General features: G+C 39.8%; 70 protein-coding genes, 2 rRNA genes and 2 other annotated features (1 of these 74 cut by a window edge). All 72 genes read right to left on the bottom strand.

All coding sequences use genetic code 11. The annotated features are described in order from the left end of the window. A protein-coding gene (locus ACFYKT_RS20310) for an Mrp/NBP35 family ATP-binding protein (RefSeq protein WP_389223347.1) crosses the window boundary here: on the bottom strand, window positions 1-457 show its 5' end (the start). 599 nt of this gene lie to the left of the window's left edge; only the first 457 of its 1,056 coding nucleotides appear in the window; the start codon lies at window positions 455-457; its stop codon lies beyond the left edge, outside the window. Between the two features lie 170 nt (window positions 458-627). After that, window positions 628-1,344, bottom strand: a complete 717-nt coding sequence (gene cwlD, locus ACFYKT_RS20305; RefSeq protein ID WP_389223344.1) for an N-acetylmuramoyl-L-alanine amidase CwlD — start codon at window positions 1,342-1,344, stop codon at window positions 628-630. Between the two features lie 90 nt (window positions 1,345-1,434). Next, complete coding sequence (locus ACFYKT_RS20300) at window positions 1,435-1,878, bottom strand: YbaK family protein (protein ID WP_389223341.1); 444 nt, start codon at window positions 1,876-1,878, stop codon at window positions 1,435-1,437. A 132-nt stretch (window positions 1,879-2,010) separates the two neighbouring features. Then, window positions 2,011-2,403: a 30S ribosomal protein S9 gene (gene rpsI / locus ACFYKT_RS20295; RefSeq protein ID WP_389223338.1), complete on the bottom strand. Its 393-nt coding sequence runs from the start codon at window positions 2,401-2,403 to the stop codon at window positions 2,011-2,013. 21 nt (window positions 2,404-2,424) lie between these two features. Beyond that, entirely contained in the window at window positions 2,425-2,862 is a 438-nt protein-coding gene (rplM, locus tag ACFYKT_RS20290; protein WP_389223335.1) for a 50S ribosomal protein L13, read from the bottom strand. A 221-nt stretch (window positions 2,863-3,083) separates the two neighbouring features. Beyond that, window positions 3,084-3,821, bottom strand: a complete 738-nt coding sequence (truA, locus tag ACFYKT_RS20285; protein ID WP_389223332.1) for a tRNA pseudouridine(38-40) synthase TruA — start codon at window positions 3,819-3,821, stop codon at window positions 3,084-3,086. A gap of 13 nt (window positions 3,822-3,834) precedes the next feature. After that, entirely contained in the window at window positions 3,835-4,632 is a 798-nt protein-coding gene (locus ACFYKT_RS20280) for an energy-coupling factor transporter transmembrane component T family protein (protein ID WP_389223329.1), read from the bottom strand. Beyond that, the gene (locus ACFYKT_RS20275) at window positions 4,629-5,498 is read right to left on the bottom strand and encodes an energy-coupling factor ABC transporter ATP-binding protein (protein WP_389223326.1); all 870 of its coding nucleotides are present in this window, start codon (window positions 5,496-5,498) and stop codon (window positions 4,629-4,631) included. Before ACFYKT_RS20275 ends, ACFYKT_RS20280 begins: the two co-directional genes overlap by 4 nt. Next, window positions 5,474-6,316 (bottom strand): energy-coupling factor ABC transporter ATP-binding protein, encoded by an 843-nt coding sequence (locus ACFYKT_RS20270; protein WP_389223323.1) that lies wholly within the window; start codon window positions 6,314-6,316, stop codon window positions 5,474-5,476. Before ACFYKT_RS20270 ends, ACFYKT_RS20275 begins: the two co-directional genes overlap by 25 nt. Before the next feature lie 551 nt (window positions 6,317-6,867). Continuing rightward, a complete protein-coding gene (gene rplQ, locus ACFYKT_RS20265) occupies window positions 6,868-7,230 on the bottom strand; it encodes a 50S ribosomal protein L17 (protein ID WP_053478241.1) in 363 nt (120 codons plus the stop codon). A gap of 82 nt (window positions 7,231-7,312) precedes the next feature. After that, window positions 7,313-8,257 carry a DNA-directed RNA polymerase subunit alpha gene (locus ACFYKT_RS20260; RefSeq protein WP_389223320.1) on the bottom strand — a complete coding sequence of 315 codons (945 nt, stop codon included), beginning with the start codon at window positions 8,255-8,257 and terminating at the stop codon, window positions 7,313-7,315. Window positions 8,258-8,431: 174 nt separating this feature from the next. Then, window positions 8,432-8,821 (bottom strand): 30S ribosomal protein S11, encoded by a 390-nt coding sequence (rpsK, locus tag ACFYKT_RS20255; RefSeq protein WP_389223317.1) that lies wholly within the window; start codon window positions 8,819-8,821, stop codon window positions 8,432-8,434. 21 nt (window positions 8,822-8,842) lie between these two features. Next, window positions 8,843-9,208, bottom strand: a complete 366-nt coding sequence (gene rpsM, locus ACFYKT_RS20250) for a 30S ribosomal protein S13 (protein WP_389223315.1) — start codon at window positions 9,206-9,208, stop codon at window positions 8,843-8,845. 22 nt (window positions 9,209-9,230) lie between these two features. Then, the gene (rpmJ, locus tag ACFYKT_RS20245; RefSeq protein ID WP_000868344.1) at window positions 9,231-9,344 is read right to left on the bottom strand and encodes a 50S ribosomal protein L36; all 114 of its coding nucleotides are present in this window, start codon (window positions 9,342-9,344) and stop codon (window positions 9,231-9,233) included. A gap of 35 nt (window positions 9,345-9,379) precedes the next feature. Continuing rightward, window positions 9,380-9,598, bottom strand: coding sequence for a translation initiation factor IF-1 (gene infA, locus ACFYKT_RS20240; RefSeq protein ID WP_009336604.1), 219 nt, complete (start codon window positions 9,596-9,598; stop codon window positions 9,380-9,382). Window positions 9,599-9,771: 173 nt separating this feature from the next. Further along, the gene (map, locus tag ACFYKT_RS20235; protein ID WP_389223309.1) at window positions 9,772-10,518 is read right to left on the bottom strand and encodes a type I methionyl aminopeptidase; all 747 of its coding nucleotides are present in this window, start codon (window positions 10,516-10,518) and stop codon (window positions 9,772-9,774) included. Next, window positions 10,518-11,168 carry an adenylate kinase gene (locus tag ACFYKT_RS20230; RefSeq protein WP_389223306.1) on the bottom strand — a complete coding sequence of 217 codons (651 nt, stop codon included), beginning with the start codon at window positions 11,166-11,168 and terminating at the stop codon, window positions 10,518-10,520. Before ACFYKT_RS20230 ends, map begins: the two co-directional genes overlap by 1 nt. 60 nt (window positions 11,169-11,228) lie before the next feature. Next, window positions 11,229-12,524, bottom strand: a complete 1,296-nt coding sequence (gene secY, locus ACFYKT_RS20225; RefSeq protein ID WP_389223303.1) for a preprotein translocase subunit SecY — start codon at window positions 12,522-12,524, stop codon at window positions 11,229-11,231. Next, window positions 12,524-12,964: a 50S ribosomal protein L15 gene (gene rplO / locus ACFYKT_RS20220; RefSeq protein ID WP_389223300.1), complete on the bottom strand. Its 441-nt coding sequence runs from the start codon at window positions 12,962-12,964 to the stop codon at window positions 12,524-12,526. Before rplO ends, secY begins: the two co-directional genes overlap by 1 nt. 34 nt (window positions 12,965-12,998) lie before the next feature. After that, a complete protein-coding gene (rpmD, locus tag ACFYKT_RS20215; protein WP_389223297.1) occupies window positions 12,999-13,181 on the bottom strand; it encodes a 50S ribosomal protein L30 in 183 nt (60 codons plus the stop codon). A gap of 13 nt (window positions 13,182-13,194) precedes the next feature. After that, a complete protein-coding gene (gene rpsE, locus ACFYKT_RS20210) occupies window positions 13,195-13,695 on the bottom strand; it encodes a 30S ribosomal protein S5 (protein ID WP_389223294.1) in 501 nt (166 codons plus the stop codon). 24 nt (window positions 13,696-13,719) lie between these two features. Further along, window positions 13,720-14,082 (bottom strand): 50S ribosomal protein L18, encoded by a 363-nt coding sequence (rplR, locus tag ACFYKT_RS20205; RefSeq protein ID WP_389223292.1) that lies wholly within the window; start codon window positions 14,080-14,082, stop codon window positions 13,720-13,722. Between the two features lie 32 nt (window positions 14,083-14,114). Next, window positions 14,115-14,651, bottom strand: a complete 537-nt coding sequence (gene rplF / locus ACFYKT_RS20200) for a 50S ribosomal protein L6 (RefSeq protein WP_389223289.1) — start codon at window positions 14,649-14,651, stop codon at window positions 14,115-14,117. Window positions 14,652-14,681: 30 nt separating this feature from the next. Beyond that, window positions 14,682-15,080 carry a 30S ribosomal protein S8 gene (gene rpsH / locus ACFYKT_RS20195; protein WP_389223286.1) on the bottom strand — a complete coding sequence of 133 codons (399 nt, stop codon included), beginning with the start codon at window positions 15,078-15,080 and terminating at the stop codon, window positions 14,682-14,684. A 30-nt stretch (window positions 15,081-15,110) separates the two neighbouring features. Next, window positions 15,111-15,296: a 30S ribosomal protein S14 gene (gene rpsN / locus ACFYKT_RS20190; protein ID WP_009336593.1), complete on the bottom strand. Its 186-nt coding sequence runs from the start codon at window positions 15,294-15,296 to the stop codon at window positions 15,111-15,113. A 25-nt stretch (window positions 15,297-15,321) separates the two neighbouring features. Further along, a complete protein-coding gene (gene rplE / locus ACFYKT_RS20185; protein WP_389223282.1) occupies window positions 15,322-15,861 on the bottom strand; it encodes a 50S ribosomal protein L5 in 540 nt (179 codons plus the stop codon). A 26-nt stretch (window positions 15,862-15,887) separates the two neighbouring features. Beyond that, window positions 15,888-16,199, bottom strand: a complete 312-nt coding sequence (rplX, locus tag ACFYKT_RS20180; protein WP_389223278.1) for a 50S ribosomal protein L24 — start codon at window positions 16,197-16,199, stop codon at window positions 15,888-15,890. 35 nt (window positions 16,200-16,234) lie between these two features. Next, the gene (rplN, locus tag ACFYKT_RS20175) at window positions 16,235-16,603 is read right to left on the bottom strand and encodes a 50S ribosomal protein L14 (RefSeq protein WP_053478256.1); all 369 of its coding nucleotides are present in this window, start codon (window positions 16,601-16,603) and stop codon (window positions 16,235-16,237) included. A gap of 40 nt (window positions 16,604-16,643) precedes the next feature. Then, the gene (gene rpsQ, locus ACFYKT_RS20170; protein WP_389223274.1) at window positions 16,644-16,907 is read right to left on the bottom strand and encodes a 30S ribosomal protein S17; all 264 of its coding nucleotides are present in this window, start codon (window positions 16,905-16,907) and stop codon (window positions 16,644-16,646) included. Window positions 16,908-16,928: 21 nt separating this feature from the next. Further along, window positions 16,929-17,129 carry a 50S ribosomal protein L29 gene (rpmC, locus tag ACFYKT_RS20165; RefSeq protein ID WP_389223271.1) on the bottom strand — a complete coding sequence of 67 codons (201 nt, stop codon included), beginning with the start codon at window positions 17,127-17,129 and terminating at the stop codon, window positions 16,929-16,931. Next, entirely contained in the window at window positions 17,119-17,553 is a 435-nt protein-coding gene (gene rplP, locus ACFYKT_RS20160; protein WP_053478259.1) for a 50S ribosomal protein L16, read from the bottom strand. The genes rpmC and rplP overlap by 11 nt, the downstream gene beginning before the upstream one ends. 1 nt (window position 17,554) lies before the next feature. After that, a complete protein-coding gene (gene rpsC / locus ACFYKT_RS20155; RefSeq protein ID WP_389223268.1) occupies window positions 17,555-18,211 on the bottom strand; it encodes a 30S ribosomal protein S3 in 657 nt (218 codons plus the stop codon). A gap of 3 nt (window positions 18,212-18,214) precedes the next feature. Then, window positions 18,215-18,556: a 50S ribosomal protein L22 gene (rplV, locus tag ACFYKT_RS20150; protein ID WP_389223265.1), complete on the bottom strand. Its 342-nt coding sequence runs from the start codon at window positions 18,554-18,556 to the stop codon at window positions 18,215-18,217. Window positions 18,557-18,574: 18 nt separating this feature from the next. Then, window positions 18,575-18,853, bottom strand: coding sequence for a 30S ribosomal protein S19 (rpsS, locus tag ACFYKT_RS20145; RefSeq protein ID WP_389223262.1), 279 nt, complete (start codon window positions 18,851-18,853; stop codon window positions 18,575-18,577). 60 nt (window positions 18,854-18,913) lie between these two features. Continuing rightward, complete coding sequence (gene rplB / locus ACFYKT_RS20140) at window positions 18,914-19,744, bottom strand: 50S ribosomal protein L2 (protein ID WP_389223259.1); 831 nt, start codon at window positions 19,742-19,744, stop codon at window positions 18,914-18,916. A 29-nt stretch (window positions 19,745-19,773) separates the two neighbouring features. Next, window positions 19,774-20,058: a 50S ribosomal protein L23 gene (rplW, locus tag ACFYKT_RS20135; protein WP_389223257.1), complete on the bottom strand. Its 285-nt coding sequence runs from the start codon at window positions 20,056-20,058 to the stop codon at window positions 19,774-19,776. Next, on the bottom strand, window positions 20,058-20,681 hold the full coding sequence (gene rplD / locus ACFYKT_RS20130) for a 50S ribosomal protein L4 (RefSeq protein WP_389223255.1): 624 nt from the start codon (window positions 20,679-20,681) through the stop codon (window positions 20,058-20,060). The genes rplW and rplD overlap by 1 nt, the downstream gene beginning before the upstream one ends. Window positions 20,682-20,708: 27 nt before the next feature. Then, window positions 20,709-21,335, bottom strand: coding sequence for a 50S ribosomal protein L3 (gene rplC / locus ACFYKT_RS20125; RefSeq protein WP_389223252.1), 627 nt, complete (start codon window positions 21,333-21,335; stop codon window positions 20,709-20,711). Between the two features lie 39 nt (window positions 21,336-21,374). Continuing rightward, window positions 21,375-21,683, bottom strand: a complete 309-nt coding sequence (gene rpsJ / locus ACFYKT_RS20120; RefSeq protein WP_009791329.1) for a 30S ribosomal protein S10 — start codon at window positions 21,681-21,683, stop codon at window positions 21,375-21,377. A gap of 435 nt (window positions 21,684-22,118) precedes the next feature. Further along, window positions 22,119-23,306, bottom strand: a complete 1,188-nt coding sequence (tuf, locus tag ACFYKT_RS20115) for an elongation factor Tu (protein ID WP_389223249.1) — start codon at window positions 23,304-23,306, stop codon at window positions 22,119-22,121. A gap of 120 nt (window positions 23,307-23,426) precedes the next feature. Beyond that, entirely contained in the window at window positions 23,427-25,505 is a 2,079-nt protein-coding gene (gene fusA / locus ACFYKT_RS20110; RefSeq protein ID WP_389223246.1) for an elongation factor G, read from the bottom strand. Between the two features lie 51 nt (window positions 25,506-25,556). Next, window positions 25,557-26,027: a 30S ribosomal protein S7 gene (gene rpsG / locus ACFYKT_RS20105; RefSeq protein ID WP_389223243.1), complete on the bottom strand. Its 471-nt coding sequence runs from the start codon at window positions 26,025-26,027 to the stop codon at window positions 25,557-25,559. Window positions 26,028-26,070: 43 nt separating this feature from the next. Beyond that, entirely contained in the window at window positions 26,071-26,493 is a 423-nt protein-coding gene (gene rpsL, locus ACFYKT_RS20100) for a 30S ribosomal protein S12 (protein WP_389223240.1), read from the bottom strand. Window positions 26,494-26,595: 102 nt separating this feature from the next. Further along, window positions 26,596-26,844, bottom strand: a complete 249-nt coding sequence (locus ACFYKT_RS20095; RefSeq protein ID WP_389223237.1) for a 50S ribosomal protein L7ae-like protein — start codon at window positions 26,842-26,844, stop codon at window positions 26,596-26,598. A gap of 158 nt (window positions 26,845-27,002) precedes the next feature. Continuing rightward, a complete protein-coding gene (gene rpoC / locus ACFYKT_RS20090; protein WP_389223234.1) occupies window positions 27,003-30,602 on the bottom strand; it encodes a DNA-directed RNA polymerase subunit beta' in 3,600 nt (1,199 codons plus the stop codon). Window positions 30,603-30,748: 146 nt separating this feature from the next. Then, entirely contained in the window at window positions 30,749-34,309 is a 3,561-nt protein-coding gene (rpoB, locus tag ACFYKT_RS20085) for a DNA-directed RNA polymerase subunit beta (protein ID WP_389223231.1), read from the bottom strand. 358 nt (window positions 34,310-34,667) lie between these two features. After that, a complete protein-coding gene (locus ACFYKT_RS20080; RefSeq protein WP_389223228.1) occupies window positions 34,668-35,270 on the bottom strand; it encodes a class I SAM-dependent methyltransferase in 603 nt (200 codons plus the stop codon). A 108-nt stretch (window positions 35,271-35,378) separates the two neighbouring features. Beyond that, complete coding sequence (gene rplL, locus ACFYKT_RS20075; protein WP_389223224.1) at window positions 35,379-35,741, bottom strand: 50S ribosomal protein L7/L12; 363 nt, start codon at window positions 35,739-35,741, stop codon at window positions 35,379-35,381. 56 nt (window positions 35,742-35,797) lie between these two features. Continuing rightward, window positions 35,798-36,298: a 50S ribosomal protein L10 gene (gene rplJ / locus ACFYKT_RS20070; RefSeq protein ID WP_389223221.1), complete on the bottom strand. Its 501-nt coding sequence runs from the start codon at window positions 36,296-36,298 to the stop codon at window positions 35,798-35,800. A 34-nt stretch (window positions 36,299-36,332) separates the two neighbouring features. Beyond that, window positions 36,333-36,476: a sequence feature (ribosomal protein L10 leader region), on the bottom strand. 170 nt (window positions 36,477-36,646) lie between these two features. Beyond that, window positions 36,647-37,345, bottom strand: a complete 699-nt coding sequence (rplA, locus tag ACFYKT_RS20065; RefSeq protein WP_389223218.1) for a 50S ribosomal protein L1 — start codon at window positions 37,343-37,345, stop codon at window positions 36,647-36,649. 155 nt (window positions 37,346-37,500) lie between these two features. Next, window positions 37,501-37,926, bottom strand: coding sequence for a 50S ribosomal protein L11 (gene rplK, locus ACFYKT_RS20060; RefSeq protein WP_389223215.1), 426 nt, complete (start codon window positions 37,924-37,926; stop codon window positions 37,501-37,503). Between the two features lie 240 nt (window positions 37,927-38,166). After that, entirely contained in the window at window positions 38,167-38,700 is a 534-nt protein-coding gene (nusG, locus tag ACFYKT_RS20055; RefSeq protein WP_389223212.1) for a transcription termination/antitermination protein NusG, read from the bottom strand. Between the two features lie 149 nt (window positions 38,701-38,849). Beyond that, the gene (secE, locus tag ACFYKT_RS20050) at window positions 38,850-39,032 is read right to left on the bottom strand and encodes a preprotein translocase subunit SecE (RefSeq protein ID WP_066399740.1); all 183 of its coding nucleotides are present in this window, start codon (window positions 39,030-39,032) and stop codon (window positions 38,850-38,852) included. Between the two features lie 54 nt (window positions 39,033-39,086). Then, window positions 39,087-39,230 carry a 50S ribosomal protein L33 gene (gene rpmG / locus ACFYKT_RS20045; protein WP_389223209.1) on the bottom strand — a complete coding sequence of 48 codons (144 nt, stop codon included), beginning with the start codon at window positions 39,228-39,230 and terminating at the stop codon, window positions 39,087-39,089. 112 nt (window positions 39,231-39,342) lie between these two features. Further along, window positions 39,343-39,999 carry an RNA polymerase sporulation sigma factor SigH gene (gene sigH, locus ACFYKT_RS20040; RefSeq protein WP_389223206.1) on the bottom strand — a complete coding sequence of 219 codons (657 nt, stop codon included), beginning with the start codon at window positions 39,997-39,999 and terminating at the stop codon, window positions 39,343-39,345. Window positions 40,000-40,069: 70 nt separating this feature from the next. Next, window positions 40,070-40,579, bottom strand: a complete 510-nt coding sequence (locus ACFYKT_RS20035) for an NYN domain-containing protein (protein WP_389223203.1) — start codon at window positions 40,577-40,579, stop codon at window positions 40,070-40,072. 2 nt (window positions 40,580-40,581) lie between these two features. After that, a complete protein-coding gene (rlmB, locus tag ACFYKT_RS20030) occupies window positions 40,582-41,325 on the bottom strand; it encodes a 23S rRNA (guanosine(2251)-2'-O)-methyltransferase RlmB (RefSeq protein ID WP_389223200.1) in 744 nt (247 codons plus the stop codon). Further along, entirely contained in the window at window positions 41,322-41,747 is a 426-nt protein-coding gene (locus ACFYKT_RS20025; RefSeq protein WP_389223197.1) for a Mini-ribonuclease 3, read from the bottom strand. Before ACFYKT_RS20025 ends, rlmB begins: the two co-directional genes overlap by 4 nt. Window positions 41,748-41,751: 4 nt before the next feature. Further along, window positions 41,752-43,155: a cysteine--tRNA ligase gene (cysS, locus tag ACFYKT_RS20020; RefSeq protein WP_389223194.1), complete on the bottom strand. Its 1,404-nt coding sequence runs from the start codon at window positions 43,153-43,155 to the stop codon at window positions 41,752-41,754. Further along, window positions 43,136-43,804: a serine O-acetyltransferase gene (cysE, locus tag ACFYKT_RS20015; RefSeq protein ID WP_389223191.1), complete on the bottom strand. Its 669-nt coding sequence runs from the start codon at window positions 43,802-43,804 to the stop codon at window positions 43,136-43,138. Before cysE ends, cysS begins: the two co-directional genes overlap by 20 nt. 271 nt (window positions 43,805-44,075) lie before the next feature. Next, window positions 44,076-44,345 (bottom strand) — a binding site (T-box leader). A gap of 42 nt (window positions 44,346-44,387) precedes the next feature. Continuing rightward, a complete protein-coding gene (gltX, locus tag ACFYKT_RS20010; RefSeq protein WP_389223188.1) occupies window positions 44,388-45,845 on the bottom strand; it encodes a glutamate--tRNA ligase in 1,458 nt (485 codons plus the stop codon). Between the two features lie 175 nt (window positions 45,846-46,020). Further along, the gene (gene ispF, locus ACFYKT_RS20005; RefSeq protein ID WP_389223185.1) at window positions 46,021-46,497 is read right to left on the bottom strand and encodes a 2-C-methyl-D-erythritol 2,4-cyclodiphosphate synthase; all 477 of its coding nucleotides are present in this window, start codon (window positions 46,495-46,497) and stop codon (window positions 46,021-46,023) included. Between the two features lie 25 nt (window positions 46,498-46,522). Beyond that, window positions 46,523-47,212, bottom strand: a complete 690-nt coding sequence (gene ispD / locus ACFYKT_RS20000) for a 2-C-methyl-D-erythritol 4-phosphate cytidylyltransferase (protein ID WP_389223182.1) — start codon at window positions 47,210-47,212, stop codon at window positions 46,523-46,525. A 19-nt stretch (window positions 47,213-47,231) separates the two neighbouring features. Then, window positions 47,232-48,314, bottom strand: a complete 1,083-nt coding sequence (locus ACFYKT_RS19995; protein ID WP_389223179.1) for a PIN/TRAM domain-containing protein — start codon at window positions 48,312-48,314, stop codon at window positions 47,232-47,234. A gap of 208 nt (window positions 48,315-48,522) precedes the next feature. Then, window positions 48,523-49,596 (bottom strand): DNA integrity scanning diadenylate cyclase DisA, encoded by a 1,074-nt coding sequence (disA, locus tag ACFYKT_RS19990; RefSeq protein WP_389223176.1) that lies wholly within the window; start codon window positions 49,594-49,596, stop codon window positions 48,523-48,525. Between the two features lie 3 nt (window positions 49,597-49,599). Next, the gene (gene radA, locus ACFYKT_RS19985) at window positions 49,600-50,979 is read right to left on the bottom strand and encodes a DNA repair protein RadA (RefSeq protein ID WP_389223173.1); all 1,380 of its coding nucleotides are present in this window, start codon (window positions 50,977-50,979) and stop codon (window positions 49,600-49,602) included. Between the two features lie 155 nt (window positions 50,980-51,134). After that, window positions 51,135-53,585 carry an ATP-dependent protease ATP-binding subunit ClpC gene (clpC, locus tag ACFYKT_RS19980; protein WP_389223170.1) on the bottom strand — a complete coding sequence of 817 codons (2,451 nt, stop codon included), beginning with the start codon at window positions 53,583-53,585 and terminating at the stop codon, window positions 51,135-51,137. 15 nt (window positions 53,586-53,600) lie between these two features. Beyond that, entirely contained in the window at window positions 53,601-54,668 is a 1,068-nt protein-coding gene (locus ACFYKT_RS19975) for a protein arginine kinase (protein ID WP_389223167.1), read from the bottom strand. A 2-nt stretch (window positions 54,669-54,670) separates the two neighbouring features. Further along, entirely contained in the window at window positions 54,671-55,219 is a 549-nt protein-coding gene (locus tag ACFYKT_RS19970; RefSeq protein ID WP_389223164.1) for a UvrB/UvrC motif-containing protein, read from the bottom strand. A 25-nt stretch (window positions 55,220-55,244) separates the two neighbouring features. Beyond that, complete coding sequence (locus tag ACFYKT_RS19965; protein WP_389223161.1) at window positions 55,245-55,706, bottom strand: CtsR family transcriptional regulator; 462 nt, start codon at window positions 55,704-55,706, stop codon at window positions 55,245-55,247. Between the two features lie 219 nt (window positions 55,707-55,925). Next, window positions 55,926-56,042 (bottom strand): 5S ribosomal RNA (gene rrf / locus ACFYKT_RS19960). Between the two features lie 198 nt (window positions 56,043-56,240). Continuing rightward, window positions 56,241-56,413 (bottom strand): 23S ribosomal RNA (locus ACFYKT_RS19955); the annotation flags it as partial.

Raw genomic sequence — 56,413 nt, 5'->3', positions numbered from 1 at the left:
CAGGCACACTAAATCCGTAAATATCTGCATCTATCAAGCCGACTTTCTTACCTAGTCGCGCCAAAGAAACAGCAAGGTTAACTGAAACAGTGGACTTACCTACTCCACCCTTTCCACTCGCAATAGCAATAAATGTTGTCTTGCTTCCTGGAGAAAGCAATCCTTTATCTTCTTCTTTAACTGCTTGACGGTATTGAGATAATACCGAATCCGGCAACTCACTAAATCGTATTCCTACTGTTGCTGCACCTGCTTCTTTTATCAAATTTACAATTTGCGTTTGTAACTGAAGCTGTTCAGATGTACCTGTTTTTGCAATAAGAATCTTAACACTTACATGATTCTTTTCTTCCTTAATCTTCACTTCATCAATGGCACCAAGTTCACCTAGTGTTTTATGTATAAATGGTTCTTTAACTCCACTTAAAACTTCTCTTATATTTTGTTCCGTTAACATACTAGCACCTGCCTTTATGAATTCGTTTCCATTAAAGTATAACATATTGTTATTGCACTACAGTTAATTCTATCACACCTTATCTAATTAAGACTAATACTCCCAACTCTCTTTCACTTTCTTCTTAATTAGTCGTTTGTATACAAAAAAAGATGCCTTATTCAGCATCTTTATTCCTCTTCCTCCAGCTCTTTTTCATCTGAAAAATACCTGAGAATCCCCATATAGATTGAAGCTGCTACTTTATTCTGGTATTGCTCCTTTTTCAGATTTTCCCGTTCAGCTGGATTGGATAAAAATCCAATTTCAACTAAGGAACCAGGAATTTCTGCGTTTTTTAGGATATAAACACTATTTAGTTTCTTTGCTTTTCGTTCAGTGTTTTCCAAATTTCTTCTTAGTTCTTCTTGAATAAACTTTGCCGCTCTTGCATTTTCATCATTATGAGATGCATAAAAGGTCTGTGCGCCGCTCCATCGGGAAGAAGGAATTGCATTTAAGTGGATACTAGTAAAAAACTCAGCCCCTGATGTATTTATCAATTCAAGACGCTTTTTTAAATCCTCCACTTTTCTTCTGCTATATCCCCTTGTGCCATCCGGAGCCAAATCACGATCATCTTCCCTCGTCATTATCACAAGAGCTCCCTGTTCTTGAAGATATTCTCTAACCTTCAATGTCACATCAAGAGCAATCTCTTTCTCAAGTGCAAGCTCATCACCCGCACCGCCGTCAGGTCCTCCATGACCAGGATCAAGTAAAATAATCTTTCCTGTTAACGGTAAATGCCATGATTCCCAAGAATCCTCTTCTGAAAAATCATATTGTAGAATTAAGAACAGGACGATAAGTCCAATGGCGAATGCCGCAGCTTTTATTTTTTTCATATTCCCTGTCAACCTCCCACACGTCCTCCATTTAATATATGGGACAAGATCAAACGATAGAACTAGGAAATACAAAAGCAAAAAGCGAAATTAGTGAAGGCGAAGCTTATGTCTTCTTTGGCCTTTTTGGAATCCCTCTATCCACCAGCTGTTTACATATCCCTCACATAAGTAATAGAGTGATTCACTCATAATTCCCTCTTCGCCATGCCCCCAATACAAGAGGAAGTTGTACAACGTATCTGAAAAGTGCTGAATCTCATAATGACAGCGGCGCTTAACATCTTCATGAGTCTCACCGTATACACCAAACCTGCTAAAATTCGCACCTAATAAATAAGCTTCAATAGCCACATCATAACAAGCTTCTTCAATTCCTGCATTCATCATTAATCCTGAGGCAAATCTCGAAGAGCCGAAATGATGTTGAACTTTTTCCTTTAATGCCTTTATAGAAATTTCCTTCAAAATGGACTTTTCATATTTAATTTGCTTTTCTCTTTTCTTTTCTGCAAAGGTTGTAATTACATTCATTCCTTCTCACTCCTTGTAGATAGTCTTTATCGACAATAGGAGAGAAATACAAAAAGCAGCAAGCTTTCATTTGCCAATTTTTTATCAAAAAAAGCTCCAGCCAAATTGGCTGAAGCTTTTTGATAGAATATATTAACGTTTTGAGAACTGAGGTGCACGACGAGCGCCTTTAAGACCGTATTTTTTACGTTCTTTCATACGAGCGTCACGAGTTAATAATCCTGCAGATTTTAAAGTTGGACGGTACTCTGGGTCAACTTGAAGTAACGCACGAGCGATACCGTGGCGAATTGCGCCAGCTTGACCAGTGTATCCACCACCGTTAACATTTACATGAATATCATAGCTTCCTGTCGTTTCAGTAGCTACTAGTGGTTGGTTTACCACAGCACGTAAAGCTGCAAATGGGATATACTCTTCGATTTCACGACCATTGATAATAATTTTACCGTCGCCTGGAACTAAACGAACACGTGCAACGGAGCTCTTACGACGACCAGTACCAATATATTGAACCTGTGCCAAGTTAATAACCTCCTCTATAAATTATCCACGAAGTTCGTAAACTTCAGGTTGTTGTGCTTGGTGCTTATGCTCAGCGCCAGCATATACGTGTAATTTCTTGAACATTTGACGACCAAGAGAGTTCTTTGGAAGCATGCCTTTAATTGCAAGCTCTAACATTCTCTCAGGGTAGTTTGTACGCATTTCATTAGCAGTTCTAGTTTTTAAACCACCTGGGTGCATGCTGTGACGGTAGTAAATCTTGTCAGTAAGCTTTTTACCTGTTAAGTGGATTTTTGAAGCATTAAGAATAATTACATGATCACCAGTATCAACATGTGGTGTAAAAGTTGGTTTATGTTTACCACGTAGAATTGATGCAACTTCACTAGCAAGACGACCTAAAGTTTTGCCTTCTGCATCAACTACGTACCATTTACGTTCGATATTATTTGCATTCGCCATAAACGTTGTACGCATCAATTTTCCCTCCTAAAAATTCCATAATTCATTCAATTGGTTTCATTTATCTTCAACACAATAAGTTCCGGGGCTTATCGTGGTTTTAATAACAATACCTTTGCTATGATACACTTTCGAACTGCAATTGTCAATAAAATGTTACACCAGGTTTAGTTGTTTTACTATTTTATTTTCAAATACAACGCTACCTCGTGATTCTTCAGCATTTCATACCAATTTCAGTAATGAACTTCCCATAAATATAAACCATGTGCTGGAGCTGTCTTCCCTGCATATGTCCGATCTTTTCTTTCAAGAATTTCCGGAATGGCTTGTGAAGAAATATCCCCTGAACCAACACCGATCAAGGTACCTACTAAAATCCGAACCATATTATATAAGAATCCATTCCCTGTGAAACGAAAAATCAGCATATCCTCTTCTTCAAGCAGCTCGATCTCACTAACCTTCCGAACCTTATCCTCTACTTCTGACTTTGCAGAACAGAAGCTTGTAAAGTCATGTTCTCCTACAAGGAAAGGTAAAGCATCCTTAATCGCCGGAATATTTAATGGGTGCGAATACTGGTAGGCGTAATGACGTTTAAATGGGTCCCTTCGAGAAGATCGGTACATAAAGTAGCGATATTCCTTCCCTTTGGCATCAAAACGCGCATGAAAGCCCGCGTCAGCCGCTTCTACACCAACAATCGCAAGGTCATTTGGCAATAAGGAGTTTAATGCAATCTCCCATTTAGCTATTGGAATCCTAAGGGGCGAGTCAAAATGAATAACCTGCCCCCTTGCATGGACACCAGCATCGGTTCTTCCTGAGGCAAAGACTTTTACATCTAAGCCTTTATGAAGTTTTCTTAGGGCATTCTCCAGTTCACTTTGGACCGTACGCTTATTAGGCTGTACTTGATAACCTGCAAACTGGGTGCCATCATAAGAGACAATACATTTATATCTTTGCATCACATATGCTCCATTACGTTCGAAATAGTACTAATAAAGTGGTTAACAGTCCAAGGAATAGAAGCATGGACGTATCAGTAAATCCCCAGCTAAGCTGCCTATACTTCGTCCTGCCTTCTCCTCCTCTATAGCCCCTTGCCTCCATTGCTGTAGCAAGCTCCTCTGCCCTTTTAAAGGAATTCACAAAAAGAGGAATCAAAAGTGGGATGATTGCCTTTACCCTCTCTTTAATTGGGCCGCTCGAGAATTCCACCCCTCTTGCCGTTTGCGCCTTCATAATCTTATCCGTCTCTTGCATAAGCGTTGGAATAAACCTAAGTGAGATAGACATCATAAGGGCAAGCTCATGAACAGGGAATTTCACCTTATTTAAAGGATTCAGCAAGCTTTCCAGCCCATCGGTTATTTCAATAGGCGTCGTTGTTAACGTAAGAATCGATGTCATCAATATAAGAAGGAAAAAACGTAAAGAAATAAAGATCCCTTGTCTTAACCCTTCTTCATAGATAGTAAACCAGCCAGCCTGAAATAAGAGCTCTCCCTCTTTTGTTAAAAACAGGTGCAAAATCAAGGTAAAGAGGACAAGCCATAGAACAGGCTTCAATCCCGATATAATAAACTGAATAGGCACCTTAGACAGTGAAATCATCATCAGCGTGTAAAGAGCTAATAAGCCGTAAGTCAAACTATTATTAGCGATAAAAACAATGCAAACAAATAAAAAGATAATCAACAGTTTGGATCGCGGGTCCATTCGGTGAATCAAGGAATGGGCAGGGACATAACGGCCAAAAATCATTTTCTCCATCATCTCTGCTCACCATCCTTCATTAAAGCAGAAACTTCTTCTGTCAGCATTTCTATTGTTAAGCATGTTTTCGAAAATTTCGTTTGAAACATTTCTTCGATCCTATTCTGGAAACGGACAACTTCTGGAACATCAAGACCAAGATGCATTAATTCTTCAGGCGATGAAAAAATTTCTTCCGGCGTCCCTTTCTTGAACACTTCTCCATTTTGCATAATCACAATTTGGTCCGCGTACTTAGAAGCATCCTCCATACTATGCGTAACCAACACGGTAGAAAGGTTTCTTTCCAAATGAAGAGAATGGAACATCTCCATTATTTCCTTCCTCCCGCGAGGATCAAGCCCTGCTGTCGGCTCGTCCAAAACAATTACATCCGGACCCATGGCTAGTACCCCCGCAATGGCTACTCTGCGCATTTGACCTCCGGATAGATCGAAAGGTGACTTGCTCAATATCTCTTCCGGAAGGCCTACTTGCTTGATCGCTACCCTTGCTCTTCTCTGTGCTTCTTGCTCAGAAACGCCAAAGTTCATCGGCCCGAAGCAAATATCCTTCTCTACTGTTTCTTCAAACAATTGGTGTTCTGGAAACTGAAAAACGATTCCCACCTTTTGCCGTACTTCCTTAAGGTTCTTCAGTTTTCTATCTGCTGTCACTTCAGTATCCCCAATAACTACTTTGCCAGCGGTTGGCTTTAACAGGGCATTCAAATGCTGTAATACAGTAGATTTACCAGATCCAGTGTGACCAATAATCGCCAAAAAGGTTCCTGAGGGAATATCAATCGATACATCTTTAATGGCTAGGCGTTCAAAGGGAGTCTTCGCTTGATATCGATATTCTACTTCTTGTAATGAGATGTCCATAACTCTGCCACCAACTCTTCTTCTGATAAATAATGTCTGGATAAAGAGACTCCTTGTTCCTTCAAAAGCTTGCTCATCTTAACCGGAAACGGAATATCCAGGCCTAGCTGTACAAGTTCTTCATCCATTTGGAATATCTCCTCAGGATTTCCTTCGCGATAAAGCTCTCCCTTATTCATCACAAGTATGCGATCAGCTCTTACAGCCTCTTCTAAATCATGTGTAATTGAAATAACTGTCATATTGTGACTTTCCTTTAACTCTCTTACCGTCTCCAAGACTTCTTCCCTGCCCCTTGGATCAAGCATTGACGTCGCCTCGTCCAATATAATAATCGAAGGTCTAAGGGCAATGACCCCTGCAATGGCCACTCTTTGTTTCTGTCCACCGGATAGATGGTGCGGCTCTTGATCAAGAAATTGTGCCATCTTCACCTTTTCCAAAGAATAGCTGACTCTTTCCAGCATTTCTTCTCGAGCAATTCCGTTATTTTCTAAACCAAAAGCCACATCATCCTGAACAGTCGTTCCAACGAACTGATTATCAGGATTTTGAAAAACCATTCCAACCTGTTTTCTCGTTTCCCATACTGTTCCTTCAGTAAGGGGAACCCCATTTACCGTAATAGAACCTTCTTGAGGAAATTGCAGTCCATTTAATAGCTTAGCAAGCGTGGATTTCCCAGAACCATTATGTCCTACAATTGCCAGCCACTCACCTTCATATATGTCAAATGAAACATTCCTAAGTGCGAAACCTGTATCCATCGCATATTGAAATGAAACATTGTCTAACTGAACCAGCTGCTTCTTACTCATTATTGCTCCTCCTCTCAACTCGCTCTTCTCTCTATTCTAAACTGTTCTTGCAGCCAATTAAAATAAATTTCACAAATAAAAAAACCCGCCATTTTTGGCGAGCTTCAATAGCAATGACAGCAGATATTAATGGTCGATAACAAATGTATGGGTAGATTAATACCCTTTTACAAAGAAGAAAAGGCAACTTTTCCAGTAAAATTATCTGTTATTCGCGCTTATAAAATGCCAATACTGCCTCCCTATTCAAGCCCATACAACAGATTTCTATTTAAAAAGCCTGCACCTCACCGAAAAACAGGTTCACCCTGCTGCGCTAAAACAAAAATACAATCGGTAAAGGTGCAAGAGCTAGACGAGACATGTGAAGGAACCGTTGGTGTATTCACAACGATTTGTTGCTTTTGATTTTACTTGTCGTAAATAGACACGCTCATCGTAACGCTCGTTTTGGCTAGGTCTAATTTAACTACCTATAGAGGATCGCTCTATTACAGAAAAAGGGCAAAGAACAAACTGTCCTGCCCTTCTATCTTTTTTCGAAAAAATAATTATACTAACTCGATAATTACCATTGGTGCACCGTCACCGCGACGAGGTCCAAGTTTCATAATACGAGTGTATCCACCTTGGCGCTCTTCATAACGAGAAGCGATATCGCTGAATAATTTTTGAACCGCATCTTGCTTAGTTTCAGCGTTTGCTACCTCATTACGTACGAATGCAGCTGCTTGACGACGAGCATGCAAATCGCCACGCTTTCCAAGAGTGATCATTTTTTCAACAACTGAACGTAGTTCTTTTGCACGAGCTTCAGTTGTTTCAATACGCTCATTGATGATTAAATCTGTTGCTAAGTCACGTAGCATAGCTTTACGTTGAGAGCTAGTACGTCCTAACTTTCTGTATCCCATGAAAGTTTCCCTCCTTTGTTGAAGTCATTCATTAAGCTTTTAAGCTTACATAGTAAGATTGCCATTAGTTTTAATAAACTAATCAGTCGTCTTTACGCAGGCCTAATCCAAGCTCTTCTAGTTTGTGTTTAACTTCCTCAAGAGACTTTCTGCCTAAGTTACGAACTTTCATCATATCCTCTTCAGTCTTATTAGCTAATTCCTGAACAGTATTAATACCAGCACGCTTTAAACAGTTATATGAACGAACTGAAAGATCAAGTTCTTCAATTGTCATCTCAAGTACTTTTTCTTTTTGATCTTCTTCTTTTTCAACCATGATTTCAGCATTTTGAGCTTCGTCTGTCAATCCAACAAAGATATTCAAATGCTCAGTTAAGACTTTCGCACCAAGTGCAACAGCATCTTGTGGACCTGTACTACCGTCAGTCCAAACATCGAATGTTAACTTATCATAGTTAGTCATTTGGCCTACACGAGTATTCTCTACCTGATAGGAAACACGAGAAACTGGAGTAAAGATAGAATCGATAGGTATAACACCAATTGGCTGATCTTCCCTTTTGTTCTGAACAGCTGGCGTATATCCACGTCCTCTTTTGGCTGTTAAACGCATGCGTAAATGACCATTTGTTCCCAAAGTCGCAATGTGAAGATCTGTATTCAGAATTTCTACATCACTATCATGGGTAATGTCAGCAGCTTTAACAATGCCTTCACCTTGTACATCAATTTCAAGAGTCTTTTCTTCATCAGAGTAAATCTTCAGTGCAAGTTTTTTAATGTTTAAAATGATAGATGTTACATCTTCTACGACGCCTTCAATTGTTGAGAACTCATGAAGTACCCCATCAATTTGAATCGATGTGACTGCGGCACCTGGGAGTGAGGATAAAAGGATACGACGTAAGGAGTTACCCAATGTAGTACCATACCCACGCTCAAGCGGCTCTACGACGAACTTCCCGTACTTGGCATCATCGCTGATCTCAACCGTTTCGATTTTTGGTTTTTCTATTTCGATCATGAAAATATACCCTCCTTCAAAACGTCGAAACCCCGGCTAGCATTCTAACCGAAATTCCCCCATGTATACGTTCCCGTTTTGTGCACAACAACTGGAATAATGATTCTGTATAAGTATTAAAACATTCCCATCATATCCCATTATAGACAAGGATACAAATTCTATACAGAAAAATTAAACACGGCGGCGTTTTGGTGGGCGACATCCATTATGTGGAACTGGAGTTACGTCACGAATTGCAGTAACTTCAAGACCAGCAGCTTGTAGCGCACGAATAGCCGCTTCACGACCTGCACCTGGTCCTTTAACTGTTACTTCAAGAGATTTCATTCCGTGTTCCATAGATGTTTTCGCTGCAGTTTCTGCTGCCATTTGAGCTGCGAAAGGTGTAGATTTACGTGAACCTCTGAAACCTAAAGCTCCGGCACTAGACCAAGAAAGTGCATTCCCATGAGCATCAGTAATAGTTACAATTGTGTTATTAAAAGTAGAACGAATGTGTGCAACACCTTGTTCAATATTCTTTTTCACACGACGTTTACGTGTATTAGTTTTACGTGCCATTTAAAGTACCTCCTTTACGGATTATTTCTTCTTGTTCGCTACAGTCTTACGAGGACCTTTGCGTGTACGAGCATTGTTTTTTGTATTTTGTCCACGAACCGGTAAACCACGGCGATGACGTAGACCGCGATAGCTTCCGATCTCCATTAGACGCTTAATGTTAAGTGAAACCTCACGACGTAGGTCACCTTCAACCTTTAATTTATCAATGACTTCACGGATTTTATTTAACTCATCTTCCGTTAAATCACGAACACGAGTATCTTCAGAAACACCAGCATCTGCTAATACTTTCTGAGCAGTAATTTTACCAATCCCATAGATGTAAGTTAATGAGATTACTACACGTTTTTCACGTGGAATATCTACACCAGCAATACGTGCCATAACTTAGCGCACCTCCTTGTTTTTAGCCTTGTTTTTGTTTATGTTTAGGGTTTTCACAGATAACCATAACTTTTCCACGTCTGCGGATAACTTTGCACTTTTCGCAGATCGGTTTAACAGATGGTCTTACTTTCATTATCCTAACCTCCTTAATAGTACGGAGTGCAATGGTTATTTAAAACGATAAGTGATTCTTCCGCGAGTTAAATCATATGGAGAGAGCTCCACAGTTACTTTATCTCCAGGTAAAATGCGAATAAAGTGCATGCGGATCTTACCAGAAACATGAGCCAACACCGTATGACCATTTTCTAATTCTACTTTAAACATGGCATTTGGCAAAGTATCAACAACCGTACCTTCTATTTCAATTACATCGTCTTTCGCCATCGAACAGATCTCCCTTCTTCATAATTAATAAGAACTCATTAAACTTTACAAATGCAAAGTTTATTTTCCAAAGTTACACGCCGGATTCTTGCAAATTCTTCAGATTCTAACAACTTTATGATTATAGCACAAAACCGAAACAAAACTGAAACGTTATATTCAATCACCTATTACTAGGCCTTTGTCAAAATTTCATAGCCTGTTTCAGTAATGGCAATCGTATGTTCAAAGTGAGCACACAATTTCCCATCAATTGTAACTACTGTCCAGTTGTCAGCTAGCGTTTTTACATAGCGGCTTCCTGCATTCACCATCGGCTCAACAGCAAGTACCATCCCCGGTTTAAGACGCGGCCCTTTGTTTGGCGGACCATAATGAGGAATTTGAGGATCCTCATGCAAATCCTGACCTACTCCATGGCCAACATACTCGCGTACAATGGAAAAACCATTTTGTTCCGCATATGTCTGAATAGCATGTGAGATGTTCGATAGACGCTCACCTGGCTTTGCTTCCTTTAGTCCGATATACAATGATTCTTCAGTAACATCGAGAAGACGCTGCGCTTCCTCAGATATAGAACCAACAGGATAAGTCCAAGCGGAGTCACCATGATAACCGTTATATTTAGCACCAATGTCAACACTGATAATATCACCGTCTTTTAATACACGATCACCAGGTATGCCATGAACAAGTTCATTATTTACTGAAGTACAGATGCTGCCAGAAAAGCCATTATAACCTTTAAACGATGGAATTGCATTAAATTTACGAATAAATTGATCAGCAATCTTATCCAATTCACTTGTTGTAATGCCTGGTGCAATATGTTCTTTCAGTTCTTGATGAGTCAGTGCGACAATTCTGCCAGCCTCACGCATGATATCAACTTCACGCGGCGTTTTGCAAATAATCATTAATGCAAGCCCCCGAGTAAACGATCCAGATCAGTGAATACTTTACCGATATCCTGCCTACCATCAATATTACGTAAATAACCTTTTGTTTCATAGAAATCAAGCAAAGGCTTCGTTTGTTTGATATTAACATCTAGTCGAGTTTTCACCGTAGCTTCATTATCGTCTGCACGCTGATACAGTTCTCCGTCACAGCGATCACATTTATCCTCTTTTGCAGGAGGATTAAATACGAGATGATAAGTGGCACCGCAATCTTTACAGATGCGACGGCCTGTCAGACGTTCCATAAGAATATCTTGATCAACATCAATATTAATAACAAAATTAATTTTTTTATTCAATTCCTCAAGAATGTTTTCTAGGGCATCTGCTTGTGGAACCGTTCTTGGAAATCCGTCAAGCAAGAAGCCTTTCTCACAGTCATCCTTGCTTAATCGTTCACGGACAATACCGATTGTTACTTCATCAGGAACAAGTTCGCCTTTATCCATAAATGATTTTGCTTTCAGGCCCAGTTCCGTTTCACCTTTAATTGCTGCACGAAACATATCACCTGTTGAGATATGAGGGATGCCGTACTTTTCGACGATCTTCTCGGCTTGAGTACCTTTACCAGCACCGGGGAGCCCCATTAATACTAAATTCATATGAATTCCCCCTTAAATCTAATCGGTTTTAGGGAACGTACTAGTCCCCTAAAAACCAAACTATTTAATAAACCCTTTATAATGACGTTTAACGAGTTGAGATTCAAGCTGCTTCATCGTGTCAAGTGCAACACCGACAACGATTAACAAACTTGTTCCTCCAATTTGAGCCGAATCAGGTAATCCTGCGATATTAATGAATAACATCGGAAGAATAGAAATGGCTGTAAGGAAGAGTGCACCCACCAATGTTAAACGGTATAAAACACGTGTTAAATATTCCTGCGTGCTTTTTCCTGGTCTAATGCCTGGAATATACCCGCCCTGCTTCTTCAAGTTATCCGAAACTTGTTCAGGATTGACTTGAATGAAAGCATAGAAATAAGTAAAAGCAATAATTAATGCACTGTAAATGAGCATTCCAACCGGTGTTGTATAATCAAACACTTTTTGAATCCATAATGTTACATCATTTTGTTCAAAGAAACCAGATACAGTCCTTGGAGTAATGATGAATGAAATCGCAAAAATAACCGGAATAACACCAGCTGCATTAACTTTTAATGGCAAATGTGTATTTTGTCCGCCAACTGGATTCTTTCCAACCGCCACACGCTTAGCATATTGGATTGGAATCTTTCTTAAAGCCTGTTGGATAAAGATTGTACCAACAACGATAGCAACAACTGCAAGAAGGATTAACACAACTGTAACAATGCGAAGGAAAATTTGTTCACCTGCATTTTCAAATTGCTGTGCATAAATCTGGTTTACGATTGATGGTATACCAGCTACGATACCAGCGAAGATGATAATGGAGATTCCATTTCCAACACCTTTTTCAGTAATTTGCTCACCCAACCACAATAAAAATGCAGTTCCAGCAGTTAATACTGTCGCAATAAGAAGATAAGAAGCAATTCCAGGGTTTTCAATCAATTGTCCATTTGCAAGATTGTTAAAACCGTAAGACATACCAAGAGCTTGGATGAAACCAAGCACGATAGTAAAGTAGCGGGTAAACTGAGCTAATTTACGACGTCCAACCTCTCCTTGTTTAGACCATTCAGTAAACTTTGGCACAACGTCCATTTGCAATAACTGAATGATAATCGATGCTGTAATATACGGCATGATCCCCATGGCAAGTATAGAGAAGTTAAGAAGCGCACCACCGCCAAATGTATTAAGAAGTCCGAATGCATTTAGTTCATCCTGGGCTTGTAGAAGGCTAGCATTCACACCAGGTACTGGTATGAAAGTACCGATGCGAAATACGACCAACATTAAAAGGGTGTATATAATCTTTCTTCTTATATCACCCACGCGCATAAAATTGGAGATTGTCTGAAACATTAAATCACCTCAGTTTGACCGCCGGCAGCTTCAATAGCTTCCTTTGCAGCAGAGGAGAATTTATGAGCTTTTACAGTAAGCTTTTTCTCAACTTTGCCTTTAGCAAGAATTTTAATTCCTGCTTTTTCATTACTTACTACCCCAGTTTCGACAAGAAGAACTGGAGTAACTTCAGTTCCATCTTCAAAACGGTTTAGTGCATCAAGGTTCACAATTGCATATTCTTTACGATTAATGTTCGTAAAGCCACGCTTTGGTAAACGTCTGAATAAAGGTGTTTGACCACCCTCAAAACCAGGACGAACACCGCCGCCTGAACGAGCGTTTTGACCTTTATGACCTTTACCAGCAGTTTTACCGTTACCAGAACCGATTCCTCGGCCTTTGCGTTTACGTTCTTGACGTGAACCTTCTGCAGGTTTTAATTCATGAAGTTTCATGTTGGCACCTCCTTATTTTGTAGAAGAATACAATTTAATTTTCTTTTACCATAACAAGGTGAGCAACTTTGTTGATCATTCCGCGAATAGCAGGATTATCTTTATGCTCAACTGTTTGGTGCATTTTTCGTAAGCCAAGAGCTTTAACTGTTTCGCGTTGGTCCTGCGGGCGGCCAATCACGCTGCGAGTGAGGGTAATTTCTAGTGTTTTCGCCATTTGATTTCCCTCCTTATCCTAACAGTTCTTCTACTGATTTACCACGTAACTTAGCTACGTCCTCAGCACGTTTTAATTGTGTTAAACCGTTCAATGTAGCACGAACCATGTTGATTGGTGTGTTTGTACCTAAAGACTTAGATAAGATATCACCAACACCAGCTAATTCTAATACCGCACGAACTGGTCCACCAGCAATAACGCCAGTACCTTCATATGCAGGCTTCAAAAGAACTTCACCAGCACCAAAGTTACCAATTACTTGGTGAGGAATAGATGTTCCAACCATTGGCACTTCGATTAAGTTTTTCTTCGCATCCTCAATCGCTTTACGAATTGCTTCTGGTACTTCTTGAGCTTTACCAGTACCAAAGCCGACATGACCGTTTTTATCGCCTACTACTACTAGAGCAGAGAAACGGAAACGACGTCCGCCTTTAACAACTTTCGCTACACGATTAACCGTAACTACGCGTTCTTCAAGTTCAAGTTTGTTTGGATCAATACGACGCATCTTTTTGTGTCCCTCCTTTGTCTATTAAAATTCTAATCCATTCGCACGTGCTGCATCAGCCAATGCTTTTACGCGACCATGATAGAGGTATCCTCCACGGTCAAATACGATTGCTTGAATTCCTTTTTCTACTGCGCGCTTTGCAACTAATTCTCCGACCTTAATTGCTGCATCAACATTGCTAGTAGAATCAAGATTCACTTCTTTATCTAATGTAGAAGCACTTGCTAAAGTAACTCCCTTTACATCGTCGACTAATTGAGCATAAATATGCTTATTAGAGCGGAACACGTTTAAACGAGGACGAGCTTCAGTTCCAGAAAGTTTAGCACGTACACGGCCATGTCTTTTCTTACGAACTGCATTTTTGTCAGCCTTCGTAATCATTTAAGTCACTCCTTTCGTTTACCTATGCGGCATTACTTACCAGTTTTACCTTCTTTACGACGCACATATTCGCCTTCATAGCGGATACCTTTTCCTTTGTAAGGCTCTGGAGGACGAACATCACGAATGTTAGCAGCTAAAGCACCAACGCGTTCTTTGTTGATTCCTTTAACGATAACTTTCGTATTTGATGGTACTTCAACTTCGATACCTTCTTCAGGTTCGATTTCAACAGGATGAGAGTAACCAACGTTTAATACAAGCTTATTACCTTGTTTTTGAGCACGGTAACCGACACCGATAAGCTCAAGGCCTCTTTCAAATCCTTTAGAAACACCCTCAACCATGTTAGAAAGCAACGCGCGAGTTGTACCGTGGATGGTACGGTGTTCTTTTGAATCAGTTGGACGAGAAACGGTTAGTACGTTTTCTTCCACTTGAATAATCAAATCAGAATGAAATGAACGAGTTAGTTCACCTTTAGGCCCTTTTACAGTAACTGTGTTCTTATCGTTAGTGATTGTAACACCAGTTGGAATTTCAATTGGCTTTTTACCTATACGAGACATTTATTGCACCTCCATTCATTAAAAACTCTATTACCAAACGTATGCTAAAACTTCTCCACCGACTTGTTTAGCGCGAGCTTCTTTATCTGTAAGAACTCCTTGAGAAGTAGAAACTAGTGCGATTCCAAGGCCGTTAAGTACGCGTGGTACTTCGTCAGCTTTTGCGTATACACGAAGACCAGGTTTACTGATACGTTTTAGTCCAGTGATAACACGCTCGTTGTTTGAACCGTATTTCAAGAAAATGCGGATAATACCTTGCTTATTGTCTTCGATAAACTCAACATCACGTACGAAGCCTTCACGCTTAAGGATATCAGCAACTTCTTTCTTAATATTAGAAGCAGGAACTTCTAATTTTTCGTGACGCACCATATTCGCATTACGGATGCGAGTAAGCAAATCTGCAATTGGATCTGTCATGACCATTTGTTTTTACCTCCTTCCCACACTTGGGGTTTACCAGCTAGCTTTTTTCACGCCAGGAATTTGACCTTTATATGCTAATTCACGGAAACAAATACGACAAAGCTTAAATTTACGGTATACAGAATGTGGACGTCCACAACGTTCGCAACGTGTATATTCTTGTACCTTATGTTTAGGCGTGCGTTTTTGTTTCGCAATCATTGACTTTTTAGCCACGTTTTCGCCTCCCTCTATTTAGCGATTACTTTTGGAATGGCATTCCGAATTGAGTTAAAAGTTCACGCGCTTCTTCATCAGTTTTAGCTGTAGTTACGATAACGATATCCATACCACGAACTTTGTTTACTTTATCGTAATCAATCTCAGGGAAGATTAACTGTTCTTTTACACCTAGAGTATAGTTTCCACGACCATCAAATGACTTCTTAGAAATCCCACGGAAGTCACGTACACGTGGAAGAGATACAGAGATTAATTTATCGAAGAACTCATACATGCGTTCTCCACGAAGTGTAACTTTCGCACCGATTGGCATACCTTCACGAAGACGGAAGCCAGCAATAGAGTTTTTCGCACGAGTTACAACTGGTTTTTGACCAGTGATTTGTGCTAATTCTTCCACCGCATTATCAAGTACTTTTGAATTTTGAACAGCATCACCAACACCCATGTTGATAACGATTTTATCAATTACAGGCACTTGCATTACTGAAGTATAGTTAAACTTGCTCATTAGAGCAGGAGTAATTTCTTTTGTGAATTTTTCTTTTAGGCGGCTCATTCATTATACCTCCCTTCTTCTTTGAACTATTTATCTAGAACTTCACCGGATTTTTTTGCAACACGTACTTTTTTGCCATCAACCGTTTTATAGCCTACACGAGTTGGTTCTCCAGACTTAGGGTCGACAGGCATAACGTTTGATACATGAACAGGAGCCTCATGGTTGATAATTCCGCCTTGCGGATTTACCTGTGAAGGCTTGGAGTGTTTCTTCACAATGTTTACTCCTTCTACAAGAACTCGGTCTTGTTTAGGGAACGCTGCAAGAATAACGCCCGTTTTGCCTTTATCTTTACCAGAGATGATCATAACTTTGTCACCTTTTTTTACATGCATCAGTAAGCACCTCCTTAAAGGCAATTTAGTTAGTATTATAGAACTTCTGGAGCTAATGAAACAATTTTCATGAAGTTGTTGTCACGTAATTCACGAGCAACTGGTCCGAAGATACGAGTTCCACGAGGACCCTTGTCATCACGAATAATTACACATGCGTTTTCATCAAAACGAATGTAAGTACCGTCATTACGACGTACACCGCTCTTTGTTCGAACAACAACAGCTTTAACAACATCACCTTTTTTAACAACGCCACCTGGTGTTGCTTGTTTTACTGTACAAACGATAATATCACCAATGTTAGCGGTTTTGCGACCTGAGCCACCAAGAACTTTAATTGTAAGCACTTCACGTGCACCAGAGTTGTCAGCAACTTTCAAGCGTGATTCTTGTTGAATCATGTGTGTAACCTCCCTTCGGGAAAAACTCCCTACCGAACAATTAGATTATAACTGCTTTTTCTACTACGTCTACAAGACGGAAGCGTTTAGTTGCAGAAAGTGGACGAGTTTCCATGATGCGGACGATATCGCCAGTTTTTGCTAGGTTTTGCTCATCATGAGCCTTAAACTTTTTAGAGTACTTAACGCGTTTACCGTATAAAGCGTGCTTTTTGTAAGTTTCAACAAGGACAGTTACAGTCTTATCCATTTTGTCAGAAACAACACGCCCAGTGTAAACTTTGCGTTGGTTGCGTTCACTCATTGTGCGAACCTCCTCTCAATATCACTTTGTAAAACCAATTTCTCTTTCACGAATAACAGTTTTCATACGAGCAATCGCTTTACGTACTTCACGAATGCGAGCTGTATTTTCAAGTTGTCCAGTCGCCAATTGAAAGCGAAGATTAAATAACTCTTCTTTTAATGATTTGACTTTTTGTTCAATTTCGGCAGTGGTAAGGTCACGAATATCATTAGCTTTCATTTGATTCACCACCAATTTCTTCTCGTTTTACAAACTTACATTTAACAGGAAGTTTGTGTGCTGCAAGACGTAAAGCTTCACGAGCGATCTCTTCAGAAACACCTGCGATTTCAAACATTACTTTACCAGGCTTAACAACTGCTACCCATCCTTCAGGAGCACCCTTACCGGAACCCATTCGGACTTCTAGAGGCTTTGCAGTGTAAGGCTTATGCGGGAATATCTTAATCCAAACTTTACCGCCACGTTTCATGTAACGAGTCATCGCAATACGAGCTGATTCAATTTGACGATTCGTAATCCAAGAAGCTTCAGTAGCTTGCAGGCCGAATTCACCAAATGTTACTTCAGTACCGCCTTTTGCTTGACCGCGCATTTTCCCACGATGTTGACGACGATATTTTACGCGTTTTGGCAATAACATATTATTTGCCTCCTTCCCCAGTTTTCTTCTTCGTAGGAAGGACCTCTCCACGATAGATCCATACTTTTACGCCTAATTTACCGTAAGTTGTATCAGCTTCTGCTGTAGCATAATCGATATCAGCACGAAGAGTATGAAGTGGAACTGTTCCTTCGCTATATGATTCCGAACGAGCGATGTCAGCCCCGCCTAGACGACCAGATACCATTGTTTTGATACCTTTAGCACCAGCGCGCATTGCACGTTGAATCGTTTGTTTTTGAGCACGACGGAAAGATACGCGGTTTTCTAATTGACGAGCAATGTTTTCCGCAACTAATTTCGCATCGATATCAGCTTTTTTGATTTCAAGAATATTGATGTGTACACGTTTGCCAGTAAGTGTGTTAAGTGCTTTACGAAGTGCTTCCACTTCAGTACCACCTTTACCGATAACCATTCCTGGTTTAGCAGTATGAATAGTGATATTTACGCGGTTTGCAGCACGTTCGATCTCCACTTTAGAAACAGAGGCATCATTAAGACGCTTTGTAATGTACTCACGTACTTTAAGGTCCTCGTGTAAAAGATCAGCATAGTCTTTGCCTGCGTACCATTTAGATTCCCAATCACGGATAACTCCGATACGCAAACCGACTGGATTTACTTTTTGACCCACTGATTATCCCTCCTTCTTTTCTGATAAAACGATAGTAATATGACTAGTACGCTTGTTGATTTGGCTTGCACGGCCCATCGCACGAGGACGGAAACGTTTCAATGTCGGTCCTTCGTCAACGAATGCTTGAGCAACTACTAGATTATTAACGTCCATTTCGTAATTGTGCTCAGCGTTAGCTAATGCAGATTTTAAAACCTTCTCTATGATTGGAGAAGCAGCTTTTGGCGTTAAGTTTAAAATCGCTACCGCTTCACCTACTTGCTTTCCTCGAATTAAATCTACGACTAAACGAGCTTTACGAGGAGCAATACGAACTGTTCTTGCAACAGCTTTAGCTTGCATATGAATGCCCTCCTCTCATTAACGTCTTGTTTTCTTATCATCATTGCCATGGCCTTTGTATGCACGAGTTGGAGCAAATTCTCCAAGCTTGTGGCCTACCATGTCTTCAGTGATGTATACAGGCACATGTTTACGACCATCGTAAACTGCAACAGTGTGTCCGATGAATTGCGGGAAGATCGTAGAACGGCGAGACCAAGTTTTTATAACCTGTTTGCCTTCAGTTTCATTTAGCTTTTCGATCTTTGTCATTAAATGTTCATCAACAAAAGGTCCTTTTTTTAAGCTGCGACCCATGATTGAACCTCCCTTCGCGATTGTCCTACGGCTCGGCTATGGAACCGTAGCTCAATCCCGTTATTTTTTGCGACGACGCACAATAAATTTATCTGATTTGTTGTTTTTCTTACGAGTTTTGTATCCAAGGGTTGGTTTGCCCCAAGGAGTCATTGGAGACTTACGTCCAATTGGTGAACGTCCTTCACCACCACCGTGTGGGTGATCGTTAGGGTTCATTACAGAACCACGAACTGTTGGGCGTTTGCCTAACCAGCGTGAACGTCCTGCTTTACCAATGTTGATAAGTTCATGTTGTTCGTTACCAACTTGACCAACTGTAGCGCGGCAAGTAGCAAGGATCATACGAACTTCACCAGAGTTCAAACGAACTAATACGTATTTGCCTTCTTTACCAAGAACTTGTGCAGAAGTACCTGCAGAACGTACTAATTGTCCACCTTTTCCAGGTTTCAATTCAATATTGTGGATAACTGTACCCACTGGAATGTTAGCAAGTGGAAGTGCATTACCCACTTTGATATCTGCTTCAGGTCCAGACATTACTTCCATGCCTACTTCTAAATTCTTAGGAGCTAGGATGTAACGCTTTTCTCCATCAACATAATTAATTAATGCAATATTTGCTGAGCGGTTTGGATCATACTCAATCGTAGCAACGCGTCCTGGAATGCCATCTTTGATACGTTTAAAATCGATTAAACGATATTGACGTTTATGACCGCCGCCTTGATGACGAACTGTTAACTTACCTTGGTTGTTACGGCCGCCTTTACGGTGTAAAGGAGCAAGTAATGACTTTTCTGGTGTGCTAGTTGTAATCTCAGCAAAGTCAGATGAAGTCATATTACGTCGACCATTTGTGGTAGGTTTATACTTTTTAATCGCCATTTCGTTTCCCTCCTTTTCTCGTTAAAGTATTAAGCTTCGAAAAATTCGATTTCTTGGCTGTCAGTTGTTAATTTAACAATTGCCTTACGACGTTTGTTTGTGTATCCACCGAATTTACCCATACGCTTAAATTTACCTTTGTAGTTCATGATGTTAACTTTATCAACTTTTACACCAAAGATCGCTTCAACAGCATCTTTAACTTGAGTTTTATTAGCTCTAACATCTACTTCAAATGTATATTTCTTCTCAGGCATAATATCAGTAGATCTTTCAGTGATTATGGGGCGCTTAATGATATCGCGTGCATCCATTATGCAAGCACCTCCTCTACTTTTTCAACCGCTGCCTTCGTCATGATTAATTTATCATGATTTAGAACATCCAATACGCTAATTCCAGAAGCAGAAACAACTGTTACACCAGGGATGTTACGAGCAGATAATGCTACGTTTTCATCTAGATCAGCTGTAACGATTAATGCTTTTGAATCAACTGAAAGTCCTTTAAGTACACCCTTAAAGTCTTTTGTTTTTGGAGTTTCGAAAGCAAGGCTTTCTAATACTAATACATTTTCCTCTAACACTTTAGAAGATAACGCAGATTTAATAGCTAAGCGACGAACTTTCTTAGGAAGTTTGTAGCTGTAGCTGCGAGGTACTGGTCCAAATACAGTACCACCTCCACGCCATTGTGGAGAACGGATAGAACCTTGACGTGCACGGCCTGTGCCTTTTTGGCGCCATGGCTTACGTCCACCGCCTGCTACTTCAGAGCGAATTTTAGTTTTGTGAGTTCCTTGACGTAAAGAAGCTCTTTGCATAACAACAGCTTCGAATAATACATGGTTGTTAGGCACAATACCAAATACAGTTTCATTAAGTTCGATTTCTCCAACTTTTGATCCAGCTTGGCTGTATAATGCTACTTTCGGCATTCTTTTTTCCTCCTTTCCGACTTATTACTATGCTTTAACCGCACTTTTAATTTTTAACATTGCTTTTTTAGCACCTGGTACATTTCCTTTGATTAATAATAAGTTGCGTTCAACATCAACTTTTACAATTTCAAGGTTTTGTACTGTGATTTGCTCTCCACCCATACGTCCAGGTAATAATTTACCTTTAAATACACGGTTTGGAGCTACAGGACCCATTGAACCGGGGCGACGGTGGTAACGTGAACCGTGAGCCATTGGTCCGCGAGATTGTCCGTGACGCTTAATAGCACCTTGGAAACCTTTACCTTTTGAGATTCCTGTTACATCAACAATCTCACCTGCTGCGAAAATATTAACTTTGACTTCTTGACCAACTTCATATTCTCCTAAATTCACTCCACGTAATTCACGTACGAAGCGCTTAGGAGCAGTGTTAGCTTTTGCAACATGTCCTTGTTCAGGTTTGTTAGAAAGCTTTTCACGCTTATCTTCAAATCCAACTTGGATTGATTCGTAGCCATCTGTTTCAATCGTTTTCTTTTGAAGAACAACGTTTGCAGCAGCTTCTACTACTGTTACCGGGATAAGTTCACCGTTTTCAGCAAACACTTGAGTCATACCAATCTTTCTTCCTAAGATTCCTTTGGTCATTTCAGTCACACCTCCTAATTTATTAGTTCTATTTATTGATTAAAGTTTAATTTCGATATCTACACCAGATGGTAAGTCTAAACGCATTAGCGAATCAACTGTTTGTGGTGTTGGGTTAATGATGTCGATTAGACGTTTATGCGTACGCATTTCGAATTGCTCACGAGAATCTTTGTACTTATGCACCGCACGTAGGATTGTGTAGATTGACTTTTCAGTCGGCAATGGAATCGGACCAGATACAGCCGCACCAGAACGTTTTGCAGTCTCAACAATCTTTTCAGCAGATTGATCAAGAATTCTGTGATCATACGCTTTTAAACGAATACGAATTTTTTGTTTTGCCATTATTTTCCCTCCTTTTCGCCTATTTTCAAATAGACATTCTCAGTGAAAATTTCCCACACACTCGCCATGGCAAAGCGGCCGGGTGTGTCAGCAACCTTTCACATCATCGCAGTCAAAGACCAACATTGCCTATTATACAGAAAACATAAATGAAATGCAACACTTATTAAGTAATTTCTTTTATGCTTAATACACTTTTACTATTATAGCTATTATTCATTTAGTTTTCAATAGAAGGAATAAAAGTCTAAACATTATATTTTATCTTTGTACACTTAGAACTCCGCGAATACTAATTCGTTAGCTGGATTTTTTAACAACAACTTTATATAGAAGAAACTCGGTACTTTTTTGTTTTCTAGAAAATTGACAACAAAAAAAAAAAAAAAAAAAAACAGATGGATCGTCACCCATCTGCTTTTTTATATATAATTATTACTCTTGAATTGAAGCTACAACGCCAGCGCCTACAGTACGTCCACCTTCACGGATAGAGAACTTAGTACCTTCTTCGATAGCAACTGAAGCGATTAGTTCAACAGTCATTTCAATGTTGTCTCCAGGCATAACCATTTCTACGCCTTCAGGAAGGTTACAAATACCAGTTACATCAGTTGTACGGAAGTAGAACTGTGGACGGTAGTTTGTGAAGAATGGAGTGTGACGTCCACCTTCTTCTTTAGAAAGAACATAAACTTCAGCTTTGAACTTTGTGTGTGGGTTGATTGTACCTGGCTTAGCAAGTACTTGACCACGTTGGATATCTTCACGAGCAACCCCACGAAGAAGTGCACCGATATTGTCTCCAGCTTCTGCATAATCAAGAAGCTTACGGAACATTTCAACACCAGTTACAGTTGTTGATTTTGCTTCTTCAGCTAAACCAACGATTTCGATAACATCGCCGACTTTAACTTGTCCACGCTCAACACGGCCTGTAGCAACAGTTCCACGGCCAGTGATTGAGAATACATCCTCAACAGGCATCATGAATGGCTTTTCAGTGTCACGAGTTGGGTTTGGAACATACTCATCAACTGCGTTCATTAGTTCGATGATTTTTTCTTCCCAAGCAGCATCTCCTTCAAGAGCTTTAAGAGCAGATCCTTTAACTACAGGAATATCATCACCAGGGAATTCATATTCTGATAATAGATCACGAATTTCCATTTCTACTAATTCTAGAAGCTCTTCGTCGTCTACCATGTCACATTTGTTCATGAATACAACAAGGTAAGGTACACCTACTTGACGAGAAAGAAGAATGTGCTCACGAGTTTGTGGCATTGGACCATCAGCAGCAGATACTACTAAGATACCGCCGTCCATTTGAGCAGCACCAGTGATCATGTTTTTAACATAGTCAGCGTGTCCTGGGCAGTCAACGTGTGCATAGTGACGGCTAGCAGTTTCGTACTCAACGTGAGAAGTTGAGATTGTGATTCCACGCTCTTTTTCTTCAGGAGCGTTATCGATTTGGTCATATCCGCGTGCTTCACCGCCGCCTGCTTTCGCAAGAACAGTAGTGATTGCAGCTGTTAAAGTTGTTTTACCATGGTCAACGTGTCCGATTGTACCAATGTTAACATGGGGTTTTGAACGGTCAAATTTAGCTTTTGCCATTAGGAAAATCCTCCTTTAAATTATAAAAGTTAAGTATTGGATAAGCCGTGAAAAGAATACTCTCTTCACAGCTGACTAGCCTACAATAGTAGTTATACTTTATAAATAAGGTAAAATCAATTATTCACCTTTATTTTTTTTGATGATTTCTTCTGAAATTGATTTTGGTACTTCTTCATAGTGATCAAAGTGCATTGAGAACACTCCACGTCCTTGTGTGCTAGAACGTAGTGAAGTCGCATATCCAAACATTTCAGAAAGAGGAACCATAGCACGAACAACTTGTGCGTTTCCACGAGCATCCATACCTTCAACACGGCCACGGCGAGAAGTGATATTACCCATAATATCGCCTAAATATTCTTCAGGCATAATTACTTCTACACGCATAACTGGTTCAAGGATAACTGGGCTACATTTTGACGCAGCATTTTTAAGTGCCATAGATGCTGCAATTTTGAAGGCCATTTCTGATGAGTCAACATCATGGTATGAACCATCAAATAGTCTAGCTTTGATATCTACTAATGGATAACCAGCAAGAACACCTCTATCAAGAGCATCTTCTAAACCAGCTTGAACAGCAGGAATATATTCACGAGGAACAACCCCACCGACGATTCCGTTTTCGAATTCGAAGCCTTTACCTTCTTCGTTTGGAGAGAACTCAATCCAAACGTGACCGAATTGTCCACGTCCACCAGATTGACGAGCAAATTTCCCTTCAACTGATGCAGAACCACGGAAAGTTTCACGGTAAGCAACTTGAGGCGCACCTACGTTAGCTTCCACTTTAAATTCACGCTTCATACGGTCTACAAGGATATCAAGGTGAAGTTCTCCCATACCAGCAATGATAATCTGTCCAGTTTCCTGATCAGTATGCGCACGGAATGTTGGATCTTCTTCTTGTAATTTTTGTAGAGCTGTTGTCATCTTATCTTGGTCAGCTTTAGACTTAGGCTCGATAGACAATTGGATAACTGGCTCTGGGAATTCCATTGACTCTAAGATAACAAGATTCTTTTCGTCACATAAGCTATCTCCAGTTGTTGTATCTTTAAGGCCTACAGCTGCAGCGATATCACCAGCGAATACTGTTGGAATCTCTTCACGAGAGTTAGCGTGCATTTGTAGGATACGACCTACACGTTCACGTTTACCCTTAGTTGAGTTTTGTACATATGAACCTGAGTTCAATGTTCCAGAGTATACACGGAAGAATGTCAACTTACCAACATAAGGATCCGTCATAACTTTGAATGCTAGAGCAGCAAATGGCTCTTCATCATCTGAATGACGCTCAACTACTTCATCACTATCAGGAAGTGTACCTTTAATTGCTGGTACATCTAATGGTGATGGAAGGTAATCGATAACTGCATCAAGCATTTTTTGAACACCTTTGTTTTTAAATGCAGAACCACAGATTACTGGGTAGAATTCAACATTAACAGTACCTTTACGAATCGCCGCTTTCAGCTCATCTACAGTGATTTCTTCACCGCCAAGATATTTCTCCATTAATTCTTCATCAAGTTCAGCTACCGCTTCAACTAACTTTTCACGGTACTCTTCAGCTTGCTCCATGTATTCTGCAGGGATTTCAACTTCTTTAATATCTGTACCTAAGTCGTTACCATAAAGTGTAGCTTTCATTTCGATAAGGTCAATAATACCTTCGAAATTATCCTCAGCACCAATTGGTAGCTGAATTGCAGCTGCATTTGCTTGTAGACGATCATGTAGAGTTTTTAAAGAATATATGAAATCTGCACCAAGTTTGTCCATTTTATTAACGAATACAACACGTGGTACTCCATATGTTGTAGCTTGACGCCAAACTGTTTCTGTTTGAGGCTCAACACCAGATTGAGCATCAAGAACAGCTACAGCACCATCAAGTACACGAAGAGAACGTTCAACTTCAACTGTGAAGTCTACGTGTCCCGGTGTATCAATAATATTTACACGATGGCCATTCCATTGAGCAGTTGTTGCAGCAGAAGTGATTGTGATACCACGCTCTTGCTCTTGCTCCATCCAGTCCATTTGAGAAGCACCTTCGTGCGTTTCACCAATTTTATGGATTTTACCAGTGTAATAAAGTACACGCTCCGTTGTTGTTGTCTTACCGGCATCAATATGAGCCATGATACCGATATTACGAGTGTTTTTCAAGGAGAACTCTCTTGCCATTGGGTCTTTCTCCTTCCTAGTATGAGTGTTATTTGAATTAAATTACTAATCTTACCAGCGGTAGTGAGCAAATGCTTTGTTTGCTTCTGCCATTTTGTGTGTATCTTCACGTTTCTTAACAGATGCACCAGTGTTATTAGCAGCATCTAGGATTTCATTAGCTAAACGCTCTTCCATCGTTTTTTCTCCGCGAAGACGAGCGTAATTTACTAACCAGCGAAGACCAAGAGTTGTACGACGATCAGGACGCACCTCAACTGGTACTTGGTAGTTTGCTCCACCTACACGGCGTGCTCTTACTTCAAGTACAGGCATGATGTTCTTAAGTGCTTGATCAAATACTTCAATTGGCTCTTTGCCAGAACGCTGACCAATAATATCAAATGCAGAATATAAAATAGCTTGTGATTTACCTCTTTTACCGTCAATCATCATTTTGTTGATTAGACGACTAACAAGCTTTGAATTGTAAATCGGATCCGGCAATACGTCTCTTTTTGCTACAGGACCTTTACGTGGCATATTATTTCCTCCTTTCGGAAATTATCTTCATTAATTTTTTTGATTATTTCTTAGGTGCTTTTGGTCTCTTCGCACCGTATTTAGAACGGCTTTGCATACGGTTTGCAACACCAGCTGTATCTAGTGCTCCACGTACGATATGATAACGTACCCCCGGTAAATCCTTTACACGTCCGCCACGGATTAATACAACACTGTGTTCTTGCAGGTTGTGTCCGATACCAGGAATGTATGCATTTACCTCAATTCCGTTAGATAAACGAACACGTGCATATTTACGTAATGCTGAGTTCGGTTTTTTCGGAGTCATTGTACCAACACGAGTACATACACCGCGTTTTTGAGGTGAAGATACGTTAGTTTGTGCTTTTTTGAAGCTGTTATAGCCTTTGTTTAGTGCAGGTGATTTTGACTTATCCTCTTTTGTTTTACGAGGTTTACGCACTAATTGATTAATAGTAGGCATGTAATTGTCCTCCCTTCATTTTTGTTAAGCCCACACATCCAGGTGGTTCATTTTGTTGCAAAAAACAAAGCTCTTGCAGAACTATATCCACAAAAACAGTTTTTAATTAATTATTGCAATAGCTGCCGCACCTACTTCTATACCGCACGCTTTTCCAAGTTTCTTCATGGAATCAACATACAAGATAGGAACTTCGACTTCTTTAGCTGCGTTTGCCACTTTTGCGATAACCTTATGGTCTGCATCCTTGGCAATAACAACTTTATTTACCGTTCCTAGTTTCAGAGCTTTCACCGTTTGCTTTGTTCCTATTATAATGCATTTAGCCTGCAATACTTTTTCATAAGACATATTATGATATCCTCCAAAGTATTCGGTTAATAGGAGCACCTTTGCTATATTAACACCTTCACTTTCAGATGTCAACAATCATTCTGATTTTTTTCAGCAGAATGCAAATAATTGATGGTGCTAACTGAACAAGTCAGCTAGCACCAATTAATGTTGTTCTATTCCGCTGTAACCGTCTCTGCAGCTGCTTCCTCATTTGTATATGGTTCAGCACGTCTATAACGCTGCATACCCGTTCCAGCAGGAACCAGTTTTCCTATAATTACATTTTCCTTTAAGCCCAATAGCTCATCACGTTTTCCTTTAATAGCTGCATCAGTAAGGACTCTTGTCGTTTCCTGGAATGATGCTGCTGATAAGAAGGAATCCGTTTCAAGTGATGCTTTTGTAATACCAAGTAACACTGGACGGCCGGTTGCAGGTAACTTTCCAGAAAGAAGCGCTTTTTCATTCGCATCTGTAAATTGATGTATATCCAGTAATGTTCCTGGCAATACATCCGTTTCTGCTGCATCGATTACACGAACTTTACGAAGCATTTGACGTACCATTACTTCAACGTGCTTGTCGCCAATTTCTACCCCTTGCATGCGGTAAACTTTTTGCACTTCACGCAATAAGTATTCTTGTACAGCAGTCACATCTTTTACTCTAATTAATTCTTTTGGATCGATTGAACCCTCTGTTAATTCCTGTCCTCGTTCTACATGGTCGTTTACAGCTACTTTGAGTCTTGATGTATATGGTGCGGTATACGTACGTGATTCGATTTCACCTTGGACAACAATTTCTTGTTGTCTGTCACGGCCTTCGTTTATACCAACCACTACACCTTCGATTTCAGTAATAACGGCAACACCTTTAGGGTTACGCGCTTCAAATATTTCCTGAATACGCGGTAAACCTTGTGTAATATCGTCTCCGGCTACTCCACCTGTATGGAATGTACGCATCGTTAACTGTGTTCCTGGCTCACCAATTGATTGTGCAGCAATGATACCAACTGCTTCTCCTACTTCAACCTCTTGACCAGTTGCAAGGTTACGTCCGTAACATTTTTTACATACACCATGACGTGTATTACAAGTGAATGCTGATCGAATCCATACTTGTTCAATATTAGCTTTTGTTACTGCTTCAGCAAGATCTTCTGTTATTAGACCATTTTCAGGAATAATCACATCGTTTGTTTCAGGATGTCTGATTGCTTTTCTAGCATAACGTCCAATTAGACGTTCTTCTAGTGTTTCAATCACCTCAGTACCATCCTTTAACGAACTAATTAGAAGCCCGCGATCTGTTCCACAATCATCTTCGCGAATGATGACATCCTGTGCCACATCTACAAGACGACGAGTCAAGTAACCTGAGTCAGCTGTTTTTAACGCTGTATCCGCAAGACCTTTACGAGCACCGTGAGTAGAGATAAAGTACTCTAATACTGTTAAACCTTCACGGAAACTTGATTTGATCGGTAATTCAATGATACGTCCAGCCGGGTTGGCCATCAGTCCACGCATACCAGCTAACTGAGTAAAGTTAGATGCGTTACCACGGGCACCTGAATCACTCATCATGAAAATTGGGTTGGCTCTATCAAGAGATTTCATTAGCTTTTCTTGAATAACATCCTTCGCTGCACTCCAGATTGAAATAACACGATCATATCGCTCATCTTCAGTAATAAGACCTCGTCTGAATTGCTTCATAACGTTATCAACCTTATTCTGAGCATCCGAAATAATTTGGTCCTTTTCACCAAGTACAACGATATCAGCTACACCAACTGTAATACCAGCTTTAGTAGAGTATTTAAATCCTAGGTCTTTCATGCGGTCAAGCATTTTCGATGTTTCAGTAATCTTAAATCGCTTGAATACTTCCGCAATAATATTTCCAAGGATTTTCTTCTTAAATGGATCTACAATTGGCATTTCTTTAATAATAGAAGGAATATCTGAACCTCGTTCAACAAAATACTTTTTAGGCGTTTCTACTTCAAGATTCCGTCTTGTAGGTTCATTAATATACGAGAATGATTCTGGTAAAATTTCATTAAAGATCAATTTCCCGACTGTTGTTATTAAAAATTTGTTATTCTCTTCTTCTGTAAATGTAGGATTGTTCAATGATCCTGCGTGAACAGCAACCCGCGTATGCAAATGGACATATCCATTTTGATAAGCAAGTATAGCTTCGCTAGAATCTTTAAAAATCATTCCTTCACCAACAGCCCCTGCTCTCTCCATCGTTAAGTAGTAGTTACCTAATACCATATCCTGAGAAGGCGTAACAACTGGTTTTCCGTCTTTCGGATTCAAGATATTCTGTGCTGCTAGCATCAACAATCTTGCTTCTGCTTGCGCTTCAGATGAAAGAGGAACGTGAACAGCCATTTGGTCACCATCGAAATCCGCATTATATGCAGTACATACTAGCGGGTGAAGTCGAATGGCACGACCTTCAACTAACGTTGGTTCAAATGCTTGAATACCTAATCTATGAAGTGTCGGTGCACGGTTAAGAAGAACCGGATGCTCCTTAATGACACTTTCTAGTACATCCCATACTTCTGGCTGTACTCTTTCAATTTTTCGTTTAGCCGATTTTATATTATGTGATAATCCCTTTTCAACCAATTCCTTCATTACGAATGGTTTGAATAGCTCTAAAGCCATTTCCTTAGGAAGTCCACACTGATACATTTTTAAATTGGGTCCAACAACAATAACGGAACGGCCAGAGTAGTCAACACGCTTCCCTAAAAGGTTTTGACGGAAACGACCTTGTTTACCTTTTAACATATGGGAAAGTGATTTTAACGGACGATTCCCTGGGCCTGTTACTGGACGTCCACGACGTCCATTATCAATAAGTGAATCAACAGCCTCTTGCAGCATGCGCTTTTCATTTTGAACAATAATACTTGGCGCACCAAGATCTAATAAACGCTTTAAACGATTATTTCTGTTAATCACTCGACGATATAGATCATTAAGGTCAGAAGTTGCAAAACGGCCACCATCCAACTGAACCATCGGACGTAATTCTGGTGGAATAACCGGTAGAACATCTAGAATCATCCAAGATGGTTCATTTCCTGAACCACGGAATGCCTCTAGTACTTCTAAACGTTTAATCGCACGAGTTCTTCGCTGACCTTGTGCAGTTCTTAATTCTTCTTTTAAGATATCGACTTCTTTGTCAAGATCAATGTCTGAAAGAAGCTTTTTGATAGACTCCGCACCCATTGAGGCTTGAAACTTATTACCGTATTTTTCACGGTATGCACGGAATTCCTTTTCGGAAAGCAATTGTTTTTTCTCAAGTGCTGTATCACCTGGTTCTGTCACTACATAAGAGGCAAAATAGATAACTTCTTCAAGTGCACGTGGAGACATATCAAGAACAAGTCCCATACGACTTGGGATACCTTTAAAATACCAGATATGAGAAACTGGAGCTGCAAGTTCAATATGCCCCATTCTTTCTCGACGGACCTTTGCACGCGTTACTTCAACGCCACATCGATCACAAACGACTCCTTTATAACGAACTCGCTTGTATTTACCGCAATGACATTCCCAGTCCTTTGTAGGTCCGAAAATACGCTCACAGAATAAACCGTCTTTTTCAGGTTTTAATGTACGATAGTTAATTGTTTCAGGTTTTTTCACTTCACCGTGTGACCATGAACGGATCTTATCTGGTGAAGCTAGACCGATTTTCATATACTCAAAATTGTTTACATCTAGCAAGGGGCCTACCTCCCTTTTGATCTCCGGGCTTTTCCCTTATTGCCCATATGTAGCAACTTGGGTGTAACTTTATTAATCTTTAACCTCCACATGACTGGCAAGTGAAGGTTAAAGGTTAGAAAACATATGATACGTTTTCTTTAAAGTTATTCCTTAGTAACAACTTGTTCTTGTTCAACTTTTTGCGGTTCTGGAGCAATTGCTAAAGATTCAGCTTGCTGAACCTCTTCGTCATCCTCTGTATCGCGCATTTCAATTTCTTCTTCATCACCGGAAAGAATTTTTACATCCATTCCTAAACTTTGAAGTTCTTTAATTAATACTTTAAACGACTCAGGTACACCAGGTTCTGGAACGTTTTCACCTTTAACAATTGATTCATATGTTTTCACACGTCCGACAACATCGTCCGATTTAACAGTAAGAATCTCTTGTAATGTGTAAGCAGCACCATAAGCTTCAAGTGCCCAAACCTCCATCTCACCGAAACGCTGTCCACCAAATTGAGCTTTACCACCCAATGGCTGCTGTGTAACAAGTGAGTATGGTCCAGTTGAACGAGCATGAAGTTTGTCATCAACCATATGTGCCAGCTTGATCATATACATAACCCCTACTGATACACGGTTATCAAACGGTTCTCCTGAACGTCCATCATACAGAACGGTTTTCGCATCACGTGCCATTCCTGCTTCTTCAATTGTTGCCCATACGTCTTCTTCATTCGCACCATCGAATACTGGCGAAGCTACATGAATACCTAACGCTCTAGCTGCCATCCCAAGGTGAAGCTCAAGCACCTGTCCGATATTCATACGAGATGGTACCCCTAATGGGTTTAACATGATGTCAACAGGTGTTCCATCTGGCATATAAGGCATATCTTCTTCCGGTAAGATCCGTGAGATAACCCCTTTATTACCATGTCGGCCCGCCATCTTATCGCCTTCAGAGATTTTACGCTTTTGAACGATATAAACACGTACTAGTTGATTTACTCCTGGTGGGAGTTCATCTCCATCTTCTCTGTTAAAGACTTTTACATCTAAGACAATACCGCCACCACCGTGAGGAACACGAAGTGAAGTATCACGTACCTCACGTGCTTTTTCACCAAAGATAGCATGAAGGAGTCTTTCTTCAGCCGTTAATTCTGTTACTCCCTTAGGTGTAACTTTACCTACTAATAGATCTCCATCTTTCACTTCAGCACCCGTACGGATAATTCCACGCTCATCTAAATTACGCAGGGCATCTTCCCCAACATTCGGAATGTCACGTGTAATCTCTTCCGGTCCAAGCTTTGTATCGCGTGACTCTGACTCATACTCTTCAATATGAATCGAAGTATATACATCATCTTTAACAAGGCGCTCACTCATGATGATCGCATCCTCGTAGTTATAGCCATCCCATGTCATAAAGGCTACTAACACGTTACGGCCAAGAGCTAATTCACCAAGCTCCATTGACGGTCCGTCAGCAAGAATTTCACCTTTTGTTACATGATTGCCAACTGCGACAATTGGACGCTGATTATAGCAAGTTCCCTGATTAGATCGGATAAACTTCAGTAATTTATACTTATCAAGATTGCCCTTTACTTCTTGGCCATCTACTGTACTGATTCTGCGAACCCATACTTCACGGGCTTCTACATGCTCAACGATACCTTCATGTTTGCAGATAACAGCAGCACCTGAATCTTTTCCTGATACATATTCCATCCCAGTTCCAACTCGAGGGGCTTCCGGCTGCATCAATGGCACAGCCTGACGTTGCATGTTCGCTCCCATTAGTGCACGGTTGGAGTCATCGTTTTCAAGGAAAGGAATACATGCTGTTGCAGCTGAAACAACTTGCTTAGGTGATACATCCATATAATCAATTCGATCTCGATTGACTACTACGTTCTCATCTCTGAAACGAGCAACAACATCTTCATCTAAGAATGAACCATCTTCACCAAGACGGGCATTCGCCTGTGCAACAACATAATTATCTTGTTCATCAGCTGTCAGATAATCAATTCGGCTTGTTACCTTACCTGTTTCTGGATCGATACGACGATAAGGCGTTTCAATGAAACCAAATCGGTTCACTTTAGCAAATGATGATAAAGAGTTAATTAACCCGATGTTCGGTCCCTCTGGCGTCTCAATCGGACACATCCGCCCATAGTGGGAGTAGTGAACGTCACGAACTTCAAATCCTGCGCGCTCACGCGTTAATCCACCTGGTCCTAATGCAGATAAACGGCGTTTATGCGTCAATTCTGCAAGCGGGTTTGTTTGATCCATGAATTGTGATAATTGAGAGCTTCCAAAGAACTCTTTTATAGAAGCAATAACCGGACGAATATTTATCAGCTGCTGTGGAGTTATTGTGTTCGTATCCTGAATGGACATTCTTTCACGAACCACACGCTCCATTCTCGATAAACCAATTCGGAATTGGTTCTGCAAAAGTTCACCAACTGAACGAAGACGTCTATTTCCAAGATGATCAATATCATCTGTGTCGCCAACTGAATGAAGCAAATTAAAGAAGTAACTAATGGAAGCAATAATATCTGAAGGTGAAATATTTTTCACAGCTTCTTCAACATAAGCATTGCCGAGTACATTAATAACCTTTTCGCCATCTTCATTCGGAGCATAAATTTTAATTGATTGAAGTGTAATATCTTCCTCTAACACTCCACCAACAAGACTCACAGTCTTAAAGCCAATATTTTTCTCTAAGTTTGGAATAATACGGTCTAACGTACGGCGATCAAGGGTAATTCCCTTTTCCGCAATAATTTCACCTGTTTCTGGATCCACTAATGTTTCAGCTAGACGCTGGCCAAACAAACGATTTTTAATATGCAGCTTTTTATTTATTTTATATCTACCAACATTCGCTAGATCATAGCGTTTTGGATCAAAGAATCTTGAAACTAACAAACTCTTTGCATTCTCTACTGTAGGTGGTTCACCCGGACGAAGACGTTCGTAAATTTCTAATAACGCCTTGTCTGTGCCTTCAGTATTGTCTTTTTCAAGAGTATTGCGAATATACTCGTTATCTCCAATCAAATCGATGATTTCTTGATCAGAACCGAACCCAAGTGCACGCAAAAGAACCGTAACGGGCAGTTTCCGAGTACGATCTATTCTCACGTATACGACATCCTTGGCATCTGTTTCATACTCTAGCCAAGCGCCGCGGTTCGGGATTACAGTTGCAGTAAAGCCTTTTTTCCCGTTTTTATCTAGTTTTCCACTAAAGTATACACTTGGAGAACGAACCAGCTGTGATACAATAACACGCTCTGCTCCATTAATCACAAATGTACCTGTTTCTGTCATAAGCGGGAAGTCACCCATAAAGACATCCTGGTCTTTAACTTCGCCTGTTTCTTTGTTTACAAGACGCACTTTCACACGTAAAGGTGCAGAATATGTAACATCTCTTTCTTTCGATTCCGGAACGGAATATTTTGGTTCGCCAAGGCTGTAATCAATAAATTCAAGCGACAAATTACCAGTAAAGTCTTCAATCGGAGAAATGTCATGGAACATTTCACGTAAACCCTCATCAAGAAACCATTGATAAGAAGAGGTTTGGATTTCGATTAGATTTGGTAATTCTAAAACTTCACTGATTCGTGCGTAACTTCTACGTTGGCGGTGTCGTCCATACTGAACTAGTTGACCTGTCAACTGATTCACCCCTCAAATCAAGCGTTATTTAAAGAAAAGCGAAGCAACAACTTAACCACTTTCGCCAAACACATTAAACCCTTATAGAAAGGTGTTTCCCCTTTCTTTAGAGGAATAACCTGTATTCTCGAAAAAGTAGGTGCTGGTGCTATACAAATTCCATTAAAGAACTTGTCACTTTTCAATTAGACAAAAAGAAAAAGGGTTTTTAACTAAAAAACCACATTTTCACATTACGACATTTATTTTGTTAGTATTCCCATTATAACCATTTTTATACAACTCTTGTGTATTTTAGTAGTTAATCGGAACATATTATGTTGGCATTTTATAATGCTACCATACACAAAAAGTCAAGTCAATCTTTTTTTGCTTTTATAATGAAGTAACCTTTTTTCTTTATAACTACTTCTACCTCACTATATAACTCAGAAATTTTCTCAATTGCTGAAGGCGCCCCTTGCTTTTTTTGAATAACTACCCAAAGTTCCCCATTCGGGAGTAAACATTCAAAACTTTGTTCAAAAATATCATGGACTACCTTTTTACCAGCACGGATTGGCGGGTTCGTTAATATCGCTGCAAACTTATTGCCCTTCACTTTTTCTAAGCGGTCACTTTCATAAATGCAAACATTTTCAATTCCATTTAACTCTGCATTCTCTCGAGCAAGAGATAGCGCCCGATCATTCACATCAACCATATGAACAAATCGATCTTTCATCTGCTTCGCAGCTGACAATCCAATCGGTCCATATCCACAGCCGACATCTAGAATATTCCCTTCAATAATCGGCATTTCAAACGTCTCTATTAATAATCTAGAGCCAAAATCAACTTCCTTTTTCGAAAAAACTCCGTTATCCGTCTTAAAACGGAAAGGCAGATTATTAAGAGTGAAGTTCCAGTACTTCGGATCACTTTCAACCTTTTGCATTTTGGAGTAGTAGTGTTCAGTCAAGACAAAATCACCTCCAACGGAGAATAGATTTATAAAAAAAAAGAGTGGGTTAGATAAATTACTGGGTCAAAAAAAGCCCGCTATACAGCGGGCTTTTCAATATCTATATTACTTAACTTCAACGCCAGCTCCAACTTCTTCAAGTTTAGCTTTGATTTCTTCAGCTTCTTCTTTAGAAACGCCTTCTTTAACTGGCTTTGGAGTGTTATCAACAAGTTCTTTCGCTTCTTTAAGTCCAAGACCTGTGATTTCACGAACAGCTTTGATAACTTTGATTTTTTGGTCGCCTGCAGAAGCAAGTACAACGTCAAATTCAGTTTGTTCTTCAACAGCGCCAGCAGCAGCTCCGCCCATAACAGCTACAGGAGCTGCAGCAGTTACACCAAACTCTTCTTCGATTGCTTTTACTAAGTCGTTTAATTCTAAAACAGTCATAGATTTAACTGCTTCAATGATTTGTTCTTTAGTCATGATAAATTTCCTCCTTATATTTGGTTTGAATCTATTAGTTTATCGCTAATTTTAACTTACGCGCCTTGTTCTTCTTTTTGATCTGCAACAGCTTTTGCAGCAAGAGCAAGATTGCGAATTGGTGCTTGAAGAACGCTGAGTAGCATAGAAAGTAAACCTTCGCGAGACGGTAGTTCCGCAAGAGCTTTTACATCTTCTGCTGTTGCAACATTTCCTTCAATTACACCTGCTTTAATTTCAAGCGCTTCATGCTTTTTCGCAAAATCATTAATGATTTTTGCTGGAGCAACTACATCTTCTGCACTGAATGCGATTGCGTTAGGACCTGTTAACACTTCGTTTAATCCTGCAAGCTCTGCAGACTCAGCTGCACGGCGTGTCATTGAATTCTTGTATACTTTGAATTCTACACCAGCTTCACGAAGTTGTTTACGAAGTTCAGTCACTTGCGCAACAGTAAGACCACGATAATCAACAACAACCGTTGATGCACTTGCTTTAAATTTATCAGCAATTTCTACTACGATTTGTTTCTTTTGTTCGATAGCACTGCTCATCTTTACACCTCCTGTAGAATTTCTACATTTAGACCGTTTCAATAAAAAAACTCCACAGCTTTTGCAGACATGGAGGAAGTATACAATAGTTGATAAGTTGATTAACTCTATCGTAATACCTCGGTAGGAAATTAAGCTTATAGGCACCTACTGTCTACGGTAAAAATGTTATTTTATTTTAACAACAAAATACATATTACTAAATATATATTTGTTTGTCAATTGTTATTGTTATCCAGCTTTAGCACTTAGCCCATCAAAGCATAAATCAAATTACTTTAGAAATTAGAATTTCTTTCATATTTGCCTTATGCTTTTCAGGGCTAATCAAAGTGCTTTAAAGCATTATTATTTTACTGTTACAGTTGATGGGTCTACTTTTACGCCAGGTCCCATAGTTGAAGTAACAGAAACGTTCTTCATATATGTTCCTTTTGCAGCAGCAGGCTTAACTTTTAGCATTGTATCGAAAATTGTGTTGAAGTTCTCAACAAGCTTTTCGCTTTCGAAAGATACTTTACCGATTGGTACGTGGATGTTTCCAGCTTTATCAACACGGTATTCTACTTTACCTGCTTTAATTTCGTTAATCGCCTTTTCTACGTCAAAAGTAACTGTTCCTGTTTTAGGGTTTGGCATTAAGCCTTTAGGTCCTAAAACACGTCCAAGTTTACCAACTTCACCCATCATATCAGGTGTAGCAACGATTACATCAAAATCAAACCAACCTTGTTGGATTTTGTTAATGTAATCAGCATCCCCAACGAAATCTGCTCCAGCAGCTTCTGCTTCTTTTGCTTTTTCGCCTTTAGCAAATACAAGAACGCGCTGTGTTTTACCAGTTCCGTTCGGAAGCACAACTGCTCCACGGATTTGTTGGTCAGCTTTCTTAGGGTCTACACCTAAACGAAATGCTACTTCAACAGTTGCATCAAATTTAGTGAAATTCGTTTTTTTCGCAAGTTCGATTGCTTCTCCAATTGGGTAAGCTTTCATGCGATCTACAAGCTTAGAAGCTTCAATAAACTTTTTACCTTTTTTAGCCATTTTTATTTCCTCCTTGATTTGTGGTTTTAGCGGAATAACCTCCCACGTAACAAAAGCATTAGCGCAATATACGCTACATACTATCGCTAGACGTACAAAAGGTTGCGTGTGAAACCAAATTCAGCGACGCAACCCCGTTGAGCAGCATACATGGATTAGTCTTCGATAACGATACCCATGCTGCGTGCAGTACCTTCAACCATACGCATTGCAGCTTCTACGCTAGCAGCGTTTAGATCAGGCATTTTTGTTTCAGCAATCTCGCGTACCTTGTCACGCTTGACTGTTGCTACTTTATTACGGTTTGGTTCACCAGAACCAGACTGGATTCCAGCTGCTACTTTCAAAAGAACGGCAGCAGGAGGAGTTTTCGTAATAAATGTAAATGAACGGTCTTCAAAAACCGTAATTTCAACAGGAATGATTAAGCCAGCTTGTTCTGCTGTACGAGCGTTAAATTCCTTACAGAATCCCATGATGTTAACACCGGCTTGACCTAGTGCAGGACCAACTGGCGGCGCAGGGTTTGCTTTACCTGCTGGAATTTGTAATTTAACAAGTTTGATTACTTTTTTAGCCACGAGACACACCTCCTTAAAGTCCGTGATGTGGTAATAGGGAAATTCCCTCCCACTCAACTTATAGTCTTTATATAAAGATAAAGAACTCTATCATTTGTCTAGTCTCTTATTTGAGACATACTGACCTTTGAAATGTTACCACTTTTTAAAGATGATTTCAAGTTTTTTTGAAATAAGAAAGGATAACTTTTTACAATTAGAGAAATGTCCTATGATAACACTAGGGCTGCTGTGAGTTTTTTACAATTTTTCGATCTGTGAAAAATCAAGCTCAACTGGTGTATCACGGCCGAACATATTAACAAGAACTTTGATCTTCGCCTTATCTTTATCAATATCTTCAATAGATCCTGTGAAGTTTGCGAATGGACCTTCTTTCACTTGAACCATCTCTCCAAGTTCAAAATCAATGTCTACTCGTCTCTCTTCTACACCCATGCGCTTCAAGATTACATTGACCTCTTCCGGCAATAATGGGGTTGGCTTTGAGCCAGAGCCAGCAGAGCCGACAAATCCAGTTACACCTGGTGTATTTCGGACTACGTACCAAGAATCATCTGTCATAACGATTTCAACCAGGACATAGCCAGGGAACACTTTACGCTTTACAACTTTCTTTTTGCCATTTTTGAAATCCGTTTCTTCTTCTTCTGGTACAATAACGCGGAAGATTTTATCTTGCATCGCCATCGTCTCAACACGCTTCTCCAAGTTAGCCTTTACTTTATTTTCATAACCTGAATAAGTATGAACAACATACCAATTTTTTTCCATTCAAGAGGACTCGTTCGTCCTTCCCTCCCTGTATTAATAAATTTTAGGGTGTTAATTGTAGAGTATTTTTAACCAAATGAAAAAACCCGTTTCCGGGCTTCACAAATGTTTCCTCTGTTATTCTCCATTATACCATGGACTTACAGGGGTTATTCAAGAATAATACGAATCAGTTCAGAAATACCTAGATCAATTACGGCAAAGAAAACTGTAAAGAAGACAACGGTTGCAAGAACTGTCACAGTATAGCTTGTCAACTCTTTACGCTTAGGCCAGCTGACCTTTCTCATTTCACGGCCAACGTCACGGAAAAACTTCAAGATGCGTTGCATATCCAAACCCCCAACTTCCAAGAGAAATATCCTAATTTAATCTATCTATAGTCCTTACTTTGTTTCACGATGAGTCGTATGGCTATTGCATGTCTTACAGAATTTCTTAAGTTCTACACGCTCTGTTTCTTTATTACTCATTGTTGAATAATTTCTAGAACCACACTCTTTACATGCTAGTACTACTTTCTTCCTCATTGATTCCACCTACTAAATACATCTACGTCCTTAAAACTTTACCATGGACAATAATTGATGTCAATAACAGCGAAATATGGAAGAAAGAGTAGAATCCACTTCCATAACTGCCTTATAGTGTGATTTCTCGAACCTCTAAATATCGTTCAAGTTTTCGTTTCACCCGTTGAAGGGCATTATCAATTGACTTGACATGACGATTCAGTTCTTCTGAAATTTCCTGATAGGATTGCCCATCCAAATACAGCGCAAGTACTTTTCTTTCTAAATCACTCAGAAGCTCAGCCATCTTCACCTCAATATGATCGAATTCTTCCTGATTGATAATTAACTCTTCGGGATCCATGACTTTCGCCCCCGAAATGACATCCATCAATGTCCGGTCTGATTCTTCATCATAAATCGGTTTGTCCAATGATACATAGGAATTTAACGGAATATGCTTCTGCCGAGTTGCCGTTTTAATAGCAGTAATAATTTGCCTTGTAATACAAAGCTCAGCAAAAGCTTTGAAGGAGGAAAGCTTGTCCCCTTTGAAATCACGGATTGCCTTGTATAAACCAATCATTCCCTCTTGGACAATATCTTCTTTATCTGCACCAATCAAAAAATAGGATCTTGCTTTTGCGCGAACGAAATTACGATACTTATGAATTAAATAGTCTAACGCTTCACTTTCGCCCTTATGGACTAAATCAACCAATTCTTCATCTTCAAGCTGTAAAAACTCTAAATTATTATCGTCGATTGACTTTAAGTCAGTATCCAATCAGATCCCCCCGACCGTACAAACATAGATAAAACTAGTATACAGTAGGCTTTTTTCCAGCGTCAACCACTCATTGCTGACCTCTGCGCCATTTTTCAAAAATTTCTGCCACTTCCTTGTTGAGAGGAATCTTTGAAATAGGCTGTTCCTTCTGAATTTTTTTTACTCTTTTATTAATTCTGCTCTCCACATGATTCATTTCATTTAATAATTCTCTTGATGATTTCCGGAGTGCCCCTTGGCCAAAGATGGCCCATTGTTCAGTAAAGTCTGAGGTCGCCACATGAATTTGCGTTTTAATATTATTTAGGCTAATGGCCAGTTTCTCAATTCGTTCATCGGCTGTTTCATTCGTTCTTGTAAAAATAACTTCGACTTTATAATTTTTATATTTCTTTTCTATTCCCTTTACGAAATGGGCATCAAAGACAATAATTACCCTATATCCAGAATACGCTTGGTACTCAGCCATTTTTTCGATTAACCGGTCTCTTGCTGCTGAAAAATCCTTGTTTTTCAGCTCCCTTAGCTCTGGCCAAGCACCAATTACGTTATATCCGTCGACAATTAGGATGTCCATTTTTATTTCTCAAGAGGGTGTCGTTTCCGATAAACCTCATACATGAGGAGAGCAGCAGCTACAGATGCATTTAAAGATGTAACATGGCCAGCCATTGGCATATGGATTAGGAAGTCGCATTTATCACGAATCAAGCGCCCCATTCCCTTCCCCTCACTGCCAATCACTAAACCAAGAGGCAATGTGCCATCAAATTGTCGATAATCCTCTCGCCCTTTTGCATCAGTTCCAGCAATCCATACCCCTTTTTCTTTCAATTCATCAATGGTTCTTGCCATATTGGTCACACGAACAACAGGAATATGTTCAATTGCCCCTGTCGAAGCTTTTGCAACAGTAGCTGTCAAACCTACCGCTCTGCGCTTTGGAATAATAATTCCATGAGCACCAACTGCATCAGCTGTTCTCATAATTGAACCTAGATTATGCGGATCCTCTATTTCATCTAATAACAAAAAGAATGGGGATTCATTTTTCTTTTCTGCCGCATGGAATAAATCATCCAGCTCCGCATATTGATAAGCAGCAACCTGGGCTACCACCCCTTGATGATTCCCTTCTGCCATTTGATCTAACTTTTTCTTCGGAACAAATTGTAAAAATACATTGGATGCTTTAGCAAGTCCAATTACCTGCTGCATTTGGCCGCCTTGGGAACCTTCAGCGATTAGGATTTTATTAATATCTCTTCCCGACTTTAGCGCTTCGATAACTGGATTTTTTCCCATAATCATATCCTCGTTCATTTCACTGTTCCTCCTTTCTTATTTTCAACGATTTGAAATGCAGCTAAAATAATTTCCTCCAGCCGCTCTTCCTTTTCCGATAAATATAAATAACCTATCAGGGATTCAAATGCCGTACTATATCGGTATGTTTGAACATCTGTATTTTTAGGGACAGTGCCAGATTTTGCATTCCTTCCCCTTTTGACAACAGCCGTTTCTTCATCAGACAGAACACTAGAATCAAGAAATTGGTGTATGATTTGAGATTGAGCCTTTGCAGAAACATAGTAAGTTGCTTCTCTATGTAATTGATTGGGCCTTACCTGTCCACTCTGGATCAAGTGCCTGCGTACATATATTTCAAAAACAGCATCGCCCATATAAGCAAGGGCGAGGCTATTCAGCTGTTTTTCGTCTATCTTATTTGTATATGGAAGCATTCACTTAGCCTCTTTTCCATCTAATTCCTTGTGGTGTATCTTCTAGGATAATGTTCATTTCCTTCAATTTATCTCGTATTTCATCGGCTAATTGGAAGTTTCTATCCTTCCTCGCCTGATTTCGCTGTTGGATCATCTCTTCAATGTCCTCATCCAGCAATTTCTCCTCCTGAAAATCTAATGAAAGCCCAAGGACGTGGAAAAGATCTTCAAATTCCTTTGTAAACGCCTCAATTACTTCAACTGATGTATTTTTCTCCATCAAATAATAGTTCGCTAATTTTGAAAGCTCAAATAGAACGGAGATGCCGTTGGCTGTATTAAAGTCATCATCCATTTCCTTAATGAATTCTTCATGCAAGGCTGTTATTTTTTCAAGCCACTCATTATTATGATCCCCTAAATTAGCACTCGCTTCTTGACGATGCTTCAAGTTCTGGTAAGAGGTCTTTATTCGCTCTAGTCCTGCACGAGTATTCTCTAGTAGTTCTTCACTATAATTAATCGGATTACGGTAATGAACAGATAGCATAAAGAATCGGAGAACCTGTGGGTCATGATTTTTGATAATATCATGAACTAACACAAAATTGCCAAGGGATTTCGACATCTTTTCATTATCGATATTGATATAGCCATTATGCATCCAATAACGGGCAAATGTTTGGCCATTTACCGCTTCAGATTGAGCAATTTCATTCTCATGATGTGGAAAAGCCAAATCCTGTCCGCCCGCATGAATATCAATTGTCTCACCTAAATATTTCTTGGCCATTGCAGAGCATTCAATATGCCAGCCTGGTCTGCCTTTCCCCCATGGACTATCCCAATAAATCTCGCCTTCTTTTGCCGCTTTCCAAAGAGCAAAATCAAGAGCATCATCCTTTTTCTCACCTACAGCAATACGTGCACCAGAGCGGAGTTCATCGATCGATTGATGGGATAGCTTGCCGTAGCCATCAAATTTACGAGTATGGAAATAGACATCTCCTTCTGATTCATAGGCATATCCCTTTTCAATTAAAGTTTCTATAAACTCAATGATAATATCCATGCTCTCTGTCACTCTTGGATGTGCATCTGCCCGTTTGCAACCAAGTGCAGAAACATCTTCGAAATAAGCGTCGATAAATCGGTCTGCAATTGTCGGTACATCTTCTCCAAGCTCCTTTGCAGCCCGGATCAATTTATCATCGACATCCGTAAAGTTAGAAATGTATTTCATATCATATCCTCTATATTCAAAGTACCTTCTAACCGTATCAAAAACAATTGGCGGACGAGCATTTCCTATATGAATATAATTATAAACGGTTGGTCCGCACACATACATCTTTACTTTTCCTTCTTCTAAAGGAATAAACGGTTCCTTTTTTCTAGTTAGCGTATTATAAATATGAATGGCCATTAACTTGGCTCCTTTCTTTCCTTAAGCTCTCTAGTTCACTGCTTAATCGAGCAATTTCATTTTCCATTTCTTTAAATCGATCTGCAATTGGATCAGGAAGATCCGTATGATTTAAGTCCTTTCTTATTTTAACTCCATCCCGAATTTTCACTCGGCCTGGAATACCAACAACAGTGGAATTCGGAGGTACTTCATGCAGAACAACCGAACCAGCTCCTACTTTCGAATTTTCCCCAATCGTAATCGAACCGAGCACCTTTGCCCCTGTTGCAATAAGGGCATTATCTTTAATGGTTGGATGGCGTTTGCCTTTTTCTTTTCCTGTCCCTCCTAGTGTTACACCTTGAAAAACGGTAACATTATTGCCTATCTCACATGTTTCACCGATCACCACACCCATGCCATGATCAATGAAAAAGCGCCTGCCAATTTTCGCACCAGGGTGAATTTCAATCCCCGTGAAAAAGCGGCTAATTTGCGAAATAACTCTAGCAAGGAAAAAGAGCTTTCTTTTAAATAGTGCATGGGCTATACGATGCGCCCATATAGCATGTAAACCTGAATAGGTTAATACTACTTCTAGATAACTTCTTGCCGCAGGGTCCTGTTCAAAAACAACCTCTATATCTTCCTTGATCCTTCTAAACATCCTTTCTCCCCTCCTTTGGATTCATAATCATCTCAGGAATCGTTTTATCTAAATAATATTTTCCCGGGAAATTTTTATTTCCTGAAAGAAATGCGTAAGCGCCTTGATCATCGCCGTACAAACTGGAAGGGGTCCGACTGAGATATAGGAAACACGGTTTGCGATAGCGGACCGATGTTGACGCAATCGTTGCGGAGGAGACCTGAAGTTTGATAGGCGAAAAGTTAAACTTTCTTATCCTGAAATAAAAAAAAGCGCCTCTGCCATTAAGGACAGAGACGCTTTTACGCGCGGTTCCACTCTGTTTAGACTTTACTAGTCTCAACTTTAACCTGTTAACGGATGGAGTTCCGCTCATTCCTACTTTAAAAAGCACAAGCACCTTGGAAAAATTATTCCTAGTAGCCAGACAGCTTTATAGTGTTCGAAACAAGGCTCAGAGGGGCACTTCAGAACGATGAGAGGCTTAAACCACTTTCAGCCGGTGATGGTTCTCTCTAAAAAGCATCATGATCTTACTTTTCCTCTTCTACACTTTCATTTATTGAATTACTTATTACTATATTACATTTTAGTCAATATGTTAACCCAAAATACTCATTATTCTTGTTTTTACTTTTTCCTTCCCTAGAAGCTCAATTGCTTGTGGAAGATCTGGTCCATGGGTTTGCCCTGTTGTAGCTACCCGGATCGGCATGAAGAGTTTTTTCCCTTTATGACCTGTAGCCTTTTGTACAGCCTTCATCGCTGCTTTAATTTCTTCTGCTTTAAAATCGCTTAACTGCTCAATTTCACTTAAGAATGCAGCAAGGACTTCCGGAACTTGCTCTTCTTTAATGACCGCTTCCGCCTCTTCATCCAAAACAGTCTCTTCTGTAAAGAAGATTTCTGTTAGCTCAACAATTTCCGCACCAAAGCTCATTTTTTCCTGATATAAGGCAATTAAGCTGCGCACCCATTGTTCTTCTGCTTCTGTTCTTTGCTCATTTACCCGACCAGCCTTCACAAGATGCGGCAAGGAGATCGCAACAAGTCGATCAATATCAAGCTTCTTCACATATTGATTGTTCATCCATGTTAGCTTCTGTTTGTCAAAAAGAGCAGGAGATTTCGATAAACGGTTTGCATCAAAAATAGTAATAAATTCATCCTTAGAGAAGACTTCCTCTTCTCCAGATGGCGACCATCCCAATAGAGCAATAAAGTTAAATAGTGCCTCTGGTAAATAGCCAAGCTCTTCATATTGCTCAATGAATTGAATGATAGACTCGTCACGCTTGCTTAACTTCTTGCGGCTTTCATTCACAATCAATGTCATATGGCCAAATACCGGAGCTTCCCAGCCCAATGCTTCATAAATCATCAGCTGCTTTGGCGTGTTAGAAATATGGTCATCTCCTCTTAATACATGGGAAATTTCCATTAGGTGATCATCAACTGTTACAGCAAAATTATAAGTTGGTGTTCCATCCTTTTTAACAATAACATGGTCGCCAATTCCATCTGCTTCAAATGAAACCTCACCTTTCACCATATCAGTGAACGTAAATACTTTCCCTTTCGGAACTAAAAAGCGAATGCTCGGTTGTCTTCCCTCAGCTTCTAAGTTCGTACGTTCCTCTGGAGTTAAGTGGCGGCACTTCCCAGAATAAGCAGGTGTTTCACCTTTTTCAACCTGTGCTTCCCGCTCTGCCACAATTTCTTCTTCCGTACAATAGCATTTATATGCATGGCCCTTTTCTAAGAGCTCTTTATAGTATTGCTCATAAATGGCATTCCGTTCAGATTGACGATACGGGCCAAAAGCACCATCTTTATCTACACTTTCGTCCCAATCAATGCCAAGCCATTGTAAATACTTAAGCTGACTTTCTTCTCCACCTTCAATATTCCGCTTCTTATCTGTATCTTCAATGCGGATAATGAACTTTCCGCCTGTATTACGGGCATATAAATAATTAAATAATGCCGTACGAGCATTACCGATATGCAAATGTCCAGTTGGACTCGGGGCATAACGTACGCGAATATCGTTTGACATAATACTGTTGCCTCCTAAATATTTCTTCTCACTCTTCATCTATTTTAGCACCGGAATTTTCAGTGATAAAGTGCAAAATCAAGTGTTGTCATGCTATTTTTTTGTTTCGTTAGACTGGTCTGTTGAATTCCGCTCCAATCAACAGGATGCATAAATTAACAATTAGCTTTAAAAACTATCTTTTTTGTAATAACACAGCTACCTGTGAAGCGATTCCTTCGCCTCTGCCTGTAAATCCGAGCTGCTCTGTAGTTGTTGCTTTTACATTAATATTTTCACGTTCTGTTTCTAATAATTCGGCAATTCGTACTCTCATTTGCTCAATATACGGTGCCATTTTCGGCTTTTGGGCAATAATTGTACAATCTGCATTGACAAGCTCATACCCTTTTTCCTTTACAAGCATCCACACATGCTCTAATAATTTTGCTGAGTCCGCATCCTTGAAAGCGGGATCTGTGTCAGGAAAATGTCTTCCAATATCCCCTTCACCGATCGCACCTAAGCAAGCATCAGCGACTGTATGTAATAGGACATCCGCATCTGAATGACCTGCTAAACCTTTTTCATAAGGGATTTCTATACCACCAATAATAAGTGGACGTCCCTCCGTTAATTGATGTACATCAAAGCCTTGTCCAATTCGAAACATTATATATTCTCCTTTACGCAAATGATTACAACCTTTGCTCCCGTTTCCTGATAATAGCTTCAGCAAAGTACAGATCTTCAGGTGTTGTCAGCTTGATATTGTCATAATTCCCTTTCACAATCACTACCTCTTGCCCAAGACGCTCTACTAAACTTGCATCATCTGTGCCAAGGAAGTCTTCTTCTTCTGCCTTCTGATAGGCCTCCTTCAAAATGGAAATACGAAAAGCCTGCGGGGTTTGAACAGCCCACAAGCTTGTACGTTCAACCGTTTCAGCAACGATATCTCCGGCGGCTTTTTTTATCGTATCTTTAACAGGGACGGCAAAAATAGCAGCCCCTTTATTCTCAGCAGCTTCTATTAGCGGACGGAAGAGCTCCTTGTCGACAAATGGTCTTGCAGCATCATGCACAAGCACAATCCCATCCTTTTTCACCTGTTTTAATGCATTATGAATACTGTACTGCCGCTCTTTCCCTCCTGGAACAAAAGCAAGTATCTTCGTTATTTGATTTTCCTCAAGGAGCATCTTCATCTCTTCTTCTTCTTCTGGATTGATAGCAAGAAGAATACCGTCGCACGCTTTATCCATCTGAAAAACATTTAACGTATGAATTAAAATAGGCAGATCATTAAGCTCTAGCAACACCTTATTCTTTCCTGCTTCCATTCTCTTCCCCTGACCAGCTGCAGGAATAATGACTTGATAAGCCATAAAAAACAAACCCCTATCTCTATAATGCCTTTTCTAATAATTTCGGTTTAGCAAAGATCATTCGTCCAGCTGAGGTTTGCAGGACGCTTGTTACTAATACATCGATATACTTGCCAATATAGTCGCGACCATCCTCAACAACAATCATTGTGCCGTCATCTAGATAGGCAATCCCTTGATTCTGTTCTTTTCCATCCTTAATCACTTGGACTTTCATCTCTTCTCCTGGAAGCACAACAGGTTTTACAGCATTAGCCAAGTCATTAATATTTAAGACAGATACACCTTGAAACTCACAAACTTTATTTAAGTTAAAGTCATTTGTCACTACTATTCCATTTGTAATTTTTGCAAGCTTCACAAGCTTACTATCTACTTCCTGGATTTCCTCAAAATCACCTTCGTAGATTTCTACTTTCACTGCAAGTTCTTTTTGAATCCGGTTTAAAATATCTAGCCCTCTTCGCCCTCTATTTCTTTTCAACACATCAGAGGAATCAGCAATATGCTGCAGCTCTTCTAGAACAAACTGCGGAATGACAATCGTTCCTTCAAGAAATCCAGTTTGGCAAATATCCGCGATTCTGCCATCAATAATGACGCTTGTATCTAATATTTTCAATTCGTTTTTCGAAGTAGCTTCAGGATCTTCTTCATTTGTCTTTTTCTTTCGATTTGAGAATAGATTAAGAAGCTCATCACGTTTTTTGAAACCTACCTGAAACCCTAAATAACCAAATATAAGGGTCAGCACAATTGGAGCAACCGTATTTAAAATCGGTACTTCAATGGCATTCAACGCATAACCAATCAAAAAGGCAATGATTAGACCAAATACTAAGCCGATACTTCCAAAGATAATATCGGTAATCGGTATTTTTACAAGCGATTCCTCTACCCATTTTACAAAATTAACGACATAATCAACTGCCCAAAAAGAAATAAGATAAAAAATAATTGCACCTAGCACGGCAGACATATAAGGGTTATTTAACAAAGTCATGTCATCCAGTGATATTAATCTCAATAAATCAGGAATCAAAAATATCCCCAGCGTAACCCCAATAATAAGGAAGCATGCTTGAACAATACGTTTTAACATTCCTTCACCTCCTTTTATTCATTATAAACAAATTCTAAAAATTGAAACCCTAAGTAAGGGGATTTTTACCGATGAAATAAATTATAGTAGCATAAAATTAATAATCAATAATAGGGCTACAGCCTAAGGTTAGCACCATTAACAATCTAGTGTCAAATAAAACAAACGAATATTTTATCATATTGAGTATTGTAGTTCAATAGTCACTTTATAGCTGCCGGTCTGCTAAAAGTTGATTTTTTATCAACTTTAAACCATCCTTTATTTTCCTTGCCCGTACTTCTCCTATTCCCTCTACTTCATCCAATTCTTCAACCGATGCAGCAACAATGGCTGGCAAATCCTTAAACCGAATAATCAGGTTCTCTATGATTACTGGTGGCAAGCGGGGCACTTTTGAAAGCATCCGGTAGCCTCGTGGACACTTATATTCATCTGTATGAATATACCCGTTATAGCCTAAAAGCTTGAGGATGACAGAATCCTCAAGGATCTTTCCAGTGGATAACTCCTGTAATTTGGCAAATATCTCACTAGTGCTAATATCTTTTGAATATGAATAATCGCTGATGATCAACTCTGCTTCTTTTTCAATATCCAACAAGAGTTCATTCATTTGTAAACGAATGAGCCTTCCTTCAATTCCTAGTTCATTTAAATAAGCGAGCAATTCAGTCTTAATTCTCAAAACCATCTCGATGCTATGAAAGACATTAATAATATCGCAGTATGTAACCAGTTCTTCAAATTCCAGTACGCTTAAATTGGTAATGCTTTGCTCCAAAACAACCTTATATTTATCAAGGGTCTGCAAGGCAACATTTGCTTTTGTTAGAATAACCGCAATATCTCTTAATGCATAGCGTAGATGACTCTTATATAAAGTAATGACATTTCGTCTCTGGGAGATAGCGATTACTAATGATCCCGTTTGCTTCGCTACTCTTTCGGCAGTTCGATGGCGCATGCCTGTTTCTGTAGAAGAAATGCTTGGATCTGGGGCCAGTTGAGCATTAGCAATTAGAATCTTATTGCCTTCCTCGTTCAAAACAATAGCTCCATCCATTTTAGCTAACTCATACAAGTAGCTTGGTGAGAATGGCGAATTAATCTGAAATCCCCCATCAACGATGTGGGTTATCTTGTCTTTACTCCCAAGAATAATTAATCCTCCTGTATTCGCACGAAGGACATTATCTATCCCTTCTCTTATCGGGGTTCCTGGAGCCATAAATTGAAGGATTTCACTCATCGTTTTTTCACCAAGCTTTTTCATTTCCATTCTTCAACCTCCTAATGTTGCTTTTAATGCTTCACTAACAGAGCTCACGCCAACCAATTCTATTCCTTTTGGACTACTCCAGCCCCCAAGATTATTGGCAGGCAGGATTACTCTTTCAAAACCAAGCTTCGCCGCTTCCTGAACCCTCTGCTCGATTCTTGATACCCTTCTAACTTCACCGGTCAATCCAACCTCACCAATGATGCAATCTGTGGCCTTAGTCGGCTTATCACGAAAGCTGGAAGCAATACTGACGGCAATAGCTAAATCGATAGCCGGCTCATCTAACTTGACACCGCCAGCAACTTTTAAATAAGCATCCTGATTCTGGAGCAGCATTCCTACACGTTTTTCTAATACGGCCATTAGTAAAGGAACACGATTATGATCAATCCCCGTTGCCATTCTTCTTGGATTCCCAAAGCTGGTAGGAGAAATAAGCGCTTGAATTTCAACTAGAACAGGACGTGTCCCTTCCATCGATGCAACAACCGTTGATCCTGCCGCACCTTGGGATCTTTCCTCTAAAAAGATTTCAGACGGATTTTCTACCTCTTCCAGTCCAAATTCCTTCATTTCGAAAATCCCCATTTCATTTGTTGACCCAAACCTGTTTTTTACTGCTCGTAAAATACGATATGTATGGTGGCGTTCCCCTTCAAAATAAAGAACAGTATCTACCATATGTTCTAATAATCTCGGCCCTGCAATCGAGCCTTCCTTTGTAACATGCCCGACTATAAAAATAGCAATTCCCTTTGTTTTTCCAATTCTCATTAATTCCGCTGTACATTCCCGCACTTGAGAGACACTGCCCGGTGCTGAAGTTACCTCAGGATGAAAAATTGTTTGGATGGAATCAATGATGACAAAGCTTGGATTGACTTGTTCGATGGTCCTGCTGATTTCTTCAAGACTTGTCTCCGAGTAAACCAATAATTTATCTGAAGAAACGCCTAAACGGTCTGCCCGCAGTTTCGTCTGCCGCATCGATTCCTCACCTGATATATATAAAACAGAGTGATTCTTATTAGCCAATTGGGAAGAGACTTGTAATAGAAGTGTCGATTTTCCAATCCCGGGATCGCCTCCAATTAATACTAAAGACCCCCTTACTACTCCTCCACCAAGTACGCGATTAAGTTCTTTTAGATCTGTATAGATCCTTGGCTCACTAACCGTCTCAATAGAATTAATGGGGGTAGCCTTTGAAAGAACAGTTGTTCCTTGCGAATGTGCAAAGGCACCTCTTCTTGAGTTAGATGCTTTCTCCACCTCTTCAACCATCTTATTCCACTCACCACAGCCAGGGCATTTCCCCATCCACTTAGGTGACTCATACCCGCATTCCTGACACATAAACTTTGTTTTTCTTTTTGCCATTCTATTTCTTCCTCTCCAATCAACCCTTGCCTTCTATCTGTTGATTTTCAATAAATACAGATCCCAGAATTATATTATACGCTCTTTAGACTTTACTAATTACAAAGAAGGCACACGTTTTTTATACGTGCACCTTCTTTCTTTATTTCCATACTTTACTTCTGCAAAGTAGCCGCAACATCTAATGCTCCTGTTTCCACGACAAATTCTCCATCACGTACATCAATGATAACCTTTTGTCCTGTCAAAACAGTTCCTTTAAGCAATTCTTCTGATAGACGGTCTTCAATATGCTTTTGAATGGCTCTGCGCAGTGGCCGCGCTCCATATTCAGGGTCATACCCCTCGACAGAGATCTTCTCCTTCGCTGCATCAGTTAATTCAATATCAATATCCTGCTCTTTTAATCGTTTAGTCAATTGATCGGACATCAATGTCACAATTTCTTTCAGATGCTTTCTTTCTAATGCATGGAAGACAATGATTTCATCAATACGATTGACGAACTCTGGACGAAATGCCTTTTTCATTTCTTCCATAACCTTCGATTTCATATCCTTATAATCTTGTTCCCCGTCTTGAATATTGAAACCGACATATTTATTGCGTTTAAGCGCCTCTGCCCCAACATTGGAAGTCATGATTAAAACAGTATTGCGGAAATCTACCGTTCTTCCTTTTGAATCAGTCAGACGCCCATCCTCAAGCACTTGTAAAAGAATGTTGAAAACATCTGGATGCGCCTTTTCAATTTCATCTAATAAGACAACTGAGTATGGCTTTCTGCGAACCTTTTCTGTTAACTGTCCACCTTCTTCATATCCTACATATCCAGGAGGTGATCCTACTAAACGTGAAGTAGAATGCTTCTCCATATACTCAGACATATCAATGCGGATCATTGCATCTTCATCACCAAACATCGCTTCAGCTAATGCACGTGCAAGCTCTGTTTTTCCAACTCCTGTTGGGCCAAGGAATACGAAAGAACCAATTGGCCGCTTCGGATCTTTTAGTCCTGCCCTTGCTCGGCGGACAGCTTTAGAAATGGCTTTGACTGCCTCTTCTTGACCAATTAATCGCGAATGAAGGATTTCTTCTAAATTTAGAAGCTTTTGTGTTTCTGTTTCTGCTAGCTTAGAAACAGGAATGCCGGTCCAGCTAGATACAACACTTGCAATATCTTCAACTGTTACCTCGCTATTCTCTTTTCCTTGCTTTTCTTTCCATGTTTTTTTCGTTTCTTCCAGCTGTTCACGAAGACGCTGTTCCGTATCTCGTAAAGAAGCAGCCTTTTCAAATTCTTGGCTTTGCACTGCCGCATCTTTTTCTTTACGGACGTCTTCAAGTTTTACTTCTAACTCTTTTAAATTTGGAGGTGTTGTATAGGACCGCAGGCGAACCTTTGAACCTGCCTCATCAATAAGGTCAATTGCCTTATCAGGAAGAAAACGGTCAGAAATATAACGATCTGATAGTTTAACAGCTGCATCAATCGCTGCATCGGTTATCGTTACACGATGATGAGCTTCATATCGGTCACGCAAGCCATATAGAATTTGCACTGACTCTTCAGATGTTGGTTCATCCACTCTAATTGGCTGGAAACGTCTTTCTAATGCAGCATCTTTTTCAATATATTTCCGGTATTCATCAAGTGTTGTTGCACCAATACATTGCAATTCACCACGAGCAAGTGATGGCTTAAGTATATTCGAAGCATCAATTGCTCCTTCTGCGCCACCTGCACCAATTAATGTATGCAGCTCATCAATGAATAAGATAATATTTCCCGCCTGGCGGATCTCATCCATTACCTTCTTCAAACGGTCCTCAAATTCACCACGATACTTTGTTCCTGCAACAACTGTTCCCATATCAAGCGTCATGACTCTTTTATCACGAAGCGTTTCTGGAACCTCGTTATTAATAATTTGCTGAGCAAGTCCTTCAGCGATCGCCGTTTTACCCACACCCGGCTCTCCAATTAGGACTGGATTATTCTTCGTTCTTCTGCTTAGTACTTCAATTACACGCTGAATCTCTTTGCTTCGGCCAATAACAGGGTCAAGGCTTCCTTCCTTCGCAATCGCTGTTAAATCTCTTGCCAAACCATCAAGTGTCGGCGTATTGGCGTTAGCAGATGAACCACCCTGATGGCCTCCAGATTCATTGCTCCCTAATAACTGCAATACTTGTTGGCGGGCTTTATTAAGACTAACTCCTAGATTGTTAAGCACTCTTGCTGCTACACCTTCACCTTCTCGAATAAGACCAAGAAGTATATGCTCAGTCCCTACATAGGAATGCCCTAGTTTTCTTGCTTCATCCATTGAGAGTTCAATCACCTTTTTAGCTCTTGGCGTATAATTCGGTGTTTGGGATGGATCCTGCCCTCTGCCAATTAGGTTCTCCACTTCAGTTTGGATTTTGTCAGAACCAAGTCCTAGCGCGTAAAGGGCTTTCGCTGCAATGCCATCTCCTTCACGTACAAGACCTAGAAGTATATGCTCTGTTCCAATATTATTATGTCCTAAACGAATGGCTTCCTCTTGTGCTAATGCCAATACTTTTTGGGCTCTTTCTGTGAAACGACCAAACATCATATGATTATCCTCCTATCAGTGATTCTCCATTTTTAATCTTTCTCTTATTAAAGAAGCTCGTCGGATATCCCTTTCATGCGGCCTTAATGGCCCACCTGCATATTGTTGTAAAAATCCAGGCTGTGTCAAAATCATAAGTTCATTTAATATATTCTTTGAAATATCGATTAGATACCCCATATCGATACCTAACCTAACATCTGACAAACATCTTGCTGCTTCCTTCGATTCAATAATTCGTGAGTTTGATAAAATCCCAAACGAACGGAATACTCTATCTTCTAATTGTATGTTAGAAGTTTTCTCTAATGCTTCTCGTGCTGATCTTTCCTGTGAAATGAGCTGGCTCACCACACTTATCAGATCTTGAACAATATCTCTTTCTGATTTCCCAAGTGTCATTTGGTTAGATACTTGAAATATATTCCCTAAAGCTTCGCTGCCTTCACCATAAATTCCTCTAACAACTAACCCTAATTGATTAATTGCAGGAATAATTCGATTCATTTGCTGTGTTAATACAAGCCCAGGCAAATGCATCATCACTGAAGCTCTTAACCCGGTCCCTACATTTGTCGGACAGCTAGTTAAATACCCGACACCTTCAGCAAAGGCATAATCAAGCTTTTCCTCTAACCAGTCATCAATTTCATAAGCCATATCCAGCGCCTCTGATAATTGAAAACCTGGGAATAAGCATTGTATTCGAATATGATCCTCTTCATTAATCATAATGCTTAATTCTTCATTCTCAGAAAGTAGACAAGCGCCAAAGGGAGAATTTTCGGTTAGATGTGGACTAATTAAATGCTTCTCCATGAGAACTCTTTTTTGAAGCGGCTGAAGTTCATCCATTAATAACAGCTCCAATTTCCCGAGCTTTGTAAAAGATGAGTCATCCACTCTTTCTTTTACTTTCTGTATAACTGACTTAGCTTCATCATTAGTAAAAAGGATTGGAAACTTAAATTGTTTTATATTTCTAGCCAGCCGGATTCTTGAGCTTAATATAATATCTGAGTCTGGTCCCTCCGCACTCATCCAGGAGCTGACAGCTTGATTGATGAATCGTTCTAGCGACAAGCTTACTTCCCTCCTTCATGATTTGTACTTAATTGGCTTTCCAGCAAACGTATCTCATCTCTTACCCCTGCTGCTTGTTCAAACTCTTCCTTAGAAATTAGCTCTTTAAGCTTATACTTCAATTCCTCAATGTTCTTTTTTAAATGGAGGCTTCCGCCCACCCTAGCAGGAATCTTGCCATTATGCGATAAATTTCCGCTTTGAAGTCTTTTTAAAATTGGTTTAAGTTGCTCTTCAAAGGCTTGATAGCAATTTGCACAGCCAAACCTGCCTACTTTGATAAATTGCTGAAATGTCATGGAACATTGATCACATTGCAGAATTTCTTCCTGAAAAAATGGATCTTGCTCTTTTTTGTGTATCGTTGGATCCATATTAAGTAATCCAGTTAACAAGTTATTAATAGAAAAGCCTGATGTCCCATTAAACATGAACATATCGCCCTTCTCCTGAGCACATTTTTCACATAAATGATATTCAGCTTTTTCGCCATTTACTATTTTGGTAAAATGCAGCGTTGCCGGTCTTTGATTACATTCTTGGCATATCATGTTTTCACCTCTCGAGCTCGCTGTTTTATTTATATTTTAAAGTTGTTAACATTGCATTTAGCATTCTTGCACGGAGTTCATCTCTATATGGGAGATCAATATACAGAACGGAGCGGTCAATCACACTTAGCATTATTTTCGCTTCTCTCTTTGTAATAATTTCCTCATCTACAAGTCGAAAAATTACATCCTCCGCACTATTCTGAGTTAACCGACCCTTTATTAAAGTTAGAATTTGATCAATTAAATGAGCGTGATCATAAGATTGCACTTTCATAATTCTAATATATCCCCCACCCCCCCGTTTACTTTCTACTACATAGCCCTTCTCAATCGTAAACCTTGTATTAATGACGTAATTTATTTGGGATGGTACACATTGGAACTTATCTGCAACTTCACTTCGTTTAATTTCAACAAGCTCCCTCTCGCTCATTTCCAAAACCTGCTTTAAATAATTCTCAATTATATCTGAGATATTTCTCATCATTCCTCCTCCTAATCTGACTTTGACTATATTTGACTTTAATTATACATAAGTATATATTACGTTGCAACGAACAGGTATTATTAATTTTCCCCCTTTTTTTACCTCCTAAACCTTTAAACGGAGTAAATATTTCAAACATAATCAATGCTTAACAGTAGTCATCCTATTAGTTTTCTAGACAAAAAAAGAGCACCCTTATGGGTACTCTTTCACTTTGCCTGGCGGCGTCCTACTCTCACAAGGGGACAGCCCCTAACTACCATCGGCGCTGAGAAGCTTAACTGCCGTGTTCGGGATGGGAACGGGTGTGACCTTCTCGCTATCGTCACCAGACTATTTTTTTGAGGTTTGTTCCCTCAAAACTAGATAATGCAGAAGAAGAAGATAGAGTAATCATTTATTCATTTTGTCCAGCTACGGCTCCTAGCTTTTCGGCCGTTTCAATCCATCCCTACAAATCCAAAAGCGGGATTTGCAGTGCTGGCTTTCCAACGTCTCTCAAAGCTGAACAGTCGCCTTCGCCTTTCGTTTTTGGTTAAGTCCTCGACCGATTAGTATTTGTCAGCTCCACGTGTCACCACGCTTCCACCTCAAACCTATCAACCTGATCATCTTTCAGGGGTCTTACTAGCTTGACGCTATGGGAAATCTCATCTCGAGGGGGGCTTCATGCTTAGATGCTTTCAGCACTTATCCCTTCCGCA

Source organism: Cytobacillus mangrovibacter, from assembly GCF_042865275.1.
Lineage (GTDB): Bacteria > Bacillota > Bacilli > Bacillales > Cytobacillaceae > Cytobacillus > Cytobacillus mangrovibacter.
Note: the sequence above shows the minus strand (reverse complement) of the source record. Positions and strands in the feature narration are given on the sequence as shown.

Excerpts from the sequence above, each read along its gene's own strand:
- ACFYKT_RS20270 (WP_389223323.1), bottom strand. The coding sequence starts at position 6,316 with ATGAGTAAGAAGCAGCTGGTTCAGTTAGACAATGTTTCATTTCAATAT.
- radA (WP_389223173.1), bottom strand. The coding sequence starts at position 50,979 with ATGGCAAAAAGAAAAACAAAGTTTATGTGTCAGGAATGCGGGTATGAG.
- ACFYKT_RS20095 (WP_389223237.1), bottom strand. The coding sequence starts at position 26,844 with ATGTCTTATGAAAAAGTATTGCAGGCTAAATGCATTATAATAGGAACA.
- rpsJ (WP_009791329.1), bottom strand. The coding sequence starts at position 21,683 with ATGGCAAAACAAAAAATTCGTATTCGTTTAAAAGCGTATGATCACAGA.
- rpmJ (WP_000868344.1), bottom strand. The coding sequence starts at position 9,344 with ATGAAAGTAAGACCATCTGTTAAACCGATCTGCGAAAAGTGCAAAGTT.
- rpsH (WP_389223286.1), bottom strand. The coding sequence starts at position 15,080 with ATGGTCATGACAGATCCAATTGCAGATTTGCTTACTCGCATCCGTAAT.
- rpmG (WP_389223209.1), bottom strand. The coding sequence starts at position 39,230 with ATGAGGAAGAAAGTAGTACTAGCATGTAAAGAGTGTGGTTCTAGAAAT.
- ACFYKT_RS19995 (WP_389223179.1), bottom strand. The coding sequence starts at position 48,314 with ATGTTAAAACGTATTGTTCAAGCATGCTTCCTTATTATTGGGGTTACG.
- rplJ (WP_389223221.1), bottom strand. The coding sequence starts at position 36,298 with ATGAGCAGTGCTATCGAACAAAAGAAACAAATCGTAGTAGAAATTGCT.
- ACFYKT_RS20025 (WP_389223197.1), bottom strand. The coding sequence starts at position 41,747 with ATGCTTCCATATACAAATAAGATAGACGAAAAACAGCTGAATAGCCTC.
- rpsS (WP_389223262.1), bottom strand. The coding sequence starts at position 18,853 with ATGGGTCGCAGCTTAAAAAAAGGACCTTTTGTTGATGAACATTTAATG.
- ACFYKT_RS20275 (WP_389223326.1), bottom strand. The coding sequence starts at position 5,498 with ATGGACATCTCATTACAAGAAGTAGAATATCGATATCAAGCGAAGACT.
- rpsQ (WP_389223274.1), bottom strand. The coding sequence starts at position 16,907 with ATGAGTGAACGCAACCAACGCAAAGTTTACACTGGGCGTGTTGTTTCT.
- rplR (WP_389223292.1), bottom strand. The coding sequence starts at position 14,082 with ATGATTACGAAGGCTGACAAAAATGCAGTTCGTAAGAAAAGACATGGC.
- rpmC (WP_389223271.1), bottom strand. The coding sequence starts at position 17,129 with ATGAAAGCTAATGATATTCGTGACCTTACCACTGCCGAAATTGAACAA.
- rplQ (WP_053478241.1), bottom strand. The coding sequence starts at position 7,230 with ATGGGATACAGAAAGTTAGGACGTACTAGCTCTCAACGTAAAGCTATG.
- ACFYKT_RS20300 (WP_389223341.1), bottom strand. The coding sequence starts at position 1,878 with ATGAATGTAATTACAACCTTTGCAGAAAAGAAAAGAGAAAAGCAAATT.
- gltX (WP_389223188.1), bottom strand. The coding sequence starts at position 45,845 with ATGTCAAACGATATTCGCGTACGTTATGCCCCGAGTCCAACTGGACAT.
- cysE (WP_389223191.1), bottom strand. The coding sequence starts at position 43,804 with ATGTTTAGAAGGATCAAGGAAGATATAGAGGTTGTTTTTGAACAGGAC.
- cwlD (WP_389223344.1), bottom strand. The coding sequence starts at position 1,344 with ATGAAAAAAATAAAAGCTGCGGCATTCGCCATTGGACTTATCGTCCTG.
- rlmB (WP_389223200.1), bottom strand. The coding sequence starts at position 41,325 with ATGAACGAGGATATGATTATGGGAAAAAATCCAGTTATCGAAGCGCTA.
- rplW (WP_389223257.1), bottom strand. The coding sequence starts at position 20,058 with ATGGATGCACGCGATATCATTAAGCGCCCCATAATCACTGAAAGATCT.
- ACFYKT_RS19965 (WP_389223161.1), bottom strand. The coding sequence starts at position 55,706 with ATGAGAAATATCTCAGATATAATTGAGAATTATTTAAAGCAGGTTTTG.
- rplP (WP_053478259.1), bottom strand. The coding sequence starts at position 17,553 with ATGTTATTGCCAAAACGCGTAAAATATCGTCGTCAACATCGTGGGAAA.
- rplE (WP_389223282.1), bottom strand. The coding sequence starts at position 15,861 with ATGAGCCGCCTAAAAGAAAAATTCACAAAAGAAATTACTCCTGCTCTA.
- fusA (WP_389223246.1), bottom strand. The coding sequence starts at position 25,505 with ATGGCAAGAGAGTTCTCCTTGAAAAACACTCGTAATATCGGTATCATG.
- rplM (WP_389223335.1), bottom strand. The coding sequence starts at position 2,862 with ATGCGTACAACGTTTATGGCGAATGCAAATAATATCGAACGTAAATGG.
- rpsE (WP_389223294.1), bottom strand. The coding sequence starts at position 13,695 with ATGCGTCGTATTGATCCAAACAAACTTGAACTTGAAGAACGCGTAGTT.
- nusG (WP_389223212.1), bottom strand. The coding sequence starts at position 38,700 with ATGGAAAAAAATTGGTATGTTGTTCATACTTATTCAGGTTATGAAAAT.
- ACFYKT_RS20260 (WP_389223320.1), bottom strand. The coding sequence starts at position 8,257 with ATGATCGAAATAGAAAAACCAAAAATCGAAACGGTTGAGATCAGCGAT.
- rplB (WP_389223259.1), bottom strand. The coding sequence starts at position 19,744 with ATGGCGATTAAAAAGTATAAACCTACCACAAATGGTCGACGTAATATG.
- rplF (WP_389223289.1), bottom strand. The coding sequence starts at position 14,651 with ATGTCTCGTATAGGTAAAAAGCCAATTGAAATTCCAACTGGTGTTACA.
- rplD (WP_389223255.1), bottom strand. The coding sequence starts at position 20,681 with ATGCCGAAAGTAGCATTATACAGCCAAGCTGGATCAAAAGTTGGAGAA.
- ACFYKT_RS20280 (WP_389223329.1), bottom strand. The coding sequence starts at position 4,632 with ATGATGGAGAAAATGATTTTTGGCCGTTATGTCCCTGCCCATTCCTTG.
- ACFYKT_RS19970 (WP_389223164.1), bottom strand. The coding sequence starts at position 55,219 with ATGATATGCCAAGAATGTAATCAAAGACCGGCAACGCTGCATTTTACC.
- map (WP_389223309.1), bottom strand. The coding sequence starts at position 10,518 with ATGATTATTTGCAAAACGCCGCGTGAAGTTGATATCATGCGTGAGGCT.
- ispD (WP_389223182.1), bottom strand. The coding sequence starts at position 47,212 with ATGGCTTATCAAGTCATTATTCCTGCAGCTGGTCAGGGGAAGAGAATG.
- rpsG (WP_389223243.1), bottom strand. The coding sequence starts at position 26,027 with ATGCCACGTAAAGGTCCTGTAGCAAAAAGAGACGTATTGCCGGATCCG.
- truA (WP_389223332.1), bottom strand. The coding sequence starts at position 3,821 with ATGCAAAGATATAAATGTATTGTCTCTTATGATGGCACCCAGTTTGCA.
- rplC (WP_389223252.1), bottom strand. The coding sequence starts at position 21,335 with ATGACCAAAGGAATCTTAGGAAGAAAGATTGGTATGACTCAAGTGTTT.
- ispF (WP_389223185.1), bottom strand. The coding sequence starts at position 46,497 with ATGTTTCGAATTGGACAAGGCTTTGATGTACATCAATTAACGGAGGGA.
- disA (WP_389223176.1), bottom strand. The coding sequence starts at position 49,596 with ATGGAAATGAAAAAGCTTGGTGAAAAAACGATGAGTGAAATCCTTCAA.
- secY (WP_389223303.1), bottom strand. The coding sequence starts at position 12,524 with ATGTTTCAGACAATCTCCAATTTTATGCGCGTGGGTGATATAAGAAGA.
- rpsM (WP_389223315.1), bottom strand. The coding sequence starts at position 9,208 with ATGGCACGTATTGCTGGTGTAGATATTCCACGTGAAAAACGTGTAGTA.
- rpsL (WP_389223240.1), bottom strand. The coding sequence starts at position 26,493 with ATGCCTACTATTAATCAATTAGTGCGTAAACCTCGTAAAACAAAAGAG.
- rplL (WP_389223224.1), bottom strand. The coding sequence starts at position 35,741 with ATGACTAAAGAACAAATCATTGAAGCAGTTAAATCTATGACTGTTTTA.
- rplN (WP_053478256.1), bottom strand. The coding sequence starts at position 16,603 with ATGATTCAACAAGAATCACGCTTGAAAGTTGCTGACAACTCTGGTGCA.
- tuf (WP_389223249.1), bottom strand. The coding sequence starts at position 23,306 with ATGGCAAAAGCTAAATTTGACCGTTCAAAACCCCATGTTAACATTGGT.
- cysS (WP_389223194.1), bottom strand. The coding sequence starts at position 43,155 with ATGGCCATTCATATTTATAATACGCTAACTAGAAAAAAGGAACCGTTT.
- rplX (WP_389223278.1), bottom strand. The coding sequence starts at position 16,199 with ATGCATGTAAAAAAAGGTGACAAAGTTATGATCATCTCTGGTAAAGAT.
- infA (WP_009336604.1), bottom strand. The coding sequence starts at position 9,598 with ATGGCGAAAGACGATGTAATTGAAATAGAAGGTACGGTTGTTGATACT.
- rpsK (WP_389223317.1), bottom strand. The coding sequence starts at position 8,821 with ATGGCACGTAAAACTAATACACGTAAACGTCGTGTGAAAAAGAATATT.
- clpC (WP_389223170.1), bottom strand. The coding sequence starts at position 53,585 with ATGATGTTTGGTCGTTTCACAGAAAGAGCCCAAAAAGTATTGGCATTA.
- rplA (WP_389223218.1), bottom strand. The coding sequence starts at position 37,345 with ATGGCTAAAAAAGGTAAAAAGTTTATTGAAGCTTCTAAGCTTGTAGAT.
- rplV (WP_389223265.1), bottom strand. The coding sequence starts at position 18,556 with ATGCAAGCTAAAGCTGTTGCAAGAACAGTTCGTATTGCTCCTCGTAAA.
- rplO (WP_389223300.1), bottom strand. The coding sequence starts at position 12,964 with ATGAAACTTCATGAATTAAAACCTGCAGAAGGTTCACGTCAAGAACGT.
- secE (WP_066399740.1), bottom strand. The coding sequence starts at position 39,032 with ATGCAACGCATCTTGAAGTTTTTCCGTGACGTTGGCCGTGAAATGAGA.
- rpmD (WP_389223297.1), bottom strand. The coding sequence starts at position 13,181 with ATGGCGAAAACACTAGAAATTACCCTCACTCGCAGCGTGATTGGCCGC.
- ACFYKT_RS20035 (WP_389223203.1), bottom strand. The coding sequence starts at position 40,579 with ATGGACATCCTAATTGTCGACGGATATAACGTAATTGGTGCTTGGCCA.
- ACFYKT_RS20230 (WP_389223306.1), bottom strand. The coding sequence starts at position 11,168 with ATGAATTTAGTATTAATGGGGCTCCCCGGTGCTGGTAAAGGTACTCAA.